The organism is uncultured Methanobrevibacter sp. (genome assembly GCF_900314615.1).
Classification (GTDB): domain Archaea; phylum Methanobacteriota; class Methanobacteria; order Methanobacteriales; family Methanobacteriaceae; genus Methanocatella.
On record NZ_OMWA01000004.1, the window covers coordinates 57,672 to 102,786 of the forward strand.

The following is a 45,115-nucleotide window of genomic DNA, read 5'->3' on the forward strand; positions in this document are numbered from 1 at the left end:
TGTCATAACGAATGCGAAGAATCCTAAAAATATTGATGTGAATATTATGTCAGGATTATTAATGCTGAATCCTGCAAATACGAATCCAAAACCGGTCATAAATCCGACTGCAAGGTTTCCGATTAATGGAGTTGATTTCAGCTTGTATGCATATAAATAAAGAATAACATCTGCTATCAATACAATTATGAATGGAATCCAGTTTCCAGTCAGAAAGCTAATCAGGAATCCGCAAATTGTTCCAAGTAAAAACATTAAATAACCATAGTTACGGCCATTTGTCAGTGAAATTCTTCCTGATGGAATCGGACGTTCGGGTTTGTTGATTAAATCAATCTGGTAATCAAAATAGTCATTAATGACATTTCCTGCAGAAGTTTCAAAAAATACAGCTAAAGTTGCAAGTAGTATGGGTAAACTAAAGGTTTTATCAATTATTGCCACTAAAACTACAACAATCGCACCCATTATTGCATTTCCGGGTCTCAATATTTCAATATATGGATTCATTATTCTCCTCAAAACATTTTTTTTTCAAGTTGCGTATACTTTATAAGTTTAGTTAAATAAAGCATAATTTTATAAAGTATATTATATAACATAATATTAGTATTTTATTTAATAAAAATTATTACTAATTAAATTATTAGCTGGTGTTAAATTTGGATAAAATTAAAATAGCTATTGTTGGAATAGGGAACTGTGCAAGTTCACTTATTCAAGGAATTCATTATTATGATGGTAAAAAACCGGAAGATGCAATCGGATTGATGCACTGGGAAATTGGAGGATATAAACCTAGTGACCTTGATGTAGTTGCAGCTTTTGATGTGGATGCAAGAAAAGTTGGAAAAACTATTGATGAAGCAATTTTTGCTAAACCTAATTGTACAACTGTTTTTCAGGAAGACATTCCTAAATATGATGTTAAAGTAAGTATGGGTCATGTTTTGGATGGTGTTGCTGATCATATGTCAAATTATGATGATGAATACACTTTCGTTGTAAGTGATGCTGAACCTGTTGATGTTGTTAGCGTTTTAAAAGAAAGCGGAGCTGAAATATTGGTCAATTACTTGCCGGTAGGTTCTGAAGAAGCTGCAAGATATTATGCTCAATGTGCTTTAGATGCTGGAATTGCATATGTCAACTGTATGCCTGTATTCATTGTAAGTGATGATGAATGGGATGCAAAATTCAGAGAAAAAGGTATTCCTATAGTTGGAGATGATATTAAAGCTCAAATCGGTGCTACTATCACACATAGAACACTAGCTAGCTTATTCATGGATAGGGGTGTAAAATTAGATAAGACCTATCAGATAAATACTGGTGGTAACACTGACTTTTTAAATATGCTTAACCGTGAAAGATTAGATTCCAAAAAAGAATCCAAGACCGAAGCGGTTCAATCTGTTTTAACTGAAAGAATGGATGACAGGGATATTCATATTGGTCCTAGTGACTATGTCCCATGGCAAAATGATAATAAATTATGTTTCCTCAGAATGGAAGGCCGCACATTTGGTGATGTTCCAATGAACATTGAACTCAGGTTAAGTGTGGAAGACTCTCCAAACTCTGCAGGATGCGTTATTGATGCTGTCAGATGTTGTAAAATCGGTTTGGAAAGAGGTGTTGGTGGACAGTTAACTTCTATTTCTTCATACACTATGAAACACCCTCCGGTACAATATACTGATGATGAAGCATATGAAAATGTTGAAAAATTCATTTCAGGCGAACTTGAAAGATAATTTTTCAATTATTTTTTAATTTTTTTTAACTACTTTTTTTCTCATATATGGCTGTCTTATATTATTAATTTATATAATAATAAAGACATATATTATAGTTGAATATTTTAAGATTATTTATTAATTAGATTGAAAGAGGTGTAAATTAATGGCAAAAGTAAGATTTACAGAAACAGCACTTCGTGATGCTCACCAATCATTGCTTGCAACTAGGATGAGAACCAGAGATATGATTCCTATTGCTGAAGAGATGGACAATGTTGGATATTTCTCTGTTGAAGCTTGGGGTGGAGCTACTTTTGATACCTGTATTAGATATTTAAACGAAGACCCATGGGAAAGATTAAGACAACTGAAAGCTGAATTTAATAAAACTCCTGTTCAAATGCTTTTAAGAGGGCAAAATTTAGTAGGTTACAAACATTATGCAGATGATGTCGTTACAAAATTTGTGGAAAAATCTTATGAGAATGGTGTCGACATTTTTAGAATTTTCGATGCATTAAACGATATCAGAAACATGGAAAAAGCAATCAAAGTAGCTAAAGATCAGGGAGCTCATGTTCAGGGTACTATCAGTTACACTATAAGTCCTGTACATACAATCGATGACTTTGTTGAACTTGCTAAAAATCTCGAAGCACTTGACTGTGATTCAGTAGCAATTAAAGATATGGCAGGTTTAATTACTCCTACTGCTGCTTACGAATTAGTTTCCAAATTAAAAGAAGAAACTGGTCTTTTAGTTGATTTACACAGTCACTGTACTAGTGGTATGACTCCTGTAAGTTATTATGCTGCATGTCAGGCTGGAGTGGATGTTTTGGATACTGCAATTTCACCTCTTGCATGGGGAACAAGCCAACCTCCTACAGAAAGTATGGTTGCAGCACTTCAGGGAACTCCTTATGACACTGGTCTTGATTTAAAATTATTGTCTCATATTAAAAAATACTTTGACGACATTAAAGAAAAATATTCAGGTATTCTTGATCCTATTTCTGAAAGTATCGATGCAGATGTATTGCTGTATCAGATTCCTGGAGGAATGCTTTCAAATCTTATTTCACAGCTCAAAGAGCAAAATGCTCTTGACAGATACAGTGATGTACTTGAAGAAATGCCTCGTGTCAGAAAAGATATGGGATACCCTCCACTTGTAACTCCAACAAGTCAAATCGTAGGTATTCAATCTGTAATGAACGTTTTAGGTGGAGAAAGATATAAAACCGTATCCAATGAAGTTAAAGAATACATGAAAGGAAAATACGGTAAACCACCAGCTCCAGTAGATCCTGTAATATCTAAAAAGATTATTGGAGATGAAGAGGTTATCACCTGCAGACCTGCTGATTTGATTGAACCTGAATTTGATAAATTCAAAACAGAAGGAGAAGCAGAAGGATTTGTCAAATCTGATGAAGATGCATTAACCTATGCGTTATACCCACCAATTGCTCCTAAATTCCTTAAAGGTGAAGCTGAAGAAGAACCTTTAAAACCTCCGGTTTCCCTTGATGAAAATGAAGCTATTGGAATTCCAACCGAGTATAACGTTGAAGTTGACGGCGATGTATTTGAAGTTAAAATCATGCCTACTGGATTTATGGAAATCGGTGAAGGTACTGGTTCTACCGGAGGTCCTGTCGGAGATATTGAAGGAGGAGTTATCTCTGCAATGCAGGGTATGGTAATCAAACTCAACGTCAATGTTGGAGATAAAGTTGAAAAAGGCTCTACTATCTGTGTTATTGAAGCTATGAAGATGGAAAACGATATCCAATCTGAAGTTGATGGTGTAGTTGAGGAAATCTTCGTAGAACCTGGTGATGCAGTAAGTATTGGCGATATTTTAATGGTAATCAAATAGATTACCCTTATTTTTCTATTTTTTTGTAAGTTTAAACTTACTTTTTAATTTATATACTCTTTTTTAAATAATATGTTTTGATGTGATAATATGAAGGATATTTTTGATGAATGTCAATTTGGAGATTTAAAGCTTAACAGTAGAATAGTCAGAACAGGAACCTGGGAAACTGAAACAGAAGAAGGAGGATTTTTATCACCTGCAATTTATGACAGATACGAAAAAATTGCAAGCTCCGGAACAGGTCTGATAATATCTGAAATGTTTGTACTGGATCATAAGGACCGTTTCGCCCCTTACTCATCCAGTTTAAATTATGTGGGTTTTGTTAAGGATTACAAGATGATAACTGACATCTGTCACAATTATGATGTGCCGGTTTTAGGGCAATTGGCATTCTTTTACTATGATGACGGAGACAATCAGAAGGCTGAACCGAATGATTTGACAATAGATGGAATCAGAAAGCTTCAGGCGGAAGTTATAATGGCTGCTAAAAAATTCTCATTTGCAGGATTTGACGGAATTCAAATAGATATGGGTAACAATTTTTATTTAACACGTTTTATTAATCCATATTTCAATCAAAGAAAAGATGAGTATGGTGGAAGCACTGAAAATCGTGTGAGAATTGCATCTGAAATCATCAAGGTCATTAAAAAGACCATGGACATGCATGTAAGTATCAGAATCAATCCATGGGATGTAAGAAAAGACGGCATGACTGCTGAAGAAAGTCTTAAAGTAGCAAAAGAACTTGAAAAAGCCGGTGCAGACAGTATTCAGCTGACCGCACGTACAATTTCATATCTTTATGACGGCTCTGAGAAAAATCCGTTTCTGGTTTATGTTGACAAGTTAATTGATGAGGTTGACATTCCTGTAATTCTGGGAGGTTCCTTAAGGGATATGAAATCCATGAATGACGTGCTGAACCACAGTGACGTTGAATTCATGTCAATGTCCAAGCCGTTTGTTGCGCAGGCTGATTTTCTAGCAGAATGGAAAGCGAATGGAGATGGAGTATCCATTTGTCAAAGCTGCAATAACTGTTATTCTAAAAAAACCAGTACTTGCTTTAAATATTAAAGCAAGTATTTTTAACTCTTTTTATCGGCGATAATATGTCAGTAGAATCTGATTGAATCGGGTATCGTCTCGTGATTGGTGCTGATGAAGTTGTGTTTGCTGTCTTGCTTCCAGGTAATTGTACTCTCCATCACTATTTAATTTGTCTATTTTTTGCTCTTTGTATATGTCAACCGCTTTGTTTAATGTATCATAAAAAGCATCTGAGTCTATTTCACTTGAAGGAGTATTATTAATCAACTTTTCGATATCACTGGTGATTTCCTTTCCTGTCCATGCAATCTCATAGCATGAATTGCCTGATGTGAAATAAGCATGGGAGTGATATCCTCCGACATATTTGTTGTACTGATAGAAATGTCTTACAGGGTGGTTGCCAATATTTAAATCGTTGTCATATTCCTTCTCACTTGCCCAAAGTCCGATTGCTTTTGCATCATCGTCATCGATACATCTGATTGAAAAAGTGTTGTTTAATTTATAGGAATCTCCATCCAGTTCTCCTCCCTGGTATTTTGAAGGCAATTGAAATTCGGCATCGTTTATCTTAATGGTAGAACTTGCAAATGCACATCCAATCAGAATAAAAAGCAATATTGTAAAAATTAAAATTTTCTTCATAAATGTATGTATATTGGTCTTATTTAAAAAAACTTTTTATACACAACTTACAAATATAAAATTATGGCAAAAGATGATAGAAGCGGTGTCAATCCGTTCACTGGAAAATCACATTTTGACATTATAAACGATGACAAGTTTCTCCAGGAAGCTTACAATGAATATTATTCCATGATTAATCAGTCACAGCTTTTGGATGATGCTCCAAATGGTCAGATTGTAAGAAATGTTGCTGTCCGATTGATTCGGGCTGTTGAAGATTATTTGGCAGAAATTGGTAGAAGCGATTATACTCAGGATTATTATGACTGGGATTTTCATCTGGTTGCTAATGATACAATTAATGCATTCTGCATGCCTGGCGGTAAAATCGTAATGTTTTCAGGCATTCTTTCAGTTGCAAATACTGAAGAAAAAGTTGCATTTATCTTGGGTCATGAAATGGCGCATGCTCTTTTGGACCATTCAAGAACCAGACAAAGTGCTCAGACTGCACATAATGCCATAACTTCTGCTGCATGGTTTGGAAGTTTTGCACTTGACCTTGTGGGGCTGGGAGGAATAGGAAGTATGACAAGGGCTGCAACCAATGTTGCCAGTGTCGGTTCACAGTATTTCCTTTTAAATCCATGGGGAAGAGACCAGGAACTGGAAGCAGATAAGCTGGGTATGATGATTATTCATTGGGCAGGATACGATATTTCATCAATTCCTGCATTTTGGCAATCAATGGCCGGCGGAAATCCTAACAATCATGATTTCTTTTCAACACATCCTTCAGATTCAAAAAGAATCGCTGTGATGAACGAACTGATTCATGAAATTGAAAATCAAAAGGACTTTTATTCATCACCGGTTTTAAGCGACACTCCAAAACCTAAAGAAGAATTTAAATCTTCCCATGTAATTGGGGAAAATATTATCAAATATTGTCAGAACTGTGGTGCCAGAGCAGATATTGACGCTAAATTTTGCATTAAATGTGGGGCCAAATTTGAGGACGTAGGTAACTGTCCGAAATGTGGAGCTCCTGTAGAAAGTGGAGATAAATTCTGCACTAACTGTGGAAATAAAATCTGATGGAGGTTGAATATGATAGATGAGGATCTTATACATCATGTTAACAAGTCTTCTTACAGGGTTAAAGTAATAAAAACTCTTGAAAATTATCCTAAAATACCTAAAGATATTGCTGCAGACTGCGGTATTTTACAAAATCATATCTCAAATGTCTTAACTGAACTTAGTAATTTAGGTTTGATCGTATGCATTAATCCTGAAGTTAAAAAAGGCCGAGTATACAGACTTACTGAGGACGGAGAAGAAATGTTGAGTAAACTTGTCTGATTTTTGGAAAACTTTAAATATGACCTCACATTAATATATTGTGTGTAAGTTAATATAAACTTACTTACAATATGTTATGGATGTGAGTGTAATGAAAGATATGCCTAACAATGAGAAATTAGATTTAATATTTTTAATTGACCGTAGCGGATCTATGTACGGCTCTGAAATGGACACAATAGGTGGTTTTAACTCATTTTTAGATAAAGAAAGAGCTAATGGATTTGATACAAATGTAACAACTGTTCTTTTCAACCATCAATGCGAAATGTTATACAAAAGAAAATCAATTGATGATGTTAAGAATCTAACTAAAGAAGAATACTTTGTAAGGGGCTCAACATCCCTTCTTGATGCAATTGGAAAAACAGTAACTCTTCTTGAAAGGGAAATTAAAAATAAAGTTTTGTTTGTTATAATGACTGATGGGATGGAAAATGCTTCTGTTGAATTTTCAAAATCTCAGATTAAGAATATGATTACCAATCATGACTGGGAATTCATATTCATCGGTGCTGATATTGATTCATATGCTGAAGCAGGAAGTATAGGTATTAAAAGATCCCGCGTTGCCAATTATGTTAAATCAAAAGAAGGTATTGGAAGAGCATATGATTCTGTTTCTAATGTCACTCGCTGTATGAGAGCTAATGCGGATTTGGATAATTCAAATTGGAAAAAGGATTTGGAGGAATTTGACTAGTTTTCATATTCAGTCAAATCCTTGACATTTAAATTTTCAAAGGCACGTCTGCGCCTCATGCAGCTTTCACAAACACCGCAATGTTTGTCGCCTCCTTTATAACAGGAATAACTTAATTCCATTGGAGCACCAACTTTAACTCCTAACTCTATTATTTCCTCTTTATTTAAATCTATGGCTGGTGCTTCAATTTTAATTTTATCCGGTGAACCGACATCAATCAGTTCATTGAATTTTTCCATATATTCTTTTGAATTGTCGGGAAATGTACTGCCTTCTTCACCGTTCCATCCGACAATTATTATTTCTGCACCAATGCTTTCTGCATATGAAAGGGCAATTGATGTAAAAACAGTATTTCTTGCAGGAACCCAAACGCTGCTTGCACTTTCACTGCTTTTTTCAATATCATCAAGGTCAGCTTCTGAAACTTCAGGAATTTCTTCAGAAGTGTTCAGGCTTGATGTGCTTATTTTTGAAAGCCATGGAAGGTCGATAACTTCATGGCTCCAGTTCATTTTTTTACAGATTTCTCTGGAGGCTTCAAGTTCTCTTTTGAACGCTTTTTGACCATAATTGAATGTTATTGCATGAATTTCATAATCCCTGTCGTAAACGCTTGATGCAACAGTACAGTCAAGGCCTCCGGAAAGAACTGCTATTGCTTTTTTCATTTAATCATCTCTTTTACTTTTCTAAGCGGAAGTCCGATGTCATCTGATATCCTTTTTAAATCCTCATACTCTGCTCTTCTGGATATTATCTCGCCGTTAATGTAGGCTGTCTTGAATGTCACTTCATAATTCTTGCCGTTAATGTTAAAGATTTCTTTTTCAAATTCTCTTTTGGCAACTCCTCTGTGCATATTCGGCGAAATTCTGATACCTAAACTTCCGGTTTCACTAAAAATAGCTTCAACCAGTTTGTCTCTGTTGTTTCTTGATGAGATGACTTTCAAAAGACTGCCCTGACGGTTTTTCTTCATTATTATCGGTGTTATTGACACGTCACTTGCTCCCAAGCTTAGAAGTTTGTCAAACAGATATCCGATTTCTTCACCTGTTAAATGGTCGATATTTGTTTCAATAACGTCAATTTCATCGCTTTCAGTAATGTCTGAGGTTTCAATGATTCTTAAAACGTTCGGATGGTCAAAGTCTTTTCTTCCGGCACCGTATCCTACTTTTTTAGGTTTTGAAAGTGGGATGAATTCCTTTATCTCATCACAGATTTCTGCATAAATCGCTGAGCCTGTTGGTGTTGCAAGCTCGCTGTCAACAGGTCCTCCTACAATTTTTGCATCTTTCAGGATTTCAACAACTGCAGGGGCCGGAACCGGTATTATTCCATGAGCAGTTTTGACTCTTCCTCCGCCAACGGCAATAGGCAGGCCGATGATTTTCTGTTTGTCCAGATTCAGTGAATAATATGCGTATATTGACCCGATAACATCTGCAACAGCATCACTGGCTCCAACTTCGTGGAAATGAACTTCGTTTAGACTTTTTCCATGCACTTTAGCTTCCGCTTTGGCAATTCTTTCAAATACTCTGATTGAAGTTTCCTTAACGTTTCTTTCCAAATCCAGGCTCCTGATTTTTTCAATAAAATCTGCATAATGGACTGAATGCTTGTGTTCAAGCATTTCAACATGGCAAAATGTGGAGCTGATTCCATGTTTGAGCTTTTTTTCAAAGCTTACTTCAACTTTTCCGAAATCTTTTGCTGATTTTTCCATAATGCTTTTTAACTCATCTGCATCGGCACCTAAATCTACTAATGCGCCGATAATCATATTTCCAGCTATTCCGCTTGATTGAGGGTCAATAATAATTGTCATAAAAATAATTCCTTTATCTGATTATTATAAAATTTAAATTCAATAATTTATATATTATTTGTATTAATTATTAGGGTCATATGTATGGGAAATGATAAACTAAATGTTATAGAAAAAGATTATGGAATCTGCATTAACAATCCTGATTATTTTTTAGCTTTAAGCGACTTTACCGTAAGCGACGGAATAGACATTATTGAAAATGTCAATATCCTAAAAGCAAAGGATGAATTTGAGGCCACAGCAAAACGTGCCGAAGCCTTCAATCATCGTGAAGGTTCATATATTGCACAGGCAACAGATTCTCTGGAATATTTTACAAACTCATATAGTGATTTGACAATATTCACTTTTCTTTCAAACGATGTTGTAATTGAAGACTTTACTGATGATTTGAAAGTCGCAAACTCTCCAAAGGGATTTGCAGATGCAAGAATCACCATAAGTCATGTAGTCTACATCGATAAGGTAATATCTCCGAAGAATCTGCTTAAAATATTCAAGATTCTCACTAATGTCAAGGCGAAAGTTCTGGCTGATATGGCATTGCCGTTCCATATTCAGAATATATTGAATGAAAATAATTTTTCTGCTGTTTTGGCCAATGTTAATGTTGAAGGTGAAGCCATGGACATTAACAATTCAGATTTTGACGAAATCAATTTCGATGAGTTCAAAACACGCCTTGAAGAAGCAGTTGAAATAACTCTTGAAGATGCATTCGAAAAGCTTGACTTGACATTCGGAATTCTGGATTATCTGGTTTCTCAGGGAATTCTGATAGGGGATCTGGTTGAAGCAGGCCTTGATTTATTGGCTGAAGATGATATAACTTCCGAGTTAAAGGACAAACTTGAAGCTCAAATTCTAAAGTCATTGGCTGACATTAATGTTATGATGCTTTTAATGGCTGCAATAAGAGTTGAAGAGCAGTTAATGAGCAATTCCATAAGGGAATTTGATGCAAAAGATGATTTGAAGTATCTTTATTCTAATGAGGTTTTAGGTCTTGCAGTTGCAAACCAGATTGCCGGAACAAAGGCTGCTGTCAACTTTAAAAGATATGATGAATACAAACCTGGAATACTCTATGGTCTGCCTCCAATTTTAGATAATGCCTTTGCAGGTCTGATTGCAGGATGTGTGTCTAAAATATTTGAAAGCTAATTTCTAAATTCCTTCTATTTTTTCTTTATTTTCCTTTTTAAGATGTAAATAAGTGTTTGCATTCGAAAAACTTTATATATTTCCGTTTTTGTACTAATAAACAACAAGGTGATTTAAATGAGCATTAAAGGAGTTTTATTTTTAATATTGGTTTCTTCCCTTTTGGTCGGAAGCGTTTGTGCTGCAAGCGTCAATGACTTTAAAGTGGATGGCACATTTAGCGGTATTTACAACGGAGAGTATTATTCAGTATATGCGAACGGAAATCAGGATGCGGGTGTGTGCATCTATAAAAACGTAAACGATGACGTTTATGATGATATGGAAACGATGATGTTTTAGATCATGTCATTCACCATGACGGAAGAGAGTACACTTACGGTGATGACGATATGGCATTGAACAAAAGCGCTGACAATATTGCAACTTTCAAAGACTACGACCACGCAACACATGGTGTCAGTGAAGTTGTAAGTCAGGGCGGAGAACAGTTTGTTGTTGTCTTCTGGGCTAAAGACACAAGCAGCATGGACAACGCTAAACTCTCTTCAATGTTAACTGATTTCAACAAAAACAATAATGTATCTCCTGTTGCATTCTAAAACTTTAACGGGAACTTAAAGGGGTTATGAAACTCCTTTCTTTTTTCTTTTTTAAACTTCTTCAAAATCTTTAAAGACTTTTTTTTTCAATTGCGAAAGGCAATAATTATTAATGTTCAGATAAATATTGTATAATATAATTAATTTTTTTACAGTAAAAAATCTGGGGAATAACTAATGGAAAATGATGATTACTTTGAAGATGAAGAATTCTCACCTGTAAAATCTCTTTTAGGGCTTTTGACATTCTCAACAATACTTCCGATTAATGTATTTACATCAATCGAGTATATGACTAAACTTACATGGTGCTGGCCGTTTCTGCATATATTCATTGGGATTCTGGCTGCAATTTGCGGATATGTGTCAATTGAAATCCTGCATCTGAATTCATTTTTCACAGCAGTTATTGTCTATGCATTTTTAATGATTATTACAGGTTATAATCACCTGGACGGTGTTATGGACATGGCTGATGGGGTTATGGTCCATGGTGCACCTGAACGCAAAATAATGGTCATGAAAGACTCATCAGTAGGTGCCGGAGGTGTTGCAACACTCTTTTTAGTGGCCACTTTAACAATTGCCGGAATCTATAACATTTTGGATTATAACTTTATTTTGGGAATAATAATATGTGAAATGTCTGCAAAAACATCTCTTTTAACTACTGCATTAATTTCCAGACCATTAACTCCAGGAATTGGCAGTTATTTTATAAATGAAACAAACATTACCAATTATATGGCTTCAACTGCAATTATTTTAATCATTGCATATGTGATGAGCGGTTATGTCGGCCTTGCAGGTGTTGTGGGAGCTATGGTGTCAGGACTTATCATTGCAACAATTGCAAGGAGAAATTTCGTTTTAGCTAATGGTGATGTCCTTGGAATGAGTAATGAAGTGGGCCGTCTGTTTTCACTATTGTTCATGGCAGTTGCTTTATTTTATGTTTAACTTAATTTTACATCTTTAAATCAATATTGAAGTCTAAAAAAACCATAATTTTAAATATTAATTCATTAATATGTATTATTGGTGAGATTTACCACGCTTCATTTAGTTAATGTTTTTCATTATTTTCTTTAATTTTTTTTAGTTACCTCCCAGTGCATCGATAAGTGGTAATCTCACCTTTTAGAAATCATTATATATTTTCATGCGTAACCTATTAATGATAATATGAATGTCAATGTTTTAAGATTAGACCACAGATTAAAAAGAGATACAAGAATCACAACTCATGTCTGTCTGACAGCACGTGCATTTGGAGCAAGTAAAATCTATCTTGCAGGTGAACGCGATAACAAACTTATGGAAAACGTACGTGATACTGCATCAAGATTCGGCGGACATTTTGAAATAGAATATGCTGAAAGCTATATGGGAATTATCAATAAATGGAAAGCTGATGGAGGTAAAGTAGTTCATTTAACTATGTACGGTTCACAGGCTCATGAAATAGCTCCTGAAGTTCGTGAAGATGGTTCTGATATTTTAATCGTTGTTGGCGGGTCTAAAGTTCCTGGAAAAGTTTACAAGGCTGCTGACTGGAATGTCTCAGTAACTACACAGCCTCACTCTGAAGTATCATCTCTTGCAGTGTTTCAGCACCTGCTGATGGATGGTAAGGAATTCGATTTGGAATTTGAAAATCCCGTGCTTGAAGTTATTCCGACAGCTCATGGAAAAAACGTAAATATCCATAATGAAAACCGTTAGGATATGAAGTCATCTAAACGTCTGATGGCTTTTAATTTTTCTTCTTTTTTTATGCGTGCCTGATCAAGGGCATCTCTTATTGTTTGAATAGAATTGTCATAGACTTCTCTGTCAACAGGATATGGAAAACCGTCTTTTCCACCATGTGTGAAACTGTATTTTACAGGATCCTTCCAGCTTGCCGGCTCACCGTAAACAAGGTCTGATATTAAAGCCAGTGCTCTTATTTTTTTAGGACCTATTCCCTGAAGCAGAATAAGCTCCTCATAATTTTCCGGCTGTATTTCCCATGCTTTTGTGAGAACTTCAAATTCCTTGTCTGAAATGTCCATGTCCAGAACAGGATGATGTGCAGGCATTGTAAAATCTTCAAGCAACGCCTGATTGTCTTTTCTTTTAAAATACTGCCTTAAATGTATGGGATTGTCGTTAATCAAATCAACACTTATTTTTTGGGCTTCTTTGCTTTCTTCAGCAGGCATATTCAGTGTATCTGGTGTCATCTGGTCACATGAAATTCCGCTGTGAGGGTCATTCAGCAGGTCATCAACTTCACTTCCAAGCCAGTGATAACGTCGGGCATATTTGTTTTCTGTGTTTAATCCTTGCTGGACAACGGCCCAGTCTCCTTTTTCTGTAACGAAGAAGTTATGCTGGTATAAAGTGTAGCCGTCCTGGATGCAGGAGTTGTCTATTTTGGCAGACAGCTTGCTTGTCTCAACCAGTTTTTCGGTTGTTTTAGTTTTGAGGTTGAATACTTCTCCGGCATGCTCTATTCCTTCAGGGGTTTTTCTCGATTTTGCACCTTTTCCTCCGGTTAAATAAATTCCATGCTCTTCCGGGCTTAATGATGCTTTAAGAGCTCCTAAAGTTGTGGTGGTGGTTCCTGAGGAATGCCAGTCAAAACCTAAAACGCAGGAGAATGCCTGAAACCAGTAAGGATTTGAAATTCTATTTAAAAACTCCTCCAGACTATACTCTTCAATTATCACTGAAGCCAATGCTCCTGACAGGTCAACCATCCTTGTAAATAGCCATTTAGGTGGATGGCCTCCATGTAACGGTAGATTGACTGCTCCTCTTCTTTGCATGAATACTTATTTATTATTTATAAAATATAGTGTTTTAGTGAGAGCAGTTGATAACTAATATTTTTTCATGGTTAGTACTCGCTAACTATGGGGGTTATATAAAAAAATTGTTAGATGTGGATTATGTTCTGGATACATTAGGTGAAAAGGAGCTTGAAAAGGAATTTAAAATCCTCAAACCTGGTGGAACACTAGTTTCTCTAAAAGGACTTCCAAATCAGGAATTTGCTGTAAGAATGGGATTTTCCAAATTCAAACAGATGCTTTTCAAATTCGCTGGAAGAAAATTTGACAAAATGGCTCAAAAAAAAGAATCAGAAATATTATTTCATCTTTGTTCAGGAAAACGGCCAGCAGCTAAGGAAAATATCTGAAATATTGGATAGTAATAAGATTGATGCATCTGTAGATGAAATTTACAACTTGGATGATATCAATGAAGCTCTTAGAAAAGTTGATGGTGGCGGTTCAAAGGGTAAAACTCTTATAAAAATTAATTAATCTCATTTTTTTCAAATCCTGTCAAATACTTTTTCAACGTTAACAGGAGTTTAATTAGCATCAATCATGTTTGAAAAATGAAAATCTTTATAAGTATTATTTAAAATAAATATTGGATAAGTGAAAAAAGTAATTTAGGTGTAATTATTTTGAACAAAAAAATAACATTGTCAATGTTTTTGATATTGTTTCTTTTTTTATCCATCAGTTCAATTAACGCAAGCGATGCAAACATGACTGATTTAGCAGCTATTGATTCTGCAGGAGATTCTCTTAAAATAACTGAAGAAAATCACATTGATTCAGAAAAACTGTCAATAAACACTGACGATATATTATCAGACAATAAAAACAAAACAGAAATGTCTTCCTCATCAAGCAAAGTTTATCAGGGGGGAAGTTACAGCGTAATTTTAAAGGATTCGAACGCAAATGAGATTTTAGCAAACAAAACTGTGAATTTTGTTATAAATAATGTAAACTATTCAACCACTACCAATTCCAAAGGTATTGCAAGTGTTAATCTTGCACTTGATGTTGGAAAATACAGTGCAGCTGCATATTTTGATGGCGACAGCTCATATGATTCAAGCAATTTCACTTCTGATTTTAACGTATTGTCCACTATAAAAGCCAGTGATTTGACAAAATACTATAAAGGCACAAAACAGTACTCAGCTACATTTTATGACAGTTTAGGAAATCTTTTAAAAAATAAGATGGTCACTATAACTGTAAAAGGAAAATCATACTCCAAAAAAACAAACAGCAAAGGTGTTGCAACTTTGGATATTAATCTAAAGCCTGGAACTTATAAAATAACTTCAACCAATCCTGCTACAGGTTATAAGTTAACTACAAACATTAAGATTTTGTCAACAATCTCTGCAAGCGATTTGAAAAAAGTCAAAGGAGATTCAAATAAATTTAAGGTAAAATTCTATAAAAGCAACGGTAAGGCTCTGGCAAAAAAGTACGTCAAAATCAAAATCAAAGGAAAATCCTACTGGTATAAAACATCTTCCTCAGGATATGTGAGACTGACATTAAACAACTTTAAAAACGGAGTTTTTAAGGTAGTGTCTTATAATAATGACGGAACATCCAAAACAAATACTGTAACAATATACCGTATCGCAAATACCAAGCTGTATGCCAATGGGTATACATTCGCACCAGGGGACAATCGCCAGATTAAAGTTAAGCTCACAACCAGTCTTGGAGGCAGTTCAGTTTCCGGAAAGATTATAAAAATTACAATTGGCGATAAAACTTACTCCAAAAAAACAGATGCATCCGGTATTGCTTATATGGATCTTTCTTCAATCAGCAAAGGATTATATAATGTAAAATATCAGTTTGCAGGAAACAAATTTTTCAAATCATCATCCGATTCAAAGTATATCACAATACTTGATACCAATGCCACTAAACTGGCAGTTAAAGGTACAACCCGATTCGGATATGGTGCTCATTCCTCAATGAACGTTGTTTATACTGCAGGTGGAGTTCCTTTAAGAGGAATGGCTGTGAAAGTCACTGTTGAGGGAACTACATATTCCGGAACCACAAACAACAATGGTGTTGTATCAGTCCCTATTGACCTGGGAGTCGGAAATTACACTGTAAGCTTTACTGCATCAGGCAACGATAAGGTTTGCGGAACTTCTGATTCTGCTAAAATAGAAGTATTTGAGAGAAGTGAAGCAAAACTGACTTGGAAATCAGGAACTTCATTTAAGGACTCTCTCCAAACATTCAAGGTTTTACTGACAGATAAAAACGGAAATCCTATTTCAGGACAAACTGTTGAACTTATAATAGATGATTATGTCTATTCTGCAAAAACAGCATCAAACGGATATGCAACAATTAAGGTTTATGCTTCAATGGGAAATTATAATGTGGAGGTCAATGCACTGGGAGACAACAATTTCCTGCCTAGTTCCACAAGCAAATCCATTAAGATTGCTGTTTCCAAATTCAAAAAAGGGCTCAATGAAAAAGCATCCGGTTCTTATTCAAGTTCCTATCTTAAATCATCAAAAAACTGCCCAGTCAACAACGCCAAAATCAAAGCATTGGTTAAATCAGTTACCAGTGGTCTTACCGACCCTGTCGATAAGGCAAAAGCTATTTTCAATTATGTAAGGGACACTATTTCTTATGATTATTACTATGATTCCCACAGAGGTGCTATCGGCACATTGAAGTATGGAAGAGCCAACTGCGTTGACCAGGCGCACCTTCTGATTTCAATGTATCGTACTGCAGGGTTTATGGCAAGATATGTCCACGGATCATGCAGATTCAGTGACGATGTCTACGGTCATGTATGGACTCAGGTTTTAATAGGCAATACATGGGTTGTTGGAGACCCGATTAATTCCAATAACGAATTGGGAAAAATCAACAACTGGAATGTGAAAACTTTCGTTTTGAAAAACAGATACGTAAGTCTTCCATTCTGATTTTTTATTTTTTTTTCATATCCTCTTTTTTTTCCATATTTCCTCTTATAAACAAAACTTTAATAAATGATGGTTACTAAAAGTATAAAATGTTATATTTATTAACAAATTATTTAATCAAAATTATAAAGGAGCTAATATTATGGCTATAGATAACGGAGATTTTGTAAGAGTAAACTTTACTGGTAAAATAAAAGACACAGATGATGTATTTGATACTACTTATGATGAAATTGCACAAGAAGCAGGAATTTTCGAAGAAAACAAAACTTACAAACCAATTCCAATCGTTGTTGGTGGAAACCACTTATTACCTGCAATTGAAGAAGCAATCATTGGTTTAGAAGAAGGAGAAACCAAACACATTGAAGTTGATTCCGATAACGCATTTGGACCAAGAGATCCTAAAATGATTCAGTTAGTACCTATGAAAGAATTCAAAAGACAGGGTATGACTCCTGTCCAAGGTATGAAAATCCAATCTGAAGGCGCAACCGGTAAAATCTTAACCGTAAACGGCGGAAGAGTAAAAGTTGACTTCAACCACGAATTAGCAGGAAAAGACTTAGTATACGATGTTGAAGTAACTGAAGTTATCGATGATGAAGAAGAAAAAATCAAAAGTATGATTGAGTTACACTACTCCAATCCTAACGTTGACATCGATAAAACCGAAATTGACATCGTTGACGGTGTTGCAAACATCAAATTAGATGAAATGTCCAAATTTGACCAGCAATCCTACATGGACATTACCTTTGCAAGATTCAGAATTGCTAAAGACATCTGGGACAATATTGAAGACATTACCAAAGTAAACTTCGTTGATGAATTCGAAAAAAGAGAAGAATCCGACGACGAAGAAGCTGAAGAAGAATAATTCTTCTATTTAATTTTTTGAGTTTTTTTTAAAACTCTCTTTTTTTATCATTTTTCCTAAAATTTATATAATTTTTTCACTAAATTACTTTATATAAGAGGTAGTTGAGTGAAATGTTTGAGAGATTAAAACAAATTAGTTTAGGTAACTGGATTTTAATCGGAATGATTTTAGGATTATTTTTCGGTTTATTTTTAAATTTTTACGTTCATGATCATTTTATAAAAAATATTGTCTTAATGGACAATGTATTCTATCTTGGAGGTAATGCATTTATCAGACTGATGAAAATGCTTGTCGTTCCGCTTGTTTTCTGTTCCATTGTTGTAGGAGTATCGTCAATTTCAGATATTCGTAAAATAGGAACAATTGGTGGAAGAACTATTCTAATATATATCCTTACAACAGCTGTTGCGGTAACAATAGCTCTAAGCATCGGTATTCTGCTTAAACCGGGCCTTGGTTTGAATATGGCCGCTGCAGCTCAAACATCTAATGTGACTATTAACCAGACAATGACTGATACAATTTTAAATATCATTCCGGAAAACCCGTTGAATGCGTTGGCTAACGGAGATATGTTGCCTGTTATCATATTCGGTGTAATTATCGGATTTATCCTCGCTAAATTAAGAGAAGAAACTGATGTAGTAAACAAATTCTTTGAACAGTCAAACAAAATCATGATGGCAATGACAGGAATTGTGATGAAATTCGCTCCAATAGGAGTTTTCTGTCTGATGGCCAAAACTTTTGGAAGCCTGGGTTTTGACGGCATCCTGCCTCTAGCCAAATATGTTGTTTGCGTACTGATTGGATTAGGTATTCAGGCTTTTGTTGTTTATCCGTCCCTTCTTGTTGTTTTCACAAGGCTCAATCCTGTAACATTCTTCAGGAAGTTCATGTCAGTAATGTTTTTTGCATTTTCATCTTCAACATCAAATGCAACAATTCCTCTAAACATGAATAAACTGGAGGATATGGGTGTTTCCCGTGATGTTTCCTCATTTACCATTCCTTTAGGAGCAACAATCAACATGGACGGAACTGCAATCATGCAGGGAGTTGCGGTAATGTTTGCAGCTCAGGCTTATGGAATAGATTTAGGCACTTCAGCTCTTTTAACAGTAATCTTTACAGCAGTAATGGCTTCAATAGGTACAGCAGGAGTTCCTTCAGTGGGTCTTGTAACTTTAACTATGGTATTTAATTCAGTAGGTCTGCCGGTTCAGGCAATCGGTGTAATCTTTGGAATAGATCATGTCCTCGACATGTTCAGAACTGCAGTAAACGTCACTGGTGACGCCATATGTACTATGATTGTGGCATTCAAGAATAAATCCTTTGATGTTGATGTATTCAAAGGCAGGAAAAAAGCTGAAAAAAAGGTTGAAAATCTTATTTAAATTTTTTCTCCCCTGTGGATAGCCACTATCCCAGGGATATCTTTTACTTTTAGTTCAAACATAGCTTCCATGCCTTCATTTTCAAACAAGACGCATTTTTTATCTAATACTTTGCTTGTAAGCAATGCTGCAACAGGCGGTGTTATTACAAAAATTGAATTGTTGTCATTCAGTGCTTTTACTGTTTCATCTCCAAGCATTCCTTTTCCGATATGAACTTTAACGCCATTTTCACTTAAAAACGGTATGGTTGACTCGATTTCCACTTTGCTGCTTGTTGTTGGTGCAATTCCTGCATCGCTGAATGCAGTATGCATGATGACGCTTCCGTTTAAATCAAAGGGAACTCCATCCTTTTTAATCAGATCTACCAGCTGAGGCAGAGCAGCGTCACGGCCGGTATATATTGTTCCGGAAATGCTTATTTTATCTCCAACATTCAATCCTGATAGGTCTTTATCAGTGATAGGTGTAGTTAATTCCTTCATGTTTAATAATTATTTTTTTGTTTATTTAAAAATTTTTTAAATATCCTCTTTTTTCATAAGATATTTAAATGCTCATTAACATAAATATATAACATTCTATATTTATATATCATAGAATTTTAAGGAGATTTAAAATTGATTATTATTGATGAAAATTTGTGTAAAGGATGTCATCTTTGCTTATTCATGTGTTCACAGAACGTATATGCTATATCTCCTGAAGTAAACAAAAAAGGCGTACAGCTGCCTTATGTTAAGTTTGAAGAGAGATGTACCAAATGTGGCACTTGTGAAGTTGCATGTCCAGATCAGGCTATAACTGTGGATATGCCGGAAAATTGGTGGATGAAAGAGGGCAATGATGTTAAATTCAATCCTAGATTCACACAAGGGAAAAAGTAGGTGTTAAAATGGCTGAAGAATTTTTTATTCAAGGAAATGAAGCATGTGCTAAAGGAGCGATAACTGCAGGATGCAGATTTTTCGCAGGTTATCCAATCACCCCATCTACTGAAGTTGCAGAAACTCTAGCGAGGGAATTACCAAAAGTCGGCGGTTCATTTGTTCAAATGGAGGATGAAATCGCATCTGCCGGAGCTATTATTGGTGGTTCATGGGGAGGAGCTAAATCAATGACTGCAACATCCGGTCCGGGTATTTCATTAATGCAGGAAAATATCGGTTATGCATTCATCAGTGAAACTCCGATTGTCATCGTGGATGTTCAAAGAGGTTCTCCTTCAACCGCTCAGCCTACCATGGCTGCACAGGGGGACATGATGCAGGCCCGCTGGGGTTCTCACGGAGATTATGAACCTATAGCATTATCCCCATCAAGCGTACAGGAATTCTTTGATTTCACTATCAAAGCATTTAATTTAGCAGAAGAATACAGATGCCCTGTATTTGTAATGGCTGATGAAGTAATAGGGCATATGAGAGAAAAAATCGTTGTTGAAGACGATATTGAAATTGTACCAAGAAAAAGGCCTGAAAAAACTGATGATTATCTGCCGTTCAAAAACGTTGAAAACGGCACAAATCCTATGCCTGCATTTGGTGATGGATTTAATATTCACGTAACCGGTCTTACTCATGATGAAAGAGGATATCCTGATACCAACAACCCTGAAACTCATGACAAACTTGTTCAGAGAATTTGTGATAAAGTTTTAAACAACAGGGACAAAATCTGCTCTGTCAGATCTGAAGAATGTGAAGACGCAGATATCATCATAGTTTCCTATGGTGCTCCTGTAAGGTCAGCTATTGAAGCTACCAGAAAAGCAAGAGCAGATGGCAAAAAAGTAGGGTATGTTAAAATCGATACACCATGGCCGTTCCCTGTCGAACAATTGCAGGAATTAACTAAAAACGCAAAAGACGTTGTTGTAGTTGAAATGAATTTAGGTCAGATGTATTATGAAGTTGACCGTGTACTTAAAAGAGACACTAATGTTCACTTAATGGGAGTTATCGGTGGACTGCTGCCTACTCCTGATGAAATCTTAGATGTAATTGATAATTTAGGAGGAAACTAAAATGGCTGAACATAAAGAAAATAGATTTCTTCCATATTTAAGAGAAGACAGATTACCTCACATTTTCTGTCCTGGCTGTGGAAATGGAGCTATTATCAACGCATTTTTAGCAGCTATGGAAAAAGCGGAAATGGACTTTGACAATATTGCAATGGTTTCAGGTATCGGATGTTCTTCAAGAATTCCAGGTTACCTTAAATGCGATTCACTTCACACAACTCACGGAAGAGCATTGAGCTTTGCAACAGGTTTGAAAACTGCAAATAAAGATTTGGATGTTGTTGTATTTACCGGTGACGGGGATGCAGCTTCCATTGGTGGAAATCATTTAATCCATGCGGCTAGAAGAAACATTAACTTAACTGTAATTTGTATCAATAATAATATTTATGGTATGACTGGGGGTCAAATCAGTCCTACATCTCCTAAAGGAAGTTTCGGAACAACCGCACCTTACGGTAACATGGACACTCCATTCAATCTGGCTGAACTTGTTGCAGCTGCAGGGGCATCCTACTCTGCAAGATGGACAACAGTTCAAATTGAAAATCTTGTTTTAGCCATTAAGGACGGTTTGAAAAATCCAGGATTTTCATTTATTGAAGTTGCAACCCAATGTCCAACATACTTCGGTCGTAAAAACAAACTTAAAACTCCTACTGCAATGGCCGCAGTAATGAAAGCAAATACTGTTTTCAAATCTGCAGCAGACAGGATGAGACCAAAAGAACTTGAAGGCAAAATTGTAGTTGGTGAATTTGCAAATACTCAAAGAGCTGAATTCACAGAAAATATCGATAAAATCAGTGTAGAAAAATCTGGTAAGAGAACTCTTATCAATTCTGCATATGAAACAGAATTATAGGTGGATAATATGAGAACTGAAATTAGAATTTGCGGATTTGGAGGTCAGGGAGTTATTCTGGCAGGTATTATCTTAGGTAAATCTGCTTGTCTTTTTGACGGTAAAGAAGCAGTTCAAACTCAATCTTATGGTCCTGAAGCTCGTGGAGGAGCTTCCAAATGTGAAGTTGTTATCAGTGATGGCAAAGTCGATTATCCTAAAGTTCAGAGTCCTGATATTTTAGTGGCAATGTCCAATGAAGCATTATTGAAATATATTGTCGATTTAAAAGATAATGGAACATTGATTGTTGATCCTGGAACAACTGATGTTGAAGATGTCAGAGAATTTATAGATGAACATAATATTAAAGTTTATGAAGCTCCCGCTACTAAAACAGCTACCGATGAAATCGGTCTTAAAATTGTAGCAAACATTGTTATGGTTGGAGCTATTACAAAAATAACTGAAGTAATATCCAAAGAAGCTGCTGTGAAAGCTATTGAAGCTAGCGTTCCTAAAGGAACTGAAGAGAAAAACATCAAAGCTTTCGAAGCAGGATATGCTTTAGCAGAATAGGTGTTATAATGAGATTTTTTGAAAACGTAGCAAAACAAATTTTTAATGACGAAGGTATTCCGATTTTAGAAGGTCACGTTGCTTATTCTCCTGAAGAAGCAATGACTATCTCTTCAGAGATGGATGTTCCTGTTGTAATCAAAGCACAGGTACTTACTGGTGGTAGAGGTAAAGCCGGTGGTGTAAAATTTGCAGACAACCCGGGTGAAGCACTCAAAGTCGCAGATGAAATTTTAGGTATGGAAATCAAAGGTGAAAAAGTAAAACACCTTTTAATTGAAGAAAAAGCAGAAATCCTAAATGAATTCTTTGTAACCGTATCTGTTGACAGAGGGGCAAGAAGACCGGTTATCCTTGCAAGTAAGGAAGGTGGTGTTGAAATTGAAAATCTGGCTAAAACCAATCCTGAAAAGATTATCAAATACTATCCTAATCCTTTACTTGAATTCCTGCCTTATGAAGCTCGTGAAATTGCACGTAAAATGGAAGTTCCTTCCGAGTTGATTTCCCCTATGGGTGACATGATCTGGAAACTTTATCAGGTATTTGAAAAATATGATGCAGATACTGCTGAGATAAACCCTCTTGTTCTCACTCCGGACGGACTTATTGCAGCTGACGCTAAATTGGTGGTCGAAAACGATTCACTTTTCAGACATCAGGATTTAGTGGAAAGGCTTCACTACAAGAAAAAAGCAGTTGACTTTGTCCAGCTGGATGGTGACATTGCAGTTATCGGTAATGGTGCAGGACTTACATTAACTGCTATGGACATGATTAAGCTTAACGGAGGAGAGCCTGCAACATTCCTTGATATTGGTGGTGGAGCTTCAGAACACATCATCAATCAGGCTTTAAACATAGTACTGAACTATGATCCTGTTAAAGTAGTGTTCCTTAATGTTTTAGGTGGTATTACCAAAGCGGATGATGTTGCACGTGGTGTAATTAAAGCAATGGAACAGTCTGACCGCAGAATACACATTGTTATCAGATTGACTGGTACAAATGAAGAAGAAGGTCAGAGACTTTTAGAAGAAGCAGGAATTCCATATGAAACATCAATGGAAAAAGCAGCTAAAAAGGCTGTTGAGCTTTGTGAAGAACTAAAAGCTGAAGGAAAATAAGAAATTTATTTTGCATTTTTTTAAAACACGAAAAAAATCATAGTCGCCAGTTTATGGCGGCTAATACCTATTCTTAGGTTTTAATTATTCGAGTAAAACTACTCGACTAATTTCAGATTCATTTACTATTTCTCTACCGCAGTTTTCACCGATTTTTTTAGCGAATTGCTTAACCTCATCAAAACTAGGCATATGTTCCAAAGTCAGGCGTTCACGTGATGAACCTACGCACATATATGCTTTCACTTCTACAAAATCAGGGTCTGCCTTTTCAATCAGTTTCGCATATCCTTCAGGGTCTTCCATGTTTTTTCCACGAACGCAGGTATTTCGTATACATGTGCGGGAGTTAAAACTTGATAATGTTTCAAGTGATTCATTTAAATTGCTCCAAGCATCATTTATTCTAGGTCGACAGACTTCATTAAATATTTTCTCGCAAGGCGCATCCAAGGAAAGGTATAGTTGGTAAGGATCGTTTTCCAGATTTCTTAATCTGTCAACACACTGGCCGTTGCTGACGACAAAAGTGGTGAAGTCCCTTCTGTTGAACTCTCCGATAAGTTCGTCGATTTTCGGATAAAGTGTAGGTTCGCCTGCAAGTGAGATTGCGGCATTGGTTGGATTTTTCAGTTCTTCCAATTTTTTCTTATTTGCTTTGTCATTTCCGTAAAAGCCGCACAAAAGATTGTTTTGAGCCTTGATGGCATCATCTATTATTGTTTTTGGATCATCGTATTCCTCGTCTTCCCATGTGGTCTGGGTATATGTCAAATCTCTCCAGCAGAATTCACATTCCTGCTGACAGTTTGGAACAGCAGGTGACATCTGAAGACATCTGTGGGATTTGATTCCATAAAATTTTTCTTTATAGCAGACTCCTTTGTCGGTTATGCTCTGACGTGTCCAGTGACACACTTTAACTGCAGCATGGCCATGTTTTCCAAGGAATCTGTATCCGCTTTTTTCCAGTTTTTCTATTTGGCTTTCATTGAATGACATAAAATCAAATTAATTTTTAGTTTTGATAGTATATACATTTTTACAAGTTCAGAAAATATTATAAATTCTGAACAATATTGTATTTTGTTCATAAAAATTATTTATATATTTAACAAATATATAATTAGTCATGAAATTATGGAACAAACAACAAGAAAAATTATTTTTTCTAAACTCAAGAAGTTTTGCCTCAACGGAGCAGCTTTTCTACAGGACTGATGACGACAGGTATTTGGCATACTGGCCAAAAAGGTATAAAGGTAGAAAAACAACTCTCCAGGCTAGAAATTCATTGATTGGGAATTATACTGAAAAATGGGTTTGTGATTTGTTTAATGAGTTGATTGAAGATGAATCTCTCCACATTGTCCAGCAGGCAAGGATTCCTTCAGTTGGAATAACTTCAAAGTCTCCTGCAGATATTGTAATAGCAACAGATGACAAAAAAATTTTAAAGGCTTCGGATGTAAAATTAATATGTGAAGTAAAGATGTCTTTAGTGTGGAATTGGGAATATGATTCTCATTTGGATACTTTCAGAGAAGTCGGTGACTTTAGAACGCATCAGGGAAAGCCCAGTTTCACACGTTCGGATTCGGTTCTGAAAGCTATTGGAAAATGTATTGATGTTAGGGTTTCAAATTTTGAGTCAAATAAAATTCCTATAATCGTCGTTGGAAATGCTCCGTTATCTAAGGGGTTTTCAAAAAAGGCGGAATATTTAAAACGTTCCGGATTGATTCAGGGATTCTGGTCATTAAATCCGTTTCCACTAAATCATGGCAATACTCGTAAATCAACACCTAATGGTGGTTTTTATAGATTTGATAACACTTCAGAGCTAAAAATGCATTTGAATCAGTTATTTGAAAAAGATTTGAATTTCTTTTCTGGAATGCAGTCTCCTAAAAATTTAGGTCAGATAATTGAAATAGCTAATCTGGAAGACAGCTATGAAAACAAGGGATTAAAATTTCTAAATCTTTTGAAAGGGTCATAATATGGTAAGAAAAACACAGACTGCCTCATTTGGTTCAGTTTTAAGGGAATCCCACAGTTCAAAAAAATTCTATAGTTCAAAATTATTCAATCAGTTCAAAATACCAAAAAATATCGAATATGTGGAAAATGAAATTAAAAAGGATGATTTGAATAGGATATACTGCAAATCCAGCGAGGATATGAGTGAAATACCTGACAGCAGCGTCCATCTCATGATAACTTCTCCGCCATATAATGTGGGAAAGGAATATGATAACGACTTGTCTCTGGATGAATATCTGGACCTGCTCACTTCAGTTTTCAGCGAAACCTACAGAAAACTTGTAACTGGGGGCAGAGCCTGTATAAACATTGCAAATATCGGTCGAAAACCTTACATTCCGCTACATGCAATGCTTATTGAAATAATGCTTGATTTGGGATTTCTAATGCGCGGTGAAATAATCTGGGATAAATCAACAAGTGCCGGAGGCTCATGTGCATGGGGAAGCTGGATGTCAGCGTCCAATCCTGTTTTAAGAGATTACCATGAATATATTTTAGTCTTTTCTAAGGATTCCTACTCTAAAAACAAAAATCAGGAAAAGCATGACACTATTGAAAGGGATGATTTTATCCAGTGGACAAAAAGCATTTGGACTTTTCCGGCAGTCAATGCTAAAAAAATCGGTCATCCTGCACCATTTCCCATTGAACTTCCTCACCGGTTGATAAACCTTTACAGCTATGAAGGTGATGTTGTTCTAGACCCGTTTTGCGGAAGCGGAACCACATGCATTGCCGCTGTTCAAAACGGGAGAAATTATATTGCTTATGATAATAATGATGAATATGTAAATCTTGCCCGAAAAAGAATTTTAAATCATAAATTTATTTAATAATGTTCGCTAAATATATTAATATTAAAAATGTTATGTGGGATAATTATGGATACACCAATAGTGATATTGAATTATAAAACATATTTGGAATCAAGTGGTTTAAATGCTTTAAATCTTGCACATGATTTGGAAAGTGCTGCAGAGGAATCTGGAATTACAATGGTTGCAGCTCCTCAATCAGCAGATATCTACAGAATAAGTCAAGAAGCATCACTTCCTATTTTTGCTCAACATATAGATCCGATTTCTCCTGGAGGGCATACCGGTTCTAACCTGATTGATACATTAATTGAAGCAGGCGTAAGCGGTTCTTTAATCAATCACTCCGAACAGAGAATGAAATTGGCAGACATTGCTGAAGTCGTCAAGTTATGCGAAGACAATAATATTGAATCCTGTGTATGTACCAACAATATTGAAACTTCAAAAGCTGTTGCAGCACTTAACCCTGTTGCAGTTGCGGTTGAACCTCCTGAACTTATCGGTACAGGAATTCCAGTATCTCAGGCACAGCCTGAAGTGGTTGAAGACACTGTCAATGAAGTTAAAGCAATCAATAAGGACATTAAAGTATTATGCGGTGCAGGAATCACTACAGGTGATGATATGAAAGCTGCAATGGATTTAGGTGCTGATGGAGTATTGCTTGCATCAGGAATCATTAAAGCTGAAAATCCAAAAGAAGCTCTGCTTGATTTGGTAAGCAAATTATAATTATTGCGAGTGAGGAAAATGGCTGAATTTAATACTATTGATGATTTTGATGTAGAAGACAAGACAGTTCTCGTTAGGGTTGATATAAACTCCCCGGTTGATCCGGGTTCCGGAATTATTTTGGACGATACCAGATTAAAATTGCATGCAAGAACAATTAAGGAATTGTCCAACAAAGGCGCTAAAGTAGTTATTCTTGCTCATCAAAGCCGTCCGGGTAAAAAGGATTTCACAACTTTATCTCAACATGCAGATGCACTGTCTGATATATTAAATTTAAGAGTAAAATATGTTGATTCTTTATTTTCAAGCTTAGCTAAAGAGGCTATCCGTAGTTTAAAATCCCATGACATATTACTGCTTGAAAATGCACGTTTCTTTTCAGAAGAATCACTATCCCGAACTCCTAAGGAACAATCTGAAACTTTGCTTGTAAGGCAGCTGTCTCCATTGATTGATATTTTTATAAACGATGCTTTTGCGGCAGCTCACAGGTCACAGGCATCACTGGTAGGTTTTACAGTAAACACTCCTTCCGCTGCAGGTCGTGTAATGGAAGAGGAACTGACTGTAATTCAGTCTGCTCTTGATAATGTGGAACATCCTTGTGTATTCCTTCTTGGTGGAATGAAACCTGATGATTCAATTGACGTTATGGAGAATGTTTTAAGCAACGGCACTGCAGATTCAATTCTAACAACAGGTATTGTCGGAAACATTGTTCTATGGGCTGCAGGTGTTGACATAGGTCAGGTCAACAGGGATTTCATTGCAAGTAGAGGATATGAAGACATGGTTGAAAAATCAAAAGATCTCATTGAAAGATTCGGTGATAAAGTTAAATATCCTATTGATGTTGCCTGCGAAATAGACGGCGAGAGAGTAGACATTGATTTTGAGGAAATTCCTAATGAGGCTATTTTCGATATAGGTGTTAAAACCATCAATTACTATGCTAAAGAAATCAGGGATGCCAAATATATCTTCGCAAACGGTCCTGCAGGAGTGTTTGAAGATCCTAAATTCGCTATGGGAACAGAAGATTTAATCAATGCAATGGCTAACTCCAAAGGATTTACACTTATTGGTGGAGGTCATATTGCAGCTGCTACATCAGGTCTTGGTCTTGAAGATCAGATGAGTCACCTGAGCAGTGGTGGCGGAGCATGTATCAGCATGCTTGCAGGTAAAGAGCTTGCAGCTGTGGAAGCTTTAAAAAATAGTAAAAAATAATTAATTTTTTTACTTAACTTTTTTTTAAAAATAGAAATTAGCTATTGAAAATTTCCAATAGCTCTTCGGATGATTTTTTAGGATTGTCAGAACTCATTATTGCACTTACCACAGACAGTCCTGCAATTCCTGTATCATTCAGTTCATGTGCATTTTCAAGAGTTATTCCTCCGATTGCAACAACCGGAATGTCAATTGATTCAACAATTTCTTTCAGGTCATCTTTGGTGATTTTTGGAGCATCATCTTTGGTCTGTGTTGGAAATACTGCTCCTGTTCCGATATAATCGGCACCATCCTTTTCAGCTTTTCTGGCCTCTTCGATTGTAGCTGCTGAAACTCCCAGTATTTTGTCTTCTCCGATAAGTTTTCTTGTAACGTCACATGGCATATCGGACTGGCCTACATGAACTCCGTCAGCATCAATGGCCAGTGCAACATCTACTCGGTCATTGATTATTAGGGGAACATTGTATTTTGTAGTTATATCCTTAACTTTCAGTGCTAAATTATAGAAATCTAAAGTTTCTGCTGTTTTTTCTCTAATCTGAACTACTGTTGTTCCGCCTTTTATTGCTTCTTCAATTGTATTTAAAAATCTTTCTACATCGTCACTGTTGTCAGTAACGAGATATAGTGATAAATCTAGACTGTTCATAATATCTTTATGTTTGATTCATTGATTAAGCTTTCAGATGTGGTTTTGTAAAGATAATCAATCAGGTATGCTCTAAATGAGCCTGTTCCTTCATCATTTTTTTCTACTTTTGCTCTTGCCTTTTCACCGGCAATGTTCATTGCCAGTATTGCAACAAGACTTCCTTCAAGAGGTGTTGAAGCGCCAATGCAGCTTCCGACTATTGAAGATAACATACATCCGCTTCCGGTAATTTGAGGCATCATGTCGTCCCCGTTATCTATTGCGATTGTGGTTTCACCGTCGCTTAGAATGTCAATAGGGCCGCTTGCAAGGATTGTTGCTTTCAGTTTATTTGCAAGTTCAGCTATGATTTTTCCGTTATCTGCCAGATTTTCATCGGTAATTATGTCATCGATATTAACATCAACGCCTTTTGCGGTATTGTTTTCATCAATAACTCCTGTCAGTTTTGCTATTGCTTTAATTTCACTGATGTTTCCACGTATTGCTGTCATCTGATAGTTATTGATTAAATCTAATGTTGTCCTGTTTCTAAGTTCGGTCACTCCAACTCCTACGGGGTCAAGAATTATTGGAGTGTCTGTCTTGTTTGCAGTTTCAGCGCTTATTTTCATTGCTTCAACCTGGTCTTTACTTAATTTTCCGATATTAAGTACCAATGCATCCGCAATTGTCACAACTTCTTCCATTTCTTCTGCATCTTCTGCCATGAATGGTGATCCGCCTATTGCAAGAACTGCATTTGCGCAGTCGTTGATGGTCACGGAATTTGTTATGCAGTGGGTTAGAGGATTTTTCTGTCTTACCTGTGTCAATGTTTCATCAATTTTGTCTAGAAGTTCATTTTTATAATCTATCATGATTATTAATTATAAATTTTTTATTATTTATATTTTAATGAATTTTCATTAATTTATAGTAAAGTATTTAAATAACTTTTGATATATTTTATAGTGTTATATAATATTAACAAAAAGCCTCGGTGGCTCAGTCTGGTAGAGCGCGAGACTTGTAATCTCGTGGTCGCGGGTTCAATTCCCGTCCGGGGCTTTTATTTTATATTCATCTTAATGATTTTTCAAAATATTTTGGAAATATCGTAACATTTATATACTAGTGAATATAAACTATTATTAGTATGTTATCTGCATACTCTAATGTATGTGGGTCCGTAGGGTAGCTTGGTCGATCCTTTGGGCTTTGGGAGCCTGAGACTCCGGTTCAAATCCGGGCGGACCCATTTACCCGCCTTAGCTCAATTTGGCAGAGCGTTGGACTGTAGATCCAAATGTTGCTGGTTCAAGTCCGGCAGGCGGGATTCTCAATTATTTTATTTGAATCATATGTGTTTTTTTGGAAAATTTTGTAATTTTCCGTAACCTTTATATATGATGAAAATCATAGTAATTGATAGTGTATAATTTATAGTGTGCCTTGGTGGTGTAGGGGCTATCATGTGGGCCTGTCGAGCCCGCGACTCGGGTTCAAATCCCGGCCAAGGCGCTCCATAATAATATATCGCATAGGCCTGTAGCTCAGTCTGGCAGAGCGCTTGGCTTTTAACCAAGCGGCCGCGGGTTCAATTCCCGTCAGGCCTGTTTCTAATTTTATATTTTAACTAAGATGAAATTTCTGAAGAATTTAGTGACGTAGATTATGATTTTAAAGACCTTCCTAAAATAAAGGCTAATGATCCTGTTGTTGAAGCTATTGGTGCTCAACCTGGTAATGTTTTAAGAATTACTCGTGAAAGCCAAACTGCAGGTGAATTTATTACTTATAGGATTGTAGAAAGGTAATTTTACATTTTAATATAATTTTAGAGAGTGAATTTAATATATTTTGATTTCTGTATTTTTTTGTTTTTAGAAATTCATTATATTTGAACTTAGTTTGAGAGGAATTATCTTAAATTGGAGATAGTTATGAGTAAATTAAGAATAATGATTAAATGAATTGGTGTTAGGTTATTCCTAATGTATTAGTTATTTTTATTTATTTATTATTTTTATTGCGTTTCGTAATGCTGGAGGATGTCCATGACAGAGAATAACTGGAAATTAGTTGATGCATTTTTTGATAAGTATGATTTGGTTGATCACCACATAAAATCATACAACGATTTTGTAAACAATAGGATTCAAAATATTATAGATATTACTGAACCTATTACTCTAGATGATGGAAAATACACTTTAAAAACTGGTAAAGTACGTATTGAAAAACCATCAAACAAAGAGGCAGACGGGTCCAGTAGTGAAATTGATCCTACTGAAGCAAGACTTAGAAACTTAAACTATTCAGCGGACATGTATCTTGAAATGGCATTGAATGAAGAAGGGGAAGAAAATCCTTTGGAAGAAGTATATATTGGTGAACTGCCAGTAATGCTCAAATCCGACATTTGCCATCTTAATGGACTTACTGCTGAAGAATTGATTGAAAAACATGAAGACCCTCAAGATTTAGGAGGTTACTTTATTGTAAACGGTTCCGAAAGAGCTGTAGTTACAATGGAAGAAATCGCTCCGAACAAAATTATTCTTGAACGTTTAGGAGAAGTTGAAGAAAGACATGCAAAAGCAGTCGTTACTTCCATCAAAAGTGGTTTCAGAGCAAGAATTACTTTGGAATACAAAAAACCTCGTAAGAATGGTGTATTTTTAAGAATTTCTTTCCCATATCTTCCTGGTGAAATTCCACTTGTTATCCTGTTAAGAGCACTTGGTTTAGCAACAGATCAAGAAATCATTACTAAAATCTCTAACGATAACAACTTCCAGATGATGATTGCGGATGATATTCAGGTTTCTCTTGAAGCATTGAAATTAGACCAGAATGAAATGGATGGAATGACTCTTGAAGAAAGAAGACAATATCTGCAGGATGCTGCTATCAAATACATTGGTAACAGAGTAGCTAAAAACATGCCTAAAGATTACCGTATTAAACGTGCAAAAGATGTCGTAAACCGTTACTTATTACCTCACATGGGTACTGAAGAAGACAAATGTTACGACAAAGCTATTTATTTAGCTGAAATGACTGAAATGTTACTTGAAGTTATTGAACAGCAAAGAGAACCTCACGATAAGGACCACTATACTAACAAAAGACTCAGAGTTTCTGGTGACTTGATGGAAGATTTATTCAGAGTAGCTTTCACTAACTTGACCAGGGATATGAGTTATCAGCTTGAAAGAAGTCTTTCTCGTGGTAAAGAACTTTCAATCAAGCAGGCTGTCCGTAGTGATGTCTTAACTGAAAACATCAAGCACGCTATCGCTACCGGAAATTGGGTAGGTGGAAGAGCTGGTGTAAGTCAGTTATTGGATAGGACCAGTTACATGGGTACTCTTTCTCACTTAAGACGTGTTGTATCTCCTCTAACAAGAAGTCAACCTCACTTCGAAGCAAGAGATTTGCACCCAACTCAGTTCGGTAAAATCTGTCCTAACGAAACTCCGGAAGGACCTAACTGTGGTTTGGTAAAAAACCTTGCGTTAATGTGTAATATTTCTGAAGGTTCACAAGATGATGAAATTATTAATGTAATTAAAGAAATGGATGTTGATTTAATTTAAGGAGGTGGAATGTTGTCTAAAAAAATTAATGCTAAGTTAAAAAGAGCTTTTTATTATTTTGGTTGCGAAGAGGTAGTTCCATACAATGAAGTAAAAAATCAGTTCGAAAAGGTACAGGCCCTTCCTAACGATGATGAAGAAGTAGCTGCTAGAGTAAATGAGCATATTGAAACAATTGAAAATTATTTTGACACTCCTGAAATGAAAGAGGATGAAACTCGCACTCCTTTTGCTAAAGGAGAACCTAGAGCAAGCTGGGATTCTTATAAAGATGATTTCGCTGAAGTTTTAGAAGAAGACGGTGGGGTTGAACCTGCTGGCGATGATGCTGAAGGTGCCGAAGTCAAACCTGCTGCTGATGAAGATGGTGGAGTGGAACCTGCTGATGATGATGAAGTTGATGGTGGAATTGCACCTGCTGGTGATGAAGATGATGAAGTTGATGGTGGAATTGCTCCTACTGGTGACAATGATGAAGATGATGTTCAAGTTGATATTGAACCTCCAGTGCAAACCGTTCCAACTAAAATCTATATCAACGGTGAACTTTTAGGATCCTGTAAAAATCCTGCTGAATTCACTCAGGAAATGAGAGAAAAAAGAAGAAACGGTGAAATCTCTCATGAGATGAACATTACCTACTATGAAGACAATAATGAGATTTATATATTCAATGACCCTGGTAGGGCTAGAAGACCTTTAATCATTGTTAAAGACGGTCAGCCTCTTTTAAAAGAAGACCACTTAAACAAAATTGCTAACGGAAAACTTAAATGGGATGATTTAATCAACAACGGTCTTATCGAATACCTTGATGCTGAAGAGGAAGAAAATTCCTACATTGCAATGACTTTGGCTGAACTGAATGAAGACCACACTCACCTGGAAATCGACCCTGCAACTATGCTCGGTATATGTGCAGGTATTATTCCATTCTCTGATCACAACTCCTCTCCAAGGAACACTATGGAAGCGGGTATGACAAAACAGGCTTTAGGTTTATATGTATCAAACTATGCCTTACGTACTGATACAAGGGCTCACCTATTGCACCACCCTCAAACTCCAATCGTAAAAACACGTATTATCGATTCAACTAATTATGACTTAAGACCATCAGGTCAGAACTTTGTTGTAGCTTTAATGTCCTACGAAGGATATAACATGGAAGACGCAATGGTTATCAACAAAGGAGCACTCGAAAGAGGTCTTGCAAGATCTTCATTCTTCAGAGCTTACGACACTTCAGAAAAAAGATACGCTGGAGGTCAAGTGGACAAATTTGAAGTTCCGGACAAAAACATTAAAGGATACAGATCTGAAGAAGCATACAGAAACCTTGATGAAGACGGTGTAGTAAACCCTGAATCTGAAGTTTCCTCCGGTGACGTATTAATCGGTAAAACATCTCCTCCAAGATTCCTTGAAGAAGATTTCGGTAGTGTTGCAGACAGAAGAAGGGAAACATCTGTAACTGTAAGACACGGTGAAAAAGGTATTGTGGATGCAGTGCTTTTATCCGAAACCGTTGAAGGTTCAAGATTAGCTAAAATCAGAGTAAGAGATACAAGACAACCTGAATTTGGTGATAAATTCGCATCAAGACACGGTCAGAAAGGGGTTGTCGGTTTAATATTATCTCCGGAAGACATTCCATTTACAGAATTCGGTGTTGTTCCTGATTTAATCGTAAACCCTCACGCTATTCCATCCAGGATGTCTATCGGACAGGTACTGGAAATGGTAGCAGGTAAAGTAGGATGTCTTGAAGGTGAAAGAGTTGACGCAACTCCGTTCAACCAGGCACTTGAAGGCGAAATCAAACAGCAGCTTATCAACCACGGATTCGAATCCGCAGGATGTGAATCCCTATACAGCGGTGTAACCGGTGAAAGACTTGATGCTGAAATATTTGTAGGAGTGGCATACTATCAGAAATTACACCACATGACTACAGATAAAGTATACGCTCGTTCCAGAGGTCCTGTACAAGTACTTACACGTCAGCCTACTGAAGGTAGAGCACGTGAAGGTGGTTTAAGATTTGGAGAAATGGAAAGAGACTGTCTTATTGCACACGGTGCAGCTTTAACATTAAAAGAAAGACTCCTTGATGAGTCCGACAAATACGAAGCAATCGTTTGTGAAAACTGTGGAATGTTAGCTGTATATGACAGAAACAAGAATAAGAAATACTGTCCAATCTGTGGAGATGTAGAAACTTATCCTGTTGAAATTTCATACGCATTTAAATTATTATTAGACGAACTCAAGAGTTTATGTATTTTCCCTAAATTAGTTTTAGGAGACAAAGCATAATTAGATTTAAAGGAGCCAATACATGTCACAACATTATATTAAAAAAATTGAACAAATTAACTTTGGTTTAATGTCTCCTGAGGATATTCGTAAAATGTCTGTTGTTACAGTAGAATATCCTGACACTTATGGGGATGATGGTTTTCCTATTGACAAAGGTTTAATGGATCCTCGTTTAGGTATTATCGATCCTAGTTTAGTATGTAGGACCTGTGGTTTTAAAGGTGGGGATTGTCAAGGTCACTTCGGTAGTATTGAACTTGCAAGACCTGTTATTCACGTTGGTTTTGGTGATGTAATTCACAAAATCTTACGTTCAACCTGTAACGACTGCGGACGTGTTCTTTTAAACGATGAACAGATTGAGTACTACACTGAAAAAATCGATGAGGCTATGGCTAACAAAGATAGCATTACCGGCATCCTTAAAGATGTTTACAAAGATGCTAAAAGGGAATTAAAAACCATGCCTGAAGATGAAGATGAGGAAATTGACCTTAAATATTGCTGTCCTCACTGTGGTGCACCTCAGGAAGCTATTATTTTAGATAAACCTGTAACCATCCGTCAGGGAGATTACAAATTAACCCCTTCAGAAGTAAGGGAAAGACTTGAAAAAATCTCAGACGAGGATGCATATGTTTTAGGTGTAAACGCAAAAGTAGCAAGACCAGAATGGTTAGTTTTAACCGTACTTCCTGTTCCACCTGTAACTGTAAGACCTTCAATCACTCTCGATACCGGTGAAAGGTCAGAAGACGACTTGACTCACAAGTTAGTTGATATTTTAAGAATCAATCAGCGTCTTCTTGAGAACATGGAAGCTGGAGCTCCACAACTGATTGTTGAAGATTTATGGGAGCTGTTGCAGTATCACGTTACCACTTACTTTGATAACGAAGCATCTGGTGTTCCTCCTGCAAGACACAGATCCGGAAGACCTCTTAAAACATTAACCCAAAGGTTAAAAGGAAAAGAAGGTAGGTTCAGATCCAACCTTTCAGGTAAACGTGTAAACTTCTCAGCACGTACAGTTATCTCACCTGACCCTAACATCAGTATCAACGAGGTCGGTGTACCTGAAATGATTGCAAAAGAAGTTACCGTACCTGTTCACGTCAACGACTGGAACATCGATGAAATCAGAACCTACATTGAAAACGGTCCTGATATACATCCTGGTGCAAACTATGTAATCTCCAATGACGGTAAAACCAAAAGAAGGGTCACTGAAGAAACCAAGGAATTTATCCTGGAACAACTTCAGCCTGGTTTCATTGTTGAAAGACACTTGAAAGATGGAGATATGGTTTTATTCAATCGTCAGCCTTCACTTCACAGAATGAGTATGATGGCTCACGAAGTAAGAGTACTGCCTTACAAAACATTCAGATTAAACTTATGTGTATGTCCTCCATACAACGCAGATTTCGACGGGGACGAAATGAACATGCACGTTTTCCAGACTGACGAATCACGTGCAGAAGCAAAATCCCTCATGCGTGTACAGGAACACATTCTCTCTCCAAGGTTCGGTGGACCTATTATCGGTGCTATTCACGACCACATTTCAGGAGCTTATCTGTTAACCCGTGACGGTGTGGAATTCACAGAAGAACAGGCTTTACAGATTGTACGTAAATCTCACCTGCCTATCCCACCGCTCAAATCAAACCAGTGGGTACTTAAATATGACCCTGAATTTGGTGAAGAAACCTACATATTCAAGGACAAAGGAGAAAACTGGACAGGTAAAGAATTATTCTCATTATTACTTCCTAATGACTTGAACTTATCCTACAGTGCAGAAATTGCTAAAGGTAAAAACCTGATTTCTGTTGAAATCAAAGATGAAGAAACCGATGAGGTAATCGAAACCAGATTAGGTCACGAAGGAATTTATCCTGCAACTGACGGTTACGTTGTAATCAAAAACGGTATCCTTGAACAGGGTTCAATCGATGAATCAGCATACGGTTCATTTTCAGGAAAAATCCTGGATAAAATCGTTAAGGAATACGGTCCTGGAAGAGCTAAAGAGTTCTTAGACAGATCCACTGACTTAGCTATTTGCGGAATCATGAAAACCGGTATTACCACCAGTTTAAATGACGAAGAAATTCCACAGGAAGCTCAAGACCGTATTAACGAGCACTTGAATAAGAAGATGGAAGAAGTAGATATGCTTGTTCAGTCTTATGAAGAAGGATACCTTCAGGCTTTACCTGGTAGAAGTCTTGAAGAAACCTTAGAGATGAAAATCATGCAGGTTCTAGGGGAAGCAAGGGATATGTCCGGTTCCATTGCTGAAAATTACCTTACCATGGGTAAACAAAACGATGAAGACCCTTATGACCATGTGATGGCTGTTGAAAACCACTCTGTAGTAATGGCAAAAACAGGTGCAAGGGCATCTATGCTGAACCTTACTCAGATTACTGCTTGTGTAGGACAACAGGCGGTTAGGGGTGGACGTATCGAAAGAGGTTACCTTAACAGAACTTTACCTCACTTCAAGAAAGGTGAGTTAGGGGCTAAAGCGAAAGGATTTGTACACTCAAGTTACAAATCAGGTCTTGACCCAATTGAGTTCTTCTTCCACGCAATGGGTGGAAGAGAAGGTCTTGTAGATACAGCGATCCGTACAGCGCAATCCGGTTATATGCAGAGAAGACTTGTAAATGCGCTTCAGGACTTGCAAGTTAAACCGTCCGGACTTGTAACCGATAACCAAGGAAACGTTATCCAGACCATGTTCGGTGAAGACGGTGTTGACCCTGCAAAATCTGACTTCGGTAAACCGGCAGACTTGAACAAACTTATTGACGAAATAAGAATGGAAGGTAAGTAGGTGTAACTATGGAAGATGTAATAAATAAAGTAATTGACACAATTGTTCAGCTTAATGAAGAGGAAAACCTTGATATATCTTTCCCAGATAGTTATATCGAAGATTTAGCAAAAGCAGTCGTTAAAAATGATTTAACTGATGATGAGTTAACCAAACTTATTCGTAAGCTTAAAGCGGCCTATGACCGAGCTCACGTTGAAGCTGGCGAGGCTGTTGGAACAGTAGCTGCACAATCTGTTGGTGAACCTGGTACTCAGATGACTATGCGTACTTTTCACTATGCAGGGGTAACTGAGTTAAACGTAACTTTAGGTCTTCCGAGACTTATTGAGATTGTTGACGCTAGAAAAGATATTGCTACTCCAACAATGGATATTTACTTTGATGAGGAAAGACGTAACGACGAAGAGTTTGTAAAAACTTTAGCTAACCAGATTGGTAAAAGTACAGTCAACGATATCCTTTCCGATTTCAATTTAAATTATGCTAAAATGGAAGTTGAAGCAGTTTTAGATGATAAAAAAATAAGAGAAAAAAGACTTGATAAAGACGAAATTGATGCAATTATTACTAAGGCTTTCAAAAAAGCCGTAATTAATAACAATCATGTAGTAATACCATCCAGTAAATCAGAAAAATCTGATTCCAAATTTGAAATACGTGAACTCCGTCTTTTAGCGGATAAAGTTCGTGATTTGCAGATCAGTGGTATAAAAGGAATCGGTAAAGTTATTATTCGTAAGGATGATGTTGAATGGATTATTCACACAGAAGGATCCAACCTTAAGGAAATCCTTGATATGGACGGTATTGATCATGTAAGAACCACAACCAACAACATCCACGAGATCGGTGAAGTTTTAGGTATTGAAGCTGCTCGTCAGTCTATCATTAACGAAGCTCAAAATACCTTATCAGAACAGGGTCTTAGTGTTGATGTAAGACACATCATGCTTGTTGCAGATATCATGACAGCTGAAGGTGTTGTAAAATCCATCGGTAGACATGGTATCAGTGGTGAAAAATCAAGTGTATTAGCTCGTGCAGCTTTTGAAGAAACTGGTAAACATTTACTTAACGCAAGTATTCGCGGAGAAGTGGATGATTTAACAGGTATCATCGAAAATATTATTATTGGACAACCAATACCTCTTGGTACCGGATCAGTCGGTGTCAAAATGGATAAATAAATTAAAGGAGGCTAGATGATGGACGTAGATAGAGGAATCAGAGTAGCTGTAGATACTGGTGATGTAATCTTAGGCTCTGAAAAATCAATTCAATCTTTAAAATTAGGAAAAGGTCAACTCGTAGTAGTTGCTGCTAACGCTCCTAAAGACATTATTGAAGATGTTGAATATTATGCAAATCTTTCCGAAATTCCATCCTTAGTATACGATGGAACTAGTGTAGATTTGGGTTCTGTTTGTGGTAAACCTTTCACTGTTGCTACATTAATCGTAAACGATCCAGGAGATTCTACAATATTAGACGATTTGAGGTAGATTTAAGTGTCTATTAAATTTAGTGCAAATGAAATTAGATACATAGCTCTTTTCGAAAATATGACTGGAGCAATGGTTAAGGATTGCATTATCGATGATGAACATGGAAAAGTTACATTTGTTGTGAAGAACGGTGATATGGGACTTGCTATCGGTAAAAAAGGAAGTTCTGTTTCTAAAGTTCAAAGAGCAGTTGATAAGGGTGTAGAAATCATCGAACTTGATGATGACCCTATACAATTTATCAAAAATGTTTTATCCCCTGCAAAGTTACAAAGCGTTAAGATTAGTCAAAAACAGTCTGGTGAAAAAGTAGCTATTGTAACAGCAGACAATACCAACAAACGTATTGCTATCGGTAAAAACGGAATTAATATTGAAAGAGCTAAACTATTAGCAGATAGACAACATAATATTGACAATATTATTTTAAAATAGCTTTAACGCTATTTTATTTACTTATTTTTTTTATTTTTTTTACTTGCATTTTTTAATTATTTCTTATTTCAGTTATTTTTCCCAATACCTTTTATTTAGTAGTTATATTTTTTAAATTCAATTTAGGTATGATTTATATTTGATTTAAGCATTAATTTTAAGGTCTTTTTATACTTAATTCAATCAATATAATATTTGGAGGGATTAATTGAGTGTAAAAAATAAAAAGTCCAAAAGGATTTTCTACTTTGATGCATTGCGTGCATTGGCGATTATAACTGTAATAATGTTTCATGTTTATCTTAGAATAGGTAAAGGTGCAAGTGTAGGCTGGGGCATGCCTCCTTCACCAGGTTGGATTGCAACTGATCTGCTTGCAACCATTGCAAGATGTGGTGTGGCAATCTTTTTAATGCTGTCAGGAGCTCTTTCTTTAGGCAGAGTCTGGGATATCAAGCCCTTTTTACAAAAGAGACTTCCACGTATTGCGATGCCTTTCGTTTTCTGGACAGTAGTATTGGCAAGCCTTATAGTTTTAGTTTACTATTTCCATCCGTTTTCAATGTTCAATTATTTCCACACATTTGACTTCAATACGATATCAACATTCTTCTATAATGCATTTATGGGAGATACCGTGTGGTTTACTCCGTACTGGTTCTTCTGGATGATTTTAGGTACTTATTTAATCATGCCTGTTTTAAATAAATGGCTTCTTCATGCTGATTTGAAGGAAGCGGAATACTTTCTGGTAATCTGGCTTGTTACATGTCTTTTTTCATACACTATTAATTTTGACTTTCCGGTCAATCTCAAATATTTCACAGGACCGATCGGTCTTGTAGTTTTAGGATATTATCTAAGACATACTGACCGCAAGATATTCAACAATATCTATTATGCAATTGCAATATTTTTAGCATCTGCAATTGCTCTTGTGGGCTTAAGCTACATGTTTTCTACACCATCAGAATTCTATGTCTTTGAAAGATATTCAATACTCTTTGCATTTGAAGTAACCGGAATATTCTGTATATTCAAGAATTTCGGCCAGCTCAACATAAACTGGAAGTTTTTAAGCAATCCGGATTCCATTTTCAGAAAGTCTGTATTTTCAATTGCAAAGTACAGTTATGGAATTTATCTGACTCATCAGTTTGTAATGAACTTCCTGGTCATATTCCTTGTTGGCCATGTAAGGTATACTTTTTTAATTGTGATTTTGGTAATACTGACTCTTGTTATTTCATGGGGCGGTTTAGCTATTCTGAATAGGGTTCCGTATCTTAATCAATGGATTGGGGCGAAATAAATTTTCCCCCAAAAAACATACCTTTATAAAGGTTGAAATATATAATTTATCTTAAGATATCTGTACTGTTTTATAACATGACTATGTGTGCTTTTTGTCATTGTTTTTAATAATTATTTCAAGATATCTTCTTTTAGATAAAGTAATTTTATCTAATTATTTATTATTACTGATTGTATCTTTGAATTTAGATTGTACTATAGTCTATAGTATAAATCGCAGCGGTGGATTCTTAGATATGTATTTTAACAAAAAGATTTAGAGGAAATATTATGCCAGGACTTTTTGCTGCAAAAAAACTTAAAAAGAATAGACAAAATTTTAAGTGGAAAGATGTAGATTACAAAAGAAGAGCTTTAAGATTAGACGTTAAAGCAGATCCTCTTGAAGGAGCTCCTCAAGCTAGAGGTATTGTAATCGAAAAAGTAGGGATAGAAGCAAAACAACCAAACTCTGCTATCCGTAAATGTGTACGTGTTCAATTAATCAAAAATGGTAAACAATTAACCGCTTTCGCACCAGGTGACGGTGCTATCGGTTTTATCGATGAGCACGATGAAGTAATGATTGAAGGAATCGGAGGACCATCCGGAAGATCTATGGGAGATATTCCTGGAGTCCGTTGGAAAGTTTCCAAAGTTAACAATGTAGCTTTATCAGAAATGGTAAGTGGAAAAATAGAAAAACCTGTAAGATAAGGTGGTTATATTTATGAGTAAATTATTCAATAAATGGGATCTCGATGAAGTAAAAGTTGAGGACTTAGGTTTAGTAAAATATATCTGCTTAGATGAAACTTTAGTTCCACATACTTCTGGTAGACACGTAAAAAGACAATTCGCAAAATCTAAAGTATCAATCATTGAAAGATTAATGAATAAAATTATGAGAACCCATCTCAACTCAGGTAAGAAAAACAAAGCTTACAACATAGTTAAAGATGCTTTAGAAATTATCAATAAAAGAACTAAAAAGAATCCTGTTCAAGTTTTAGTTACTGCAGTTGAAAACACTGCACCTCGTGAAGAAACTACCCGTATCAAATACGGTGGTATCGGTTATCAGGTTGCTGTGGACATTTCCCCACAGAGAAGAGTTGACCTTTCATTAGGATTCTTGACCAGAGGTACTTTACAATCTTCATTCAAAAACAGAAAATCTGTTGCTGAATGTTTAGCTGATGAATTAATCCTTGCATCTGAAGAAGATTCAAGAAGTTTCGCTTTACAAAAAGCTGAAGAGAAAGAAAGAGTTGCTAAAGCAGCACACTAATCATATAATGTTTATATCTTAGGTGGTTATTTTGAGTAGAAGAGACAAAATGATTGCAAAAATCAAAGAATTGATGTACGAACCTGAACAAATCAGAAACATTGGTATCTGTGCTCACATCGATCACGGTAAAACCACTTTATCTGATAACCTCCTCGCAGGTGCAGGAATGATTTCCGATGAACTTGCTGGAGATCAAAGATTCTTGGATTTCGACGAACAGGAACAAGCTCGTGGTATTACCATCGATGCAGCTAACGTATCTATGGTACACGACTACAAAGACAGTGAATACTTAATCAACTTAATTGATACTCCTGGTCACGTTGACTTCGGTGGGGACGTAACCCGTGCAATGAGAGCTGTAGACGGTGCAGTAGTTGTTGTTTGTGCTGTAGAAGGTATCATGCCACAGACTGAAACTGTATTCAGACAAGCTTTAAAAGAAAACGTAAAACCAGTTTTATTCATCAACAAAGTTGACAGATTAATCAACGAGTTAAAATTAGAACCTGAAGAGTTACAAAACAGATTCTTAAAAATCTTCATGGAAGCTAACAAATTAATCAGAAACATGGCTCCTGAAGATAAAAAAGAAGAATGGAAACTCGACTTCACTGATGGTAGTGTAGCTTTCGGTTCAGCATACCACAACTGGGCTATCAACGTTCCAACCATGCAGGAAACCGGAATCAACTTTAAAGACATCATTGATTATTGTAATGCTGACAATGAAAAAGAATTAGCTCAAAAAGTACCTTTATCTGATGTATTATTAGGTATGGTAGTAGAACACTTACCTTCTCCTAAAGAAGCTCAGGTTTACAGAGTACCTAACATCTGGGACGGAGACATTGAATCTCCTGCTGGTGAAGGTATGGTTACAACTTCCGCTGACGGACCTTTAGCAGTAATGGTTACCAACGTATCTGTAGATAAACACGCTGGTGAAATCGCTACTGGTAGGGTTTACGGTGGATCAATTGAAAAAGGTACAGAAGTATATCTTGTAGGTTCTCACGGTAAATCCAGAGTACAGCAAGTAGGTGTATACTTCGGTCCTGAAAGAGTTAACACCGACAAAGTACCTGCAGGTAACATTGTATATGTTGCTGGTGCAAAAGGTGCTATCGCTGGTGAAACCTTATGTTCTCCTGAAGACAAAATCAAAGAGTTCGAAGGATTAGAACACATTTCAGAACCTGTAGTTACTGTAGCTGTAGAAGCTAAAAATACCAAAGACTTACCAAAATTAATTGAAGTATTAAGACAGACTGGTAAAGAAGACCCTACCGTTAAAATCGATATTAACGAAGAAACCGGTGAACACTTAGTTTCCGGTATGGGTGAGCTTCACTTGGAAGTTATCGGTTACAGAATCAAAGACAAAGGTGTAGACATCACTACTTCCGAACCTATCGTTGTGTACAGAGAAACCGTAAGAAAACTCTCTCCACAAGTTGAAGGTAAATCCCCTAACAAACATAACAGATTCTACATTACTGTTGAACCTATTGAACCAGAACTCTACAATGCAATCCAAGAAGGAGACATTAAAGAAGGTAGAGTAAAAGGTAAAGAATCTGCAAATGACTTTATGGAAGCAGGATTAGACAAAGAAGAAGCTAGAAGAGTATGGGCTGTTCACAACAGAAGCATATTCCTTAACATGACTCGTGGTATCCAATACTTAGACGAAGTTAAAGAATTATTACTCGAAGGTTTCGAATCCACTTTAGAAAGCGGTCCTTTAGGTGAAGAAATCTCCATGGGATTAAAATTCAAACTCCATGATGCAAAACTTCACGAAGACGCAGTTCACAGAGGACCTGCACAAGTATTGCCTGCTATCAGAAACGCAATCTTAGGTTCCATGATGCTCGCAGAACCTTCCTTACTTGAACCAATGCAAAAAGTAGTTATTGACACTCCTAATGATTACATGGGTGCATGTACTCGTGAAATCCAAAACAGAAGAGGTCAAATCGTAAACATGGGTCAAGAAGGAGATATGGCTAGAATCGAATCTAAAGTTCCTGTAGCTGAAATGTTTGGTTTCGCTGGTGACATCAGATCTGCAGCAGAAGGTAGATGTTTATGGTCTACTGAAATCGCAGGATTTGAACCACTCCCACGTGAGATGCAAAATCAAATCGTAAGAGAAATCAGACAAAGGAAAGGTTTATCTGAAGAACCATTCCCTGCAAGCCACTACTTAGGTGATTTATAAAAATTAAAATTTTTTAATTTTTTTTATATTTTTAAATTTTTACAAAAATATCATGAAAAAAACATATCTTTTTATATGTGGAAATATAAAATACTTTATTAAGCTAACATTTAGGCTTATAGATATGTTTGTTAATTATTACAAAAGAGGTTATTATAATGGCAAAAGAAAAAGAACATCTTAACTTAGCATTTATCGGACACGTTGACCACGGAAAATCCACTTTAGTTGGAAACTTATTAGTAAAAGCTGGTACAATCAATGAACAACAATTAGCTTCCGGAGAAGACAAATTCAGATTTATTATGGATACTACCAAAGAAGAACAAGAAAGAGGAGTAACCATTGACTTAGCTCACCAAAAATTCTCCACTAAAAAATACGACTACACTGTAGTAGACTGCCCAGGACACAGAGACTTCGTTAAAAACATGATCACTGGTGCTTCCCAAGCAGACGCAG

45 protein-coding genes, 5 tRNA genes and 1 pseudogene (1 of these 51 running past the window's edge) are annotated in these 45,115 nt (G+C 36.3%); 42 read left to right on the forward strand and 9 right to left on the reverse strand.

Annotated elements, in window-relative coordinates:
• Positions 1-510, reverse strand: the 5' portion of a protein-coding gene (locus QZN33_RS01960; RefSeq protein ID WP_296789009.1) for a UbiA family prenyltransferase. The gene continues 333 nt to the left of window position 1, outside the view; the window shows 510 of its 843 coding nt (coding positions 1-510); the start codon lies at positions 508-510; its stop codon lies off the left edge, out of view.
• 152 nt (positions 511-662) lie between these two features.
• On the opposite strand from QZN33_RS01960, the gene QZN33_RS01965 reads away from it, so the two are divergent.
• From QZN33_RS01965 to QZN33_RS01975, 3 genes are all read left to right on the forward strand, one after another.
• Positions 663-1,757: an inositol-3-phosphate synthase gene (locus QZN33_RS01965; RefSeq protein ID WP_296789011.1), complete on the forward strand. Its 1,095-nt coding sequence runs from the start codon at positions 663-665 to the stop codon at positions 1,755-1,757.
• 148 nt (positions 1,758-1,905) lie between these two features.
• A complete protein-coding gene (oadA, locus tag QZN33_RS01970) occupies positions 1,906-3,627 on the forward strand; it encodes a sodium-extruding oxaloacetate decarboxylase subunit alpha (RefSeq protein WP_296789012.1) in 1,722 nt (573 codons plus the stop codon).
• Between the two features lie 90 nt (positions 3,628-3,717).
• Entirely contained in the window at positions 3,718-4,716 is a 999-nt protein-coding gene (locus QZN33_RS01975; RefSeq protein ID WP_296789013.1) for a tRNA-dihydrouridine synthase, read from the forward strand.
• 21 nt (positions 4,717-4,737) lie between these two features.
• Here the strand turns inward: QZN33_RS01975 and QZN33_RS01980 are convergent, their stop codons facing one another.
• On the reverse strand, positions 4,738-5,337 hold the full coding sequence (locus QZN33_RS01980) for a hypothetical protein (RefSeq protein ID WP_296789014.1): 600 nt from the start codon (positions 5,335-5,337) through the stop codon (positions 4,738-4,740).
• Positions 5,338-5,400: 63 nt separating this feature from the next.
• Between QZN33_RS01980 and QZN33_RS01985 the strand changes: the two genes are divergently transcribed.
• The 3 genes from QZN33_RS01985 to QZN33_RS01995 all read left to right on the forward strand — a co-directional run bounded on the left by QZN33_RS01985 (position 5,401) and on the right by QZN33_RS01995 (position 7,387).
• A complete protein-coding gene (locus tag QZN33_RS01985; RefSeq protein ID WP_296789016.1) occupies positions 5,401-6,417 on the forward strand; it encodes a M48 family metallopeptidase in 1,017 nt (338 codons plus the stop codon).
• 12 nt (positions 6,418-6,429) lie between these two features.
• A complete protein-coding gene (locus tag QZN33_RS01990; protein WP_296789021.1) occupies positions 6,430-6,684 on the forward strand; it encodes a transcriptional regulator in 255 nt (84 codons plus the stop codon).
• 91 nt (positions 6,685-6,775) lie between these two features.
• Positions 6,776-7,387 (forward strand): vWA domain-containing protein, encoded by a 612-nt coding sequence (locus QZN33_RS01995; protein ID WP_296789024.1) that lies wholly within the window; start codon positions 6,776-6,778, stop codon positions 7,385-7,387.
• Here the strand turns inward: QZN33_RS01995 and queC are convergent.
• Both queC and larC read right to left on the reverse strand, forming a co-directional pair.
• The gene (queC, locus tag QZN33_RS02000; RefSeq protein WP_296789027.1) at positions 7,384-8,061 is read right to left on the reverse strand and encodes a 7-cyano-7-deazaguanine synthase QueC; all 678 of its coding nucleotides are present in this window, start codon (positions 8,059-8,061) and stop codon (positions 7,384-7,386) included. The genes QZN33_RS01995 and queC overlap by 4 nt on opposite strands.
• The gene (gene larC, locus QZN33_RS02005) at positions 8,058-9,227 is read right to left on the reverse strand and encodes a nickel pincer cofactor biosynthesis protein LarC (protein ID WP_296789028.1); all 1,170 of its coding nucleotides are present in this window, start codon (positions 9,225-9,227) and stop codon (positions 8,058-8,060) included. The genes queC and larC overlap by 4 nt, the downstream gene beginning before the upstream one ends.
• 84 nt (positions 9,228-9,311) lie before the next feature.
• Between larC and QZN33_RS02010 the strand changes: the two genes are divergently transcribed.
• The 5 genes from QZN33_RS02010 to QZN33_RS02030 all read left to right on the forward strand — a co-directional run bounded on the left by QZN33_RS02010 (position 9,312) and on the right by QZN33_RS02030 (position 12,721).
• Complete coding sequence (locus tag QZN33_RS02010; protein ID WP_296789030.1) at positions 9,312-10,394, forward strand: phosphatidylglycerophosphatase; 1,083 nt, start codon at positions 9,312-9,314, stop codon at positions 10,392-10,394.
• A 117-nt stretch (positions 10,395-10,511) separates the two neighbouring features.
• The gene (locus QZN33_RS02015) at positions 10,512-10,736 is read left to right on the forward strand and encodes a hypothetical protein (protein WP_296789034.1); all 225 of its coding nucleotides are present in this window, start codon (positions 10,512-10,514) and stop codon (positions 10,734-10,736) included.
• Between the two features lie 50 nt (positions 10,737-10,786).
• Positions 10,787-10,996 carry a hypothetical protein gene (locus QZN33_RS02020; RefSeq protein WP_296789038.1) on the forward strand — a complete coding sequence of 70 codons (210 nt, stop codon included), beginning with the start codon at positions 10,787-10,789 and terminating at the stop codon, positions 10,994-10,996.
• Between the two features lie 177 nt (positions 10,997-11,173).
• On the forward strand, positions 11,174-11,956 hold the full coding sequence (gene cobS, locus QZN33_RS02025; RefSeq protein ID WP_296789039.1) for an adenosylcobinamide-GDP ribazoletransferase: 783 nt from the start codon (positions 11,174-11,176) through the stop codon (positions 11,954-11,956).
• Positions 11,957-12,181: 225 nt separating this feature from the next.
• Positions 12,182-12,721 carry a tRNA (cytidine(56)-2'-O)-methyltransferase gene (locus QZN33_RS02030; RefSeq protein WP_296789041.1) on the forward strand — a complete coding sequence of 180 codons (540 nt, stop codon included), beginning with the start codon at positions 12,182-12,184 and terminating at the stop codon, positions 12,719-12,721.
• Here the strand turns inward: QZN33_RS02030 and QZN33_RS02035 are convergent.
• Positions 12,718-13,812, reverse strand: coding sequence for a DUF763 domain-containing protein (locus QZN33_RS02035; RefSeq protein ID WP_296789045.1), 1,095 nt, complete (start codon positions 13,810-13,812; stop codon positions 12,718-12,720). The two genes, QZN33_RS02030 and QZN33_RS02035, sit on opposite strands and share 4 nt — an antisense overlap.
• 107 nt (positions 13,813-13,919) lie before the next feature.
• Here QZN33_RS02035 and QZN33_RS02040 point away from each other — a divergent pair, with 107 nt between their 5' ends.
• The 5 genes from QZN33_RS02040 to QZN33_RS02060 all read left to right on the forward strand — a co-directional run bounded on the left by QZN33_RS02040 (position 13,920) and on the right by QZN33_RS02060 (position 19,070).
• Positions 13,920-14,186 (forward strand): hypothetical protein, encoded by a 267-nt coding sequence (locus QZN33_RS02040; protein ID WP_296789049.1) that lies wholly within the window; start codon positions 13,920-13,922, stop codon positions 14,184-14,186.
• On the forward strand, positions 14,101-14,313 hold the full coding sequence (locus QZN33_RS02045) for a zinc-binding dehydrogenase (protein WP_296789051.1): 213 nt from the start codon (positions 14,101-14,103) through the stop codon (positions 14,311-14,313). Before QZN33_RS02040 ends, QZN33_RS02045 begins: the two co-directional genes overlap by 86 nt.
• Positions 14,314-14,462: 149 nt before the next feature.
• Positions 14,463-16,784: a transglutaminase domain-containing protein gene (locus QZN33_RS02050; RefSeq protein WP_296789053.1), complete on the forward strand. Its 2,322-nt coding sequence runs from the start codon at positions 14,463-14,465 to the stop codon at positions 16,782-16,784.
• Between the two features lie 142 nt (positions 16,785-16,926).
• Positions 16,927-17,664, forward strand: coding sequence for a peptidylprolyl isomerase (locus QZN33_RS02055; RefSeq protein WP_296789054.1), 738 nt, complete (start codon positions 16,927-16,929; stop codon positions 17,662-17,664).
• A 113-nt stretch (positions 17,665-17,777) separates the two neighbouring features.
• Positions 17,778-19,070 carry a dicarboxylate/amino acid:cation symporter gene (locus tag QZN33_RS02060; protein ID WP_296789056.1) on the forward strand — a complete coding sequence of 431 codons (1,293 nt, stop codon included), beginning with the start codon at positions 17,778-17,780 and terminating at the stop codon, positions 19,068-19,070.
• On the opposite strand, the gene QZN33_RS02065 is transcribed toward QZN33_RS02060, so the two are convergent.
• Positions 19,067-19,558: a fumarate hydratase C-terminal domain-containing protein gene (locus QZN33_RS02065; RefSeq protein ID WP_296789058.1), complete on the reverse strand. Its 492-nt coding sequence runs from the start codon at positions 19,556-19,558 to the stop codon at positions 19,067-19,069. The two genes, QZN33_RS02060 and QZN33_RS02065, sit on opposite strands and share 4 nt — an antisense overlap.
• A 135-nt stretch (positions 19,559-19,693) precedes the next feature.
• On the opposite strand from QZN33_RS02065, the gene QZN33_RS02070 reads away from it, so the two are divergent.
• From QZN33_RS02070 to sucC, 5 genes are read left to right on the forward strand one after another with little or no spacing between them, the layout of a single operon-like run.
• On the forward strand, positions 19,694-19,960 hold the full coding sequence (locus QZN33_RS02070; RefSeq protein WP_296789060.1) for a ferredoxin family protein: 267 nt from the start codon (positions 19,694-19,696) through the stop codon (positions 19,958-19,960).
• An 8-nt stretch (positions 19,961-19,968) separates the two neighbouring features.
• Positions 19,969-21,099: a 2-oxoacid:acceptor oxidoreductase subunit alpha gene (locus QZN33_RS02075; RefSeq protein WP_296789062.1), complete on the forward strand. Its 1,131-nt coding sequence runs from the start codon at positions 19,969-19,971 to the stop codon at positions 21,097-21,099.
• Between the two features lies 1 nt (position 21,100).
• Positions 21,101-21,964: a 2-oxoacid:ferredoxin oxidoreductase subunit beta gene (locus QZN33_RS02080; protein WP_296789064.1), complete on the forward strand. Its 864-nt coding sequence runs from the start codon at positions 21,101-21,103 to the stop codon at positions 21,962-21,964.
• Positions 21,965-21,973: 9 nt separating this feature from the next.
• A complete protein-coding gene (locus QZN33_RS02085; protein WP_296789066.1) occupies positions 21,974-22,522 on the forward strand; it encodes a 2-oxoacid:ferredoxin oxidoreductase subunit gamma in 549 nt (182 codons plus the stop codon).
• Between the two features lie 8 nt (positions 22,523-22,530).
• Positions 22,531-23,649, forward strand: a complete 1,119-nt coding sequence (gene sucC / locus QZN33_RS02090; protein ID WP_296789068.1) for an ADP-forming succinate--CoA ligase subunit beta — start codon at positions 22,531-22,533, stop codon at positions 23,647-23,649.
• An 84-nt stretch (positions 23,650-23,733) separates the two neighbouring features.
• On the opposite strand, the gene twy1 is transcribed toward sucC, so the two are convergent.
• Positions 23,734-24,651: a 4-demethylwyosine synthase TYW1 gene (gene twy1, locus QZN33_RS02095; RefSeq protein ID WP_296789070.1), complete on the reverse strand. Its 918-nt coding sequence runs from the start codon at positions 24,649-24,651 to the stop codon at positions 23,734-23,736.
• A 130-nt stretch (positions 24,652-24,781) separates the two neighbouring features.
• On the opposite strand from twy1, the gene QZN33_RS02100 reads away from it, so the two are divergent.
• The 4 genes from QZN33_RS02100 to QZN33_RS02115 are packed head-to-tail and all read left to right on the forward strand — an operon-like array spanning position 24,782 to position 28,481.
• Positions 24,782-25,651, forward strand: coding sequence for a hypothetical protein (locus QZN33_RS02100; RefSeq protein WP_296789072.1), 870 nt, complete (start codon positions 24,782-24,784; stop codon positions 25,649-25,651).
• A 1-nt stretch (position 25,652) separates the two neighbouring features.
• Complete coding sequence (locus QZN33_RS02105; RefSeq protein ID WP_296789074.1) at positions 25,653-26,531, forward strand: site-specific DNA-methyltransferase; 879 nt, start codon at positions 25,653-25,655, stop codon at positions 26,529-26,531.
• Positions 26,532-26,579: 48 nt separating this feature from the next.
• Positions 26,580-27,248, forward strand: coding sequence for a triose-phosphate isomerase (gene tpiA, locus QZN33_RS02110; RefSeq protein ID WP_296789075.1), 669 nt, complete (start codon positions 26,580-26,582; stop codon positions 27,246-27,248).
• Positions 27,249-27,266: 18 nt separating this feature from the next.
• Positions 27,267-28,481: a phosphoglycerate kinase gene (locus QZN33_RS02115; protein WP_296789076.1), complete on the forward strand. Its 1,215-nt coding sequence runs from the start codon at positions 27,267-27,269 to the stop codon at positions 28,479-28,481.
• Between the two features lie 37 nt (positions 28,482-28,518).
• Here QZN33_RS02115 and thiE read toward each other — a convergent pair whose 3' ends face one another.
• Together thiE and thiM are read right to left on the reverse strand one after the other, a co-directional pair.
• Entirely contained in the window at positions 28,519-29,139 is a 621-nt protein-coding gene (gene thiE / locus QZN33_RS02120) for a thiamine phosphate synthase (protein WP_296789078.1), read from the reverse strand.
• Positions 29,136-30,002, reverse strand: coding sequence for a hydroxyethylthiazole kinase (gene thiM / locus QZN33_RS02125; RefSeq protein WP_296789079.1), 867 nt, complete (start codon positions 30,000-30,002; stop codon positions 29,136-29,138). Before thiM ends, thiE begins: the two co-directional genes overlap by 4 nt.
• 116 nt (positions 30,003-30,118) lie before the next feature.
• Here thiM and QZN33_RS02130 point away from each other — a divergent pair.
• The 17 genes and pseudogenes from QZN33_RS02130 to QZN33_RS02210 form a co-directional block, all read left to right on the forward strand.
• Positions 30,119-30,192, forward strand: a tRNA-Thr gene (locus QZN33_RS02130).
• 115 nt (positions 30,193-30,307) lie between these two features.
• Positions 30,308-30,382, forward strand: a tRNA-Pro gene (locus QZN33_RS02135).
• A 4-nt stretch (positions 30,383-30,386) separates the two neighbouring features.
• A tRNA-Tyr gene (locus tag QZN33_RS02140) sits at positions 30,387-30,460 on the forward strand.
• 113 nt (positions 30,461-30,573) lie between these two features.
• A tRNA-Asp gene (locus QZN33_RS02145) sits at positions 30,574-30,645 on the forward strand.
• Positions 30,646-30,666: 21 nt separating this feature from the next.
• Positions 30,667-30,740, forward strand: a tRNA-Lys gene (locus tag QZN33_RS02150).
• A 27-nt stretch (positions 30,741-30,767) separates the two neighbouring features.
• Positions 30,768-30,941: pseudogene (locus QZN33_RS02155) on the forward strand (DNA-directed RNA polymerase subunit H); the annotation flags it as partial.
• Positions 30,942-31,181: 240 nt separating this feature from the next.
• Positions 31,182-32,726, forward strand: a complete 1,545-nt coding sequence (locus QZN33_RS02160; RefSeq protein ID WP_296789080.1) for a DNA-directed RNA polymerase subunit B'' — start codon at positions 31,182-31,184, stop codon at positions 32,724-32,726.
• A gap of 9 nt (positions 32,727-32,735) precedes the next feature.
• Positions 32,736-35,045, forward strand: a complete 2,310-nt coding sequence (gene rpoB, locus QZN33_RS02165) for a DNA-directed RNA polymerase subunit B (protein ID WP_342764131.1) — start codon at positions 32,736-32,738, stop codon at positions 35,043-35,045.
• Positions 35,046-35,067: 22 nt separating this feature from the next.
• Positions 35,068-37,896 carry a DNA-directed RNA polymerase subunit A' gene (locus QZN33_RS02170; protein WP_296789082.1) on the forward strand — a complete coding sequence of 943 codons (2,829 nt, stop codon included), beginning with the start codon at positions 35,068-35,070 and terminating at the stop codon, positions 37,894-37,896.
• Positions 37,897-37,904: 8 nt separating this feature from the next.
• Positions 37,905-39,086, forward strand: coding sequence for a DNA-directed RNA polymerase subunit A'' (gene rpoA2, locus QZN33_RS02175; protein WP_296789084.1), 1,182 nt, complete (start codon positions 37,905-37,907; stop codon positions 39,084-39,086).
• Positions 39,087-39,101: 15 nt separating this feature from the next.
• Complete coding sequence (locus QZN33_RS02180) at positions 39,102-39,401, forward strand: 50S ribosomal protein L30e (RefSeq protein WP_296789086.1); 300 nt, start codon at positions 39,102-39,104, stop codon at positions 39,399-39,401.
• 6 nt (positions 39,402-39,407) lie between these two features.
• Positions 39,408-39,839, forward strand: coding sequence for a NusA-like transcription termination signal-binding factor (locus QZN33_RS02185; RefSeq protein ID WP_296789088.1), 432 nt, complete (start codon positions 39,408-39,410; stop codon positions 39,837-39,839).
• A 208-nt stretch (positions 39,840-40,047) separates the two neighbouring features.
• The gene (locus QZN33_RS02190; protein WP_296789090.1) at positions 40,048-41,151 is read left to right on the forward strand and encodes an acyltransferase; all 1,104 of its coding nucleotides are present in this window, start codon (positions 40,048-40,050) and stop codon (positions 41,149-41,151) included.
• A gap of 272 nt (positions 41,152-41,423) precedes the next feature.
• Positions 41,424-41,849, forward strand: coding sequence for a 30S ribosomal protein S12 (locus QZN33_RS02195; RefSeq protein WP_067044341.1), 426 nt, complete (start codon positions 41,424-41,426; stop codon positions 41,847-41,849).
• A 13-nt stretch (positions 41,850-41,862) separates the two neighbouring features.
• Entirely contained in the window at positions 41,863-42,423 is a 561-nt protein-coding gene (locus QZN33_RS02200) for a 30S ribosomal protein S7 (protein ID WP_296789091.1), read from the forward strand.
• A gap of 31 nt (positions 42,424-42,454) precedes the next feature.
• Positions 42,455-44,653 carry an elongation factor EF-2 gene (locus tag QZN33_RS02205; RefSeq protein WP_296789093.1) on the forward strand — a complete coding sequence of 733 codons (2,199 nt, stop codon included), beginning with the start codon at positions 42,455-42,457 and terminating at the stop codon, positions 44,651-44,653.
• Positions 44,654-44,811: 158 nt separating this feature from the next.
• On the forward strand, positions 44,812-45,115 hold a 304-nt coding region (locus tag QZN33_RS02210; protein WP_296789095.1), incomplete at its 3' end, for a GTP-binding protein.

Bases quoted from the DNA above. Each gene is read 5' to 3' on its own strand.
- oadA (WP_296789012.1), top strand. From the start codon at position 1,906: ATGGCAAAAGTAAGATTTACAGAAACAGCACTTCGTGATGCTCACCAA.
- QZN33_RS01975 (WP_296789013.1), top strand. From the start codon at position 3,718: ATGAAGGATATTTTTGATGAATGTCAATTTGGAGATTTAAAGCTTAAC.
- QZN33_RS01980 (WP_296789014.1), bottom strand. From the start codon at position 5,337: ATGAAGAAAATTTTAATTTTTACAATATTGCTTTTTATTCTGATTGGA.
- QZN33_RS01985 (WP_296789016.1), top strand. From the start codon at position 5,401: ATGGCAAAAGATGATAGAAGCGGTGTCAATCCGTTCACTGGAAAATCA.
- QZN33_RS01990 (WP_296789021.1), top strand. From the start codon at position 6,430: ATGATAGATGAGGATCTTATACATCATGTTAACAAGTCTTCTTACAGG.
- QZN33_RS01995 (WP_296789024.1), top strand. From the start codon at position 6,776: ATGAAAGATATGCCTAACAATGAGAAATTAGATTTAATATTTTTAATT.
- queC (WP_296789027.1), bottom strand. From the start codon at position 8,061: ATGAAAAAAGCAATAGCAGTTCTTTCCGGAGGCCTTGACTGTACTGTT.
- larC (WP_296789028.1), bottom strand. From the start codon at position 9,227: ATGACAATTATTATTGACCCTCAATCAAGCGGAATAGCTGGAAATATG.
- QZN33_RS02010 (WP_296789030.1), top strand. From the start codon at position 9,312: ATGGGAAATGATAAACTAAATGTTATAGAAAAAGATTATGGAATCTGC.
- QZN33_RS02015 (WP_296789034.1), top strand. From the start codon at position 10,512: ATGAGCATTAAAGGAGTTTTATTTTTAATATTGGTTTCTTCCCTTTTG.
- QZN33_RS02020 (WP_296789038.1), top strand. From the start codon at position 10,787: ATGGCATTGAACAAAAGCGCTGACAATATTGCAACTTTCAAAGACTAC.
- cobS (WP_296789039.1), top strand. From the start codon at position 11,174: ATGGAAAATGATGATTACTTTGAAGATGAAGAATTCTCACCTGTAAAA.
- QZN33_RS02030 (WP_296789041.1), top strand. From the start codon at position 12,182: ATGAATGTCAATGTTTTAAGATTAGACCACAGATTAAAAAGAGATACA.
- QZN33_RS02035 (WP_296789045.1), bottom strand. From the start codon at position 13,812: ATGCAAAGAAGAGGAGCAGTCAATCTACCGTTACATGGAGGCCATCCA.
- QZN33_RS02055 (WP_296789054.1), top strand. From the start codon at position 16,927: ATGGCTATAGATAACGGAGATTTTGTAAGAGTAAACTTTACTGGTAAA.
- QZN33_RS02060 (WP_296789056.1), top strand. From the start codon at position 17,778: ATGTTTGAGAGATTAAAACAAATTAGTTTAGGTAACTGGATTTTAATC.
- QZN33_RS02065 (WP_296789058.1), bottom strand. From the start codon at position 19,558: ATGAAGGAATTAACTACACCTATCACTGATAAAGACCTATCAGGATTG.
- QZN33_RS02075 (WP_296789062.1), top strand. From the start codon at position 19,969: ATGGCTGAAGAATTTTTTATTCAAGGAAATGAAGCATGTGCTAAAGGA.
- QZN33_RS02080 (WP_296789064.1), top strand. From the start codon at position 21,101: ATGGCTGAACATAAAGAAAATAGATTTCTTCCATATTTAAGAGAAGAC.
- QZN33_RS02085 (WP_296789066.1), top strand. From the start codon at position 21,974: ATGAGAACTGAAATTAGAATTTGCGGATTTGGAGGTCAGGGAGTTATT.
- sucC (WP_296789068.1), top strand. From the start codon at position 22,531: ATGAGATTTTTTGAAAACGTAGCAAAACAAATTTTTAATGACGAAGGT.
- twy1 (WP_296789070.1), bottom strand. From the start codon at position 24,651: ATGTCATTCAATGAAAGCCAAATAGAAAAACTGGAAAAAAGCGGATAC.
- QZN33_RS02100 (WP_296789072.1), top strand. From the start codon at position 24,782: ATGAAATTATGGAACAAACAACAAGAAAAATTATTTTTTCTAAACTCA.
- QZN33_RS02105 (WP_296789074.1), top strand. From the start codon at position 25,653: ATGGTAAGAAAAACACAGACTGCCTCATTTGGTTCAGTTTTAAGGGAA.
- tpiA (WP_296789075.1), top strand. From the start codon at position 26,580: ATGGATACACCAATAGTGATATTGAATTATAAAACATATTTGGAATCA.
- QZN33_RS02115 (WP_296789076.1), top strand. From the start codon at position 27,267: ATGGCTGAATTTAATACTATTGATGATTTTGATGTAGAAGACAAGACA.
- thiE (WP_296789078.1), bottom strand. From the start codon at position 29,139: ATGAACAGTCTAGATTTATCACTATATCTCGTTACTGACAACAGTGAC.
- thiM (WP_296789079.1), bottom strand. From the start codon at position 30,002: ATGATAGATTATAAAAATGAACTTCTAGACAAAATTGATGAAACATTG.
- QZN33_RS02160 (WP_296789080.1), top strand. From the start codon at position 31,182: ATGACAGAGAATAACTGGAAATTAGTTGATGCATTTTTTGATAAGTAT.
- rpoB (WP_342764131.1), top strand. From the start codon at position 32,736: ATGTTGTCTAAAAAAATTAATGCTAAGTTAAAAAGAGCTTTTTATTAT.
- QZN33_RS02170 (WP_296789082.1), top strand. From the start codon at position 35,068: ATGTCACAACATTATATTAAAAAAATTGAACAAATTAACTTTGGTTTA.
- rpoA2 (WP_296789084.1), top strand. From the start codon at position 37,905: ATGGAAGATGTAATAAATAAAGTAATTGACACAATTGTTCAGCTTAAT.
- QZN33_RS02180 (WP_296789086.1), top strand. From the start codon at position 39,102: ATGATGGACGTAGATAGAGGAATCAGAGTAGCTGTAGATACTGGTGAT.
- QZN33_RS02195 (WP_067044341.1), top strand. From the start codon at position 41,424: ATGCCAGGACTTTTTGCTGCAAAAAAACTTAAAAAGAATAGACAAAAT.
- QZN33_RS02200 (WP_296789091.1), top strand. From the start codon at position 41,863: ATGAGTAAATTATTCAATAAATGGGATCTCGATGAAGTAAAAGTTGAG.